The organism is Streptomyces sp. NPDC021224 (assembly GCF_044332905.1).
Lineage (GTDB): Bacteria > Actinomycetota > Actinomycetes > Streptomycetales > Streptomycetaceae > Actinacidiphila.
On record NZ_JBIRPW010000010.1, the window covers coordinates 57,672 to 113,523 of the forward strand.

Below are 55,852 nucleotides of genomic sequence, written 5' to 3' on the forward strand. Positions count from 1 at the left end.
CCACCGACGTCTCGCAGAACTCCCGCAGCCGGGCCAGGAACTCCTCGCCCCTGGCCGCGGCTTCCGGCGCGGGCTGCGGATACGGGTGGATCAGGTCGAGCCGGAAACGGCCGAGGAACATCTCCTTGGCGAAGCTCGGCTTGTGCCAGTCCTGCTCGCGGGCGGCCTCTGCGACCTGACGGGCCTCACGCTCGGTGACCTTGGGTGCTGTGGCGGGTGCGGACACGGGTGCGTCACCTCCGGGTAGCCGGTTCCCAACCGGTGCTACCAGTCCGTACTACCCGAATTCCGGCAACCTCACCAGACGAGCCGTCAGCGCCCCGCCCGCCGCCCGCGGCGGGGAGCCCTCACAGATCCAGGCCGGTGAGCACCAGGACCCGCTCGTAGGTGTAGTCCTCCATCGCGAAGCGCACGCCCTCGCGCCCGCTGCCGGAGTCCTTCACCCCGCCGTACGGCATCTGGTCGGCGCGGTAGGAGGGCGCGTCGCCGATGACCACGCCGCCGACCTCCAGTTCGCGGTGGGCGCGGAAGGCCAGCCGCAGGTCGTGCGTGAAGACCCCGGCCTGGAGGCCGAACCGGGAGTCGTTGACGGCGGCGAAGGCCTCGTCGGCGCCGTTCACCCGGTGCAGTGACAGCACGGGCCCGAACACCTCCTCGGTGGCCAGCACCGCGTCCGGCGGCAGGTCGGCCAGCACGGTGGGCGCGTAGCTCGCGCCGTCCCGGCTGCCGCCGGCCAGCAGCGTCGCGCCCTTGGCCACGGCGTCGTCCACCCACTGCGCGACCCGTACCGCCGCGGCCTCGCTCACCAGCGGGCCGACGTCGGTCGCGGCGTCGGACGGGTCGCCGGTGGCCTGGGCCCGGACCTTCGCCACGACGCGCTCGGCCAGCGCGTCGTAGACGGCCGCGTCGGCGACGACCCGCTGCACCGAGATGCAGGACTGGCCGCCCTGGTAGTTCGCGAAGGTCGCGATGCGCGACGCCGCCCACTCCAGGTCCTCCTCCGAGGACCAGTCGGCCAGCACCACGGCCGCCGCGTTGCCGCCCAGCTCCAGCGTGACGTGCTTGCGCGGCACCGAGTCGGCGATGGCGTGGCCCACCGTGTCGGAGCCGGTGAAGGAGATCACCGGCAGCCGCGGGTCCTGCACCAGTGCGGGCATCCGGTCGTTCGGCACCGGCAGCACGCTCCACGCGCCCGCCGGCAGCCCCTCGGTCTCCGCCAGGATCTCACCGAGCAGCAGCGCGGACAGCGGGGTCGCGGGCGCGGGCTTGACGATGATCGGGACGCCCGCCGCGAGCGCCGGGGCGACCTTGTGCGCCACCAGGTTCAGCGGGAAGTTGAACGGTGCGATGCCCAGCACCGGCCCGTGCCCGAAGCGCCGGGTCAGCGCGAGCCGCCCCACGCCGCCGGGGTCGGTGTCCAGCCGCTGCGCCTCGCCCGCGTTGAAGCGGCGGGCCTCCTCCGCCGCCCAGCGGAAGACCGACACCGCGCGGCCGACCTCGCCGCGGGCCCACTTCAGCGGCTTGCCGTTCTCCGCGGTGATCAGCCGCGCGGCCTCCTCGGCGCGCTCGGCCAGCCGCCGCGAGACGTGGTCCAGCGCCGCGGCCCGCACATGCGCCGGGGTCGCCTCGAAGGCCCGGTGGGCCCCGGCCGCCGCCGCGACCGCCGCCTCCACCTGCGCCTCGTCCGGCACACTCACCCGGCCGACGGCCGAGCCGTCCCAGGGGCTCGTCACGTCGAAGGCGTCCCGGCCGGTGGCCCGGGTGCCGGCCAGCCAGAACGCGTACGGTTCCGCCGTCGCCACGCTCGTCACGGTGGGTTCCGCCTTCCTGTCGGGGGTGTCGCACGCCGGGCCCCACGGTAGACACCGCGGCCGGGCGCGGATGTTGTCCACAGCGGAGTACCGACGCGCATGCACGTGACGCTCTGGCCAGCGCCTCCGCGTCCGGTACGGTCCCCGGCCGGTCCCCTCCCCCGGCGAACCCGGCCGAAGCCGCCCCCGCCGCCCCGCCGCCGCCCCTATCCTGGCCGCCCGGACGGCGGAGGGGGCACGCACATGGCGGAGACGGTCACGATCGCGCTGGGCGACGGCACGGAGGTACGGGCCGAGGTCGTCGGCCAGGTGCCCTTCCAGAACCCCGACGACTCGGGCGCCTTCAGCGACGTCGGCATCCGGTCGCGCGCTGCGGCCGCCGGCTCCGCCGTCACCCTCACCCTCGACGGCGTACGCGACACCGTCCGCGCGGTCGGCCGGTGGGCCGCAGAGACCGTCACCGAGGGCGGCGCGGCAGGCGCCCCGGACTCCTTCGAGGTCGAGTTCGGCCTCAAGCTCGCGGTGAAGTCCGGCCAGCTGCTCGGCGTCATCGCGGAGGCCGGAGCGGAGGCGGGGCTGACGGTGAAGCTCTCCTGGGACCTGGCGGCCCGGCGGGCGGCGGCTACGGGCGGCTCGGGCACGGACCCGGCGGATCCGGTGGACCCAGCTGATCCGGCCGACTCCACCGGGACGCCGTAGCAGCGCCCCGGAGCGGGCTGCTCAGCCGTCCGTCCCCTCCTCGGTCTTCAGGGCGAGCCACAGCTCCATCCGCACGTCCGGGTCGTCGAGCGAGCAGCCGAGGATCTCCTCCACCCGCCGCATCCGGTAGCGCAGGGTGTGCCGGTGGACGCCGAGGTCGGCCGCCGCCGCGTCCCACTGCCCGTGGTGCGACAGCCAGGCACGCAGCGACGCCACCAGGTCGCCCCGGGACGTCGCGTCGTGCTCCCGCAGTGGCCGCAGCAGCCCCTCGGCGAAGGCGCGTACGGCGTCGGCCGCGAGCAGCGGCACCACCGAACCCGCCCCGACCTCGCCGTGCTCGACCAGGTTGCGCCCGCGGCGCACCGCGACGGCCAGCGCCCGCTCCGCCTGCCGGTACGCCTCCGGGACCTCCTCCGGCGGCACCGCCGCCGACAGCCCCGCCGACAGCGCGTCCTCCGCCTCCGCGAGATCCGCCGCCGCGGCCAGCACGGTGGCGTCCTCGGCGGCGAGCAGCAGCAGCCGGGCGCCGTCGTGGACGGTCAGCAGCGGCTCGCCCGAGCGCGCAGCGGTCGCGTCCACCTGCTCGGCGAGCCGGGCCAGCGCCTCGATCCCGAGCCGGTCGTCCGCGGGCTCGGCGACCATCACCCGCACCGGGTGGTCGAGCAGTGCGCCGTAGAGGTCGCCCGCGGTGCTCCGGGCGTGCCCGGCCTCGCCGGCGAGCAGCATCCGCAGCACCGCGGCGGCCAGCCGGACGTGCGCCTCCTGGAGGGTGCGGGACTGCTCCAGGGACAGCGTCAGCAGCGCGACCGCCGCGTTGACGACATAGCGCGCCGAGGTGTCCAGACGGCTCTCCGTGCCGACGGCCAGATAGCCGCGCGGGCGGCGCGCGGTGCCCAGCGACTGGATCTCCACGCGGTCCTCGCACCCCGTGGGCCCCGCGACCGCGGCGCCCGCCGGCCCCTGGATCTCCCGCATCCGCTCCACGTCGGCGCCCAGCCGGGCCGCCCGCTTCCCCGCCCACTCCGGGGCCGCGGCCAGCACCGCGCCCGACGCGTCGTAGAGCGCGGCCCAACCGTCGAGGTGACCGGCCAGGCGGGCGAGCAGCGCGGTGGGGCCGTCCGGGGCGAGAGCGGCGCGGGTCAGGTCCCGCTGGGCCTCGAAGCCCGCGGTCACCGCCTTGTAGCGGTCGGCGGCCAGCGCGGCCGAGACGGTCTTGCTGATCGCGATGAACGGCGTCCGGCGCGGCACCTCCAGCAGCGGCAGCCCCGCCTGCGCCGCCGCCTCCACGAGCGCGTCCGGCACCGTGTCGTGCCCGACCCCGACCCCGAAGCCGAGCCCCACCACACGGGCGCCGGTCAGCCGCCGCACGTACCCGCGCAGCGACTCCGGATCCCCGACGTCGAGCGCGAGCCCCGTCGTGAGCAGCAGCTCGCCGCCCTCCAGATACGGTCCCGGGTCGTCCAGCTCGCTGGTGTGCACCCAGCGCACCTCGGTGTCCAGCCGGTCCCCGCCGGTGAGAACGGTGAGCTTCAGCGCCGAGTGCTGCGCGAGGGACGCGAGGGTGAGGGGCATACGGACCAGTACCGGCAATCGCTGGACGTTCGGCCGACCGGAAGTGGCCGCCCCCCGCAATTGTGCCGCACCACCCGCCCCGTCCCCGTCACCCCCACAGATCCACCAGCACCGGCGGCGCGCTCTCCCCCGCGGTCGTGGTGAACGACACGACCGCGTGCCCGGCGGGCACACTGTTCGCCAGATCCGAAGCCGACCACCGCTCCCGCTCCACCTCCCTGACGGTCACCGACTCGGTGGTGACCGCTTCCCCGGTGAAGACCTTGCGGACACCACGGGTGAGGCGGCGGGTGAAGCCCCCCGACTGGTCGGGGGTGCGCGTGACGTCCCTGGTCTGCACCCAGGCCGTGCCCCACGCCTCGGCGAAGCGCTTGCCGTCCCAGGTGGTGACCCCGGACATGACCATCCGGCAGCCCATCGCCGCGACCAGCGCCGTCCGCAGGTCGTCCGGCACCTCGTCCAGCGTCCGCAGCGCCAGGACGACCCCGGCGTTCGCCGAACGCAGCCGGGCGAAACCGCGCACGGACTCCGCGCCGACCGCGTGGGCGGCGTCGTCGAGGACGAGACAGGCGAACAGCGACCGGTCGCGCCGCGCACTCATCGCGGCCGTGAACTGCGCGAGCACGAGCCGCACCAGGATGCGTGCCGCCTCGGTGTGACCGCGCGCGGGCAGATCGATACGGACCCGTACCGGGTGCTCCAGCGCCCGCATCGTGAACGGCCGCGACCGACCCGTCACGTCGAAGAACCCGGCGAAGGCCGGACGGTCGAGCAGCGCGATCCGGTCGGCGAGCTGAGCGGCGATGTCGCCACGCTGCGCCCGCTGCCGCTCCCGGGCGTCCAGTTCCCTGACCAGCCCCGGGGCGCCCGCCGCGTCCAGCGCCTGGCGCAGCGCCGCAAAGGCGTGCGGGACGCCGTCGAGCAGCTCGCGCAGCTCCGGGACGGCGGGGAAGCGGCCGAAGGCCGCGTGGAACGGGCCGAGGACCTGGCCTAGCGCGGTCGCCGCCCGGCGTACGTCCTGCTGCCCCGCGCCGGGGCCGTCGACGAGCGCCTCGGCCAGCGTTCCCGCCGCCACGTCGGGGTCGTCGCTGCCGTAGAGGTCGAGGTCGTAGCGGGAGGCGGGATCGGCGAGGCCGATGACGACGTCGTACGCGTCGGCCGAACCGAGCTCCGCCCCCGCCGTACCGACCACCACCACTGCGGCCTGACCGGTCAGCGCCTGAAGGCACATCGACTCCGCGACCGGGCGCACAACCAGCCGGGTCTTGCCCGACCCCGAGGGGCCGACCACCAGGAGCCCGGTGCCCAGCAGCGCCGGGTCGAGCGCGATACCGGAGCCCCGGTGCTGGTACGGGTTGCGCTCGGCGTCGGTGCCGCGGCCGATCCGCACCTGCCGCGCCAGCAGGTCGTGCGGCGCGGCCCGGCGCGGCAGGTCCCGCTCGCCCGACGGATGCGTGAACGCCTCGGCGCCCTCCCGCAGCACCGCGTCCCCGAAGGCGGCGACTCCCCCGGCCCCCGCCCTGGCGACCGACCAGGCGCGGCTGATCCGCACGTAGTCCACGTCGTTCATCCGCCCGACCCGCACCTCACCGGTGAGCCGGTCGGCGAGGGCATGCTCGTTGACCGCCCGCAGATCGGGCCAGGCTGCCAAGTCCTCGCGCGGGTCGTTGGGCGCGGCGCCGGGCGCCGGGGTGCCGATCAGCCTGCCGAGCACCGGCCTCACAAAACGCCGCCAGACCTCGGTCCACTGCCCCTTGCGTCCGAGCATGAGTCCCAGCAGGAAGACGACGACGGCAAATCCGGAATATCCGAAGACCGTGTAGAAGAACGTCGTGTGGGTCCAGCCGTCGGGTACGAAGATCCGCAGGATGCCCACCACCAGCTGATACGCGAGATCGCCGCCGTTGAAGAAGAGGGACCAGAGGAAGGCGGCGGTCAGGGCGGTGAGGGTGGCCAATCCGAGGAGATGGCGGGTGGACAGGCGGTTGGGATCCGGCTTCGGGCGTGGCGTGTGCCCGAAGCCGTAGATGCCGGGAGCGTCCACCGCGCGTGGTGTCCGCAGCCAGCCTTCCAGGGCGGAGGAGGGCGGGGAGTGGGTGGGGACGGGTGGGGGGGCCGTGGGGCGGGGGACGGGAGGGGTGGAGGGTGGGGGTGGGACCGCGGGGGGTGGGGGTGGGAACGGCTTGCCGCCGGACCGGCGCTGCCTGCCCTCGTAATCCATGGCTTCCATGGCGCGTCTGCCCCTCGTCGCCGCCCGATGCGCACAATGTAGTCGCACCGCTACGCCGGACGAAAGGATCTTGGCCGGACGGCACCCGCCGCGGGGGCGGCTGGCACTGGCCGTTGCGGCGAAGACTCGCCGGGGAGTGTGACCGTTCGGCGTATGCGGGGGCGGGAAGGGGGAGCCTAGCCTCGCGGGGAGGGTCCGGATGGGTCGCTGGTGAGGGAATCGAGGAGAGTGGGCGTCATGGGCGGATTGCCGCAGGAGCGCAGGCTGGTCACCGAGGTGCCGGGGCCGCGGTCGCGGGAGTTGCTGGGGCGGAAGTCGGCGGCGGTGGCGGACGGGGTGGGTGTGACGCTGCCGGTGTTCGTGACACGCGCGGGCGGCGGTGTCGTGGAGGACGTGGACGGCAACCGGCTGATCGACTTCGGCTCGGGCATCGCCGTGACGTCGGTGGGCAACAGCGCGCCGGAGGTGGTGCGGCGGGCGTCGGCGCAGCTCGCCGATTTCACCCACACCTGTTTCATGATCACCCCCTACGAGGGCTACGTCGAGGTCGCCGAGCAGCTCAACGCGCTGACGCCGGGCGACCACGCCAAGAAGTCCGCGCTGTTCAACTCCGGCGCCGAGGCGGTGGAGAACGCGGTGAAGATCGCCCGCGCCTACACCAAGCGGCCCGCGGTCGTCGTCTTCGACCACGGCTACCACGGGCGCACCAACCTCACGATGGCGCTGACGGCGAAGAACATGCCGTACAAGGAGGGCTTCGGGCCCTTCGCGCCGGAGGTGTACCGGGTGCCGCTGGCGTACGGCTACCGCTGGCTGACCGGGCCGGAGCACGCCGCCGAGGAGGCGGCCGCGCAGGCGATCGACGTCATCACCAAGCAGATCGGCGCGGAGCACGTGGCGGCGATCGTGATCGAGCCGATCGCGGGCGAGGGCGGTTTCATCGTGCCGGCGCGCGGCTTCCTGCCGCGGATGGCGCAGTTCGCGAAGGACAACGGGATCGTTTTCGTCGCGGACGAGATCCAGACCGGCTTCTGCCGGACGGGGCAGTGGTTCGCGTGCGAGGACGAGGGCGTGGTGCCGGATCTCATCACGACCGCGAAGGGCATCGCGGGCGGGCTGCCGCTCGCGGCGGTGACCGGGCGCGCGGAGATCATGGACGCGGCGCACTCGGGCGGTCTGGGCGGCACCTACGGCGGCAACCCGGTGGCGTGCGCGGCGGCGCTGGGCGCGATCGCGACGATGAAGGAGCTGGACCTGCCGGCGAAGGCGCGGCGGATCGGCGAGGTGATGACGCCGCGGCTGCGCGCGCTGCACGAGAAGTACCCGGCGATCGGGGAGGTGCGCGGGCGCGGTGCGATGATCGCGGTCGAGCTGGTGCGGCCGGGCACGAAGGAGCCGGACGCGGCCCTGACGACGGCCGTGGCCAAGGCCTGCCACGCGGCCGGGCTGGTGGTGCTCACGTGCGGGACGTACGGGAACGTGCTGCGTTTCCTGCCGCCGCTGGTCATCGGGGAGGATCTGCTGGAGGAGGGTCTCGGCATCATCGAGGAGGCCTTCGCCGGGGCGGTGTGAGCCCGGCACGGAAGTGGCCCGGCGCGGGGTTGGGCCCGGCGCCGGGGGGACGCGCCGCGGGCCGGGCACACCGCCCGGCACGGGGTGTGAGCTGGGGCGCGAGCGCGCCGCTGGGCCGGGTGCGGCGGCGCCGCGCGGACGGATGCGAGCGGGGGACGGCGGGTCGTGAAGAAGGTGTGCGGGCCTGATGGCGGACGGGTGATCGGGCTGTCCGGCCCCCTCGCGGTGCCCTACCGTTTCTTGCGAACACCCCGCTCGAAGCCGGTTCCGGTGGATCCGGCGAAGAGCGGCAACGGCCCGGCGATTCCCCATCGCCGGTACGGCAGTGCCCTCGCGCACGAAACCGCCGGGTTCGCAGGTGGGCCCGGCACACCTCGCCGATCGGTCGGCCGTTCGTCCCACACCCCCCGGGACGGGCGGTTCGGCGGTCGCCCTGGCCGCCCCGGAGCTCTCCCCCCTGTTCCGGGGCGGCATTCTGCTGCCTTGGGCGCCCATGGCGCCGGCAGCCCCCGGAATTCCCCGAGCGGCGGTCCCGCGCGCGTCCTGACCGCGCTCGCCGTCGTCTTCTGTGCCGGTGTCGCGCTCTTCGCGGTGCTCACCGCTCAGGTGTCCGGTGGTGGCCGGTTGGTGGCGCGGGACTGGGCGGTGCTCGGCTGGTTCCAGCGCGCGGCGGCGGCGCATCCGGCGCTGACCGGCCCGGCGCAGGTGCTCTCGGACGTCGGCAACGTGCAGGTGGCGGTGCCGCTGCTGCTCGCGGCGGTGGTGGCCGCGGGGGTGCGCGGGCGGCGGTCCGGGCTGCCGCTGTGGTGGCTGCCGCCGCTGGCCGCGGTGCTGGCGATGGCCTTGGTGCCGCTGGTGGTGGGGCAGGTGAAGTCGGCGGTGGCGCGGCCCGCGCCGGGCAAGCTGCGGCTCGGGCCGGACGGCTACGCGGGCTTCTTCCCGTCCGGCCACACGGCGACCTCGTCGGTGGCGGTGGGCTGCGCGGCGCTGCTGGTGCTGCCGGCGGTCGGACGGGCGGTGTTGCGCCGGGCGCTGTACGCGGCGGCGCTGCTGCTGGCCGCGGGGGTGGGCGCGGGGCTGGTGTGGCACGGCTACCACTGGCCGCTGGACGTGGTGGCGAGCTGGTGTCTGGCGGCGTCGCTGCTGTCGGTCGTGGCGGCGGCCCGGGTGCTGGCGGTGGCGGCGGGCGCGGGCGGGGCCGGGCCGGGCCCGGGAGGCGGAAGAACGGGACGCGGCGGATCGGGCCCCGAGAGCGGGGAGTCAGGTGTGGGTGGGGAATCCGAGGTTGATCCCGCCGTGTGAGGGGTCCGGCCAGCGCTGGGTGACGGCTTTGGTGCGGGTGAAGAAGCGGACGCCGTCCTCGCCGTAGGCGTGCGTGTCGCCGAAGAGCGAGGCCTTCCAGCCGCCGAAGGAGTAGTAGGCGACGGGCACCGGGATGGGCACGTTGATGCCGACCATGCCGATCTCGACCTCGTGCTGGAAGCGCCGGGCGGCGCCGCCGTCGTTGGTGAAGAGCGCGGTGCCGTTGCCGTACGGGTTGGCGTTGATCAGGGCGAGTCCCTCGTCGTACGAGGCGACGCGGACGACGCTGAGCACGGGGCCGAAGATCTCGTCGTCGTAGACCGGCATGCCGGGGCGGACGTGGTCGAAGAGGGTCGGGCCGAGCCAGAAGCCGCCGTCCCGGGCGGCGCGGGACAGCGGGTGCTTGCGGCCGTCGACGGCGAGTTCGGCGCCCGCGGCGACCCCGGCGTCCAGGTAGGAGGTGACGCGGTCGCGGTGGGCGCCGGTGATGAGCGGGCCCATGTGCGACTCGGGCGCGGAGCCCGGACCGACGGTGAGCCCGGCGACACGCCGCTTGACCCGTGCGACCAGCTCGTCGCCGACCGGGTCCACGGCGACCAGCACCGACACGGCCATGCAGCGCTCCCCCGCGGCGCCGTACCCGGCGTTGACGGCGGCGTCCGCGGCGAGGTCGAGGTCGGCGTCGGGCAGGACGAGCATGTGGTTCTTGGCACCGCCGAGCGCCTGGACGCGCTTGCCGTGCCGGGCGGCGGTCTCGTGGACGTGCCGGGCGACCGGGGTGGAGCCGACGAACGAGACGGCCTTGACGTCCGGGTGCTCCAGCAGCCGGTCGACGGCCTCGGCGTCGCCGTGCACGACGTTGAGGACGCCGTCCGGCAGCCCCGCCTCGCGCCACAGGTCCGCCAGCAGGTTCGCCGCCGAGGGGTCCTTCTCGGAGGGTTTGACGACGACGGTGTTGCCCGCGGCGATCGCGATCGGGAAGAACCACATCGGGACCATCGCGGGGAAGTTGAACGGCGAGACGACGGCGACCGGGCCGAGCGGCTGGCGCAGCGAGTAGACGTCGACGCCGGTGGAGGCCTGCTCGGTGTAGCCGCCCCTGAGCAGGTGCGGGATGCCGCACGCGTACTCGACGACCTCCAGGCCGCGGGCGATCTCACCGAGCGCGTCGGCGTGGATCTTGCCGTGCTCGGCGACGACGACGGCGGCCAGCTCCTCGCGGCGGGCGGCCACCAGCTCGCGGAAGGCGAACAGGACGGCGCTGCGGCGGGCGACGGAGGCGTGCCGCCAGTCGGCGAAGGCGGCGAGCGCCGCGGCCACCGCCTCGTCGACGACGCCGGCCGAGGCGAGGTCGACGCGCCCGGTGACGGCGCCGGTCGCGGGGTCGTGGACGTCGCCCCGGCGTGCGGCGGTGCCGGTCCAGGGGCGCCCGGCGATCCGGTGGGTGATGCGCTGCGGCTGCGGGTGTGTCACTGCCTGCCCCTCCTGCGTCGCCGTCGTCGTCCCGCCAGTCTCACCGCGCGGGCGGCGCGCCTCAAGCACCACGCGGCGCACGCCGCCGTACGGGTACGGGCGCGCGGCGGGGAGCCGCGGGTACGGGGCGCGGGCGTCAGCCGCCCGCGAGCTGCGCGGCCGCCTCGTGCATCGCGGCTTCCAGCGCCTCCGGGTCGGTGAGGTGCCCGGTGCCGTCCGGCGGGACGAGCCAGCGCACCCCGCCGGTGGGGCGGCCGGGGTAGGGGACGACGATCCAGGCGCCGCTGCCGAGCCCGCGCACCCCGCCGGCCAGCCAGCGGTCGGTGGTGCCCGCGGGCACGAAGAAGCCGAGCCGGGTGTCGCCGAAGTCGGCGAGCACGGGGCCGGGCCGGCCGGCGAGTCCGGTCAGGACGTCGAGCGTGGGGTGGCCCAGCTCCCCGCGCAGGATCAGGACGTCCCACAGCCGTCCGGCGGGCAGCAGGACGACCCCCAGCGGGTTGTTCTCCCATTCCCGGCGGACGGCCGCCGGGTCGTGTGCCGCCGACACCAGCCAGTCGACCGCGCTCCTCGCTCCGGCGCTGCACATGCCCGCTCCTCCTTCTGCCGCGTGGCGCACATCCGTCACTGGACGAGAGCGGGCGGGGCGGCGGCTCTTACGCGGGTTCTCCTACCGACTGGTAGTGACGCGGCTCACACCGTGCCCGGCGGCCTCGTCCGCTCCCCCGCGGCGGCGGCCCGCGACCAGCTGCCCGGCGACCACCAGCAGCACCGCGAGCAGGAAGACGGCCGTGCCGATGACGTTCACCTGCACGGGCGTGCCGCGCTGGGCCGAGCCCCAGACGAACATCGGGAAGGTCACCGCGCTGCCCGCGTTGAAGCTCGTGACGATGTAGTCGTCGAAGGACAGCGCGAAGGAGAGCAGCGCGCCGGCCGCGATGCCGGGCGCGGCGAGCGGCAGGGTGACGTGCCGGAAGGTCTGCGCGGGGGTGGCGTAGAGGTCCTGGGCGGCCTGTTCGAGCAGCGGGTCGAGCCCGGCGAGCCGGGCCTTGACGGCGACGACGACGAAGCTCAGGCAGAACATGACGTGCGCGATCAGCAGGGTGCCGAAGCCGAAGGCGATCCGCATGTTGAGGAAGAGCGTGCCGAGCGAGGCGCCCATCACGACCTCGGGCATCGCCAGCGGCAGGAAGATCAGCAGGTTGACGGCGGAGCGGCCGCGGAAGCGGTGGCGGGCCAGCGCGAAGGCGGTCATGGTGCCCAGCAGTGTGGCGCCGGCCGTGGCGCAGACGGCGAGCCGCAGGCTCAGCGACAGCGAGGCGCACATCCCGGCGGGCGCGCAGGGGTGCTGCCAGGCGTCGGTGGAGAAGTGGTTCCAGGTGTAGTTGTAGCGGCCGCGGGGCTTGTTGAAGGAGTAGGCGAGCACGACGAGGTTGGGCAGGATCAGGTAGCACAGCGCGAGGGTCCCGGCGACGACGACGGCGTTGCGGCGGGCCCAGCACAGCGGGCGCGGGCGCGTCACACCAGCTCCTCGGTGCCGGCCCGGCGGATGTGCAGGGTGACGACGGCGAGGATGGCGGCCATCAGCAGGAAGGACAGGGCGGCGGCCGTGGGGTAGTCGAGCACCCGCAGGAACTGCGCCTGGATGACGTTGCCGATCATCTTGTCGTTGGTGGAGCCGAGCAGTTCGGCGTTGATGTAGTCGCCGCAGGCCGGGATGAAGGTGAGCAGCGTGCCCGCGACGACGCCCGGCATGGACAGCGGGAGGGTCACGGTGCGGAAGGTGGCCAGCGGTGTGGCGTGCAGGTCGCCCGCGGCCTCGTGCAGCCGGGCGTCGATGCGGTCCAGCGAGGTGTAGAGCGGCAGGATCATGAAGGGCAGGAAGTTGTAGGTCAGGCCGCACACGACGGCGAGCGGCGTGGCGAGCACCCGGTGGCCCTCGGTGACGCCGAGCCACGAGGTGACGTCCAGGACGTGCACGGCGTTCAGCAGCCGCACCACCGGGCCCTGGTCGGACAGGATCGTCTCCCAGGCCAGCGTGCGGATCAGGAAGCTGGTGAGGAAGGGCGCGACGACGAGCACCAGGACGGCGTTGCGCCGGCGCCCGGCGCGGAAGGCGATCATGTACGCGAGCGGGTAGCCGATCGCCAGGCAGGCCGCGGTCGCCAGGGCCGCGTAGAGCAGCGAGCGCACGAAGTGCGGCCAGTAGGCGTGCAGCGCGTCCCAGTAGGTGGCGAAGTGCCAGGTGACGGTGAAGCCCTGCTCCAGCGAGCCGGTCTGGACGGACGTCGAGGCCTGGTAGACCATCGGCGCCACGAAGAAGACCAGCAGCCAGCCCACCCCGGCGAGCAGCAGCAGATAGGGCGTCAGCCTGCGCCGCAGCGCGGCGCCGGGGCTCATACGGCGGCCTCCAGGCCCTCGGCGCCGCCCGGGGCGCCGACGGCGGTGTCCGCGCCCGCGTCGCCGCCGGGCTCGCGTCCGGCGCCCGCGTCCTGGGCGGCGTCGAGGCCGAAGGTGTGCGCGGGGTTCCAGTGCAGGACGACGGGGGCGCCGGGGACGATCCGCGGGTCGTGGTCGACGTTCGGCAGCACGGCGTGCAGGGCCGCCAGGCCCGGGGCGTCCACGGTGAACTGGGTGGCGGCGCCGGTGAAGCGGGAGCCGGTGACGCGGCCTGCGATCCGGTTGCGGCCGGCGGGTGTCGCGGCCTCGTCGTCGGCGTGGACGAGGGTGATCTTCTCCGGCCGCACCCCGGCGAGCACCCTGGTGCCGCGGCCGGCCGCCGCGCGGCAGCGGGCGGCGGGCACGGCGAGCGGCCCGGCGGCCGTGGCCAGCGTGAGGTCGGCGCCCGCGGTGCCGGTGACCTCGGCGGGGAGCAGGTTGCAGGTGCCGAGGAAGTTGGCGACGAAGGTGGATTCGGGGTTCTCGTAGAGCCCGGCGGGGGTGCCCTGCTGCTCGATGCGGCCGGCGTTCATCACCGCGACGGTGTCGGCCATCGTCAGGGCCTCCTCCTGGTCGTGCGTGACGTGCACGAAGGTGATGCCGACCTCGGTCTGGATGCGTTTGAGTTCGAGCTGCATACGGCGGCGCAGGGTGAGGTCGAGGGCGCCGAGCGGCTCGTCGAGGAGCAGCACCTCGGGCTTGTTGACGATCGCGCGGGCCAGCGCGACCCGCTGCTGCTGGCCGCCGCTGAGCTGGTGCGGGCGGCGCCGGGCGAGGCCTTCGAGCTGCACCAGCTCCAGCATCTGCGCGACCTGCCGCCGCACGTCGCGCACCCCGCGGCGGCGCAGCCCGAAGGCGACGTTCTCGTGGACGTCCAGGTGCGGGAAGAGCGCGTAGTTCTGGAAGACGGTGTTGACCGGGCGGCGGTGCGGCGGCAGCGCGGTGACGTCCCGGCCGCCGAGCGCGACGGTGCCGGTGGTCGGCTCCTCCAGGCCCGCGATCATCCGCAGGGTGGTGGTCTTGCCGCTGCCGGACGCGCCGAGCAGCGCGAAGAAGGACCCGGCGGGCACGGCCAGATCGAGCGGGTGGACGGCGGTGAAGGACCCGTAGGACTTGCCGAGCGCGGTGAGGCGTACGGCGTCGCCGGGCATGCCGGTGCGTGCGGTGGTCATGGCGTAATCCCCTCCGGTCAGGCGCCGATGAGCGTGGAGAACTTCTTCTCGTAGCGGGTTTCCTCGGCCTCGCTGAGGGTGCGGAAGGCGTGCGAGGTCGCGTCCATCGCCGCGTCCGGGAGGATCAGCGGGTTGTCCGCCAGCGCGGGGTCGATCTTCGCGAGGTAGGGCTTCACGCCCGCCACCGGGCAGACGTAGGCGATGTACGCGGACACCTGGGCGGCGACCTGGGGCTCGTAGTAGTAGTCGATGAGCCGCTCGGCGTTGGCCTTGTGCCGGGCACCGGCCGGGACGAGCAGGTTGTCGGTGGAGAACAGGAAGCCCGTCGCCGGGAAGGCGTACGCGATCGCCGGGTCGTCCAGCCGCAGCTGCACCAGGTCGCCGGCCCAGGCCAGGCACGCGGCGATGTCGCCCTTGCTGAGCCCGTCGGTGTAGTCGTTGCCGGTGAAGCGGCGGATCTGGCCCCGGTCGACGGCCTGCTGGATCCGGGCGAGCGCCGCGTCGTACGCGTCGTCGGTGACGTGCTCGGGCGAGTGGCCCATCTCCAGCAGCACCATGCCGACGGTGTCGCGCATCTCCGACAGCAGGGCCACCCGGCCCTTGAGCGCGGGGTCGTCGAGCAGCTGCGAGACGGAGGTGACGGCCCGCCCGCCGGTCGCCCTGCGGTTGTAGGCGATGCAGGTGGCGGTGCCCTGCCAGGGGTAGGAGTAGGCGCGGCCGGGATCCCAGTCGGGGGTGCGGAAGCGCTGTTCGAGGTTGGCGAAGGCGTGCGGCAGGTTGGCCGGGTTCAGCGGCTGGACCCAGCCGAGGCGGATGAGCCGGGCGGCCAGCCAGTCGGTGAGCACGATCAGGTCGCGTCCGGTGTCCTGGCCCGCGGCGAGCTGGGGCTTGATCTTGCCGAAGAACTCGACGTTGTCGTTGATGTCCTCGGTGTACTTCACGGTGATGCCGGTGCGCCGGGTGAAGGCCTCCAGCGTCGGGCGGTGCCTGCCGTCGTCCGACACGTCGACGTACTCGGTCCAGTTGGAGAAGGCGACGGTGTGCTCGCGCGCCGAGCGGTCGTCGGAGGCGGTGCCGTCGCCGGTACGGCGGGCGGCGGGTATGCCGCACCCGGCCAGGCCGCCCAGCCCCGCGGCGCCGGCCGCGCCGAGCCCGGCGGCGCGCAGCAGGGTGCGGCGGCCGGTCGCGGCGCGGCCGCCGGCCAGGCTGCGCCGCAGGGCGTCGCGCACGGGACCGGGCGGGGATCCGGGCAGGGGGTCGTGACGCTGCATGGGGGTGCCTTCCGGTCGTGCCGTCGCGCGGACCGCGCGAACCGTCCTGCGCGCCGTACACCGCCCGGAGCCCGACGCGTGGCCAATGACCGGATCGACCGCTGATCCTGACAGAACGGACGTCCCCCAACAAGTTTTCGGATATTGCCGTTCGGTTACGCGGTGCCGGCCCCGGGAAGAACCCCTCTCCGCCCGTTCCCACCTGCGCGTTCACCGGCGGGCCGCACGCGCCGCGGGGGCGGCGTTCTACGATGAGGCGGCACCGCAGCCGGTGCCCGCCACCCGCTCCCAGGAGGATCCGCATGCCCGACAGCGCCGCCGCAGGCGGGCTCGACACCTTCATCGCCGGGCTGCCGAAGGCCGAACTGCACGTCCACCACGTGGGATCGGCGTCCCCGCGGATCGTGGCGGAGCTGGCCGCGCGGCACCCGGACTCGGCGGTCCCGGCCGACCCGGAGGCGCTCGCGGACTACTTCAGCTTCCGGGACTTCGCGCACTTCATCCAGGTCTACCTGTCGGTCGTCGACCTCATCCGGGACGCCGAGGACGTGCGCCTGCTCACCTTCGAGGTGGCGCGGGACATGGCGCGGCAGAACGTGCGCTACGCCGAGCTGACCGTGACTCCGTACAGCTCGACCCGGCGGGGCATCCCGGACCGGGAGTTCATGGCGGCGATCGAGGACGCGCGCAAGGCGGCCGAGGCGGAGCTGGGGGTGACGCTGCGCTGGTGCTTCGACATCCCGGGCGAGGCGGGGCTGGTCTCCGCGGAGGAGACCGCGCGGATGGCGGTGGACCTGCGGCCCGACGGCCTGGTGTCCTTCGGCCTCGGCGGGCCCGAGATAGGGGTTCCGCGCCCGCAGTTCAAGCCGTACTTCGACCGGGCCAGGGCCGCCGGGCTGCACAGCGTCCCGCACGCCGGGGAGACCACCGGCCCGGAGACGGTGTGGGACGCGCTGCGCGAGCTGGGCGCCGAGCGGATCGGCCACGGCACGAGCGCGGCGGGCGACGCGCGGCTGCTGGAGCACCTGGCCGAGCACCGCATCCCGCTGGAGGTCTGCCCGACCTCCAACATCGCCACCCGCGCGGTCGCCACCCTCGACGAGCACCCGATACGGCGCATGGTCGAGGCGGGCGTCCTGGTCACCGTCAACAGCGACGACCCGCCCATGTTCGGCACCGACCTCAACACCGAGTACGCGGTGGCCGCCCGACTGCTGGAGCTGGACCACCGCGGGGTCGCGGCGCTGGCGAAGAACGCCGTGGAGGCGTCCTTCCTCGACGCGCCCGGCAAGGCGCGGATCGCCGCCGAGATCGACGCGTACACCGCGGCATGGTGACGGCCGTCGCCCACCGCGGCGACCCGTACGAGCACCGCGAGAACACCCTGCCGTCGGTGCGCTCGGCGCTGCTGAAGGGCGCGGACGCGGTGGAGGTGGACGTGCAGCTGACGCGCGACGGGGTGCCGGTGCTGCTGCACGACCGGTCGCTGGACCGGCTGTGGGGCCACCCGCGGGAGGTCGGCGCGCTCACCCTCGGCCAGGTCGCGGACGCCACCGCCGGCGGTGTGCCGACGCTCACCGCCGCGCTGGCCGAGCTGGACCGGCACGCGCACGGCCGGATGCTGCTCGACCTGACCGAGACCGCGCAGGTGCCGCCGACGCTGGCGGCGGTCGCGGCGGCGGGCGCGGGCGAGCGCGTCTACTACTGCGGCGACGTCGCCGCGATGCGCGCGGTGCGGGCCGCGGACCCGGCCGCCGAGATCGCGCTGACCTGGAAGACCTCGGCCCGGCCCACGGACGCGCTGCTCACCGAGGTGGCGCCGCGCTGGCTGAACCTGCGCTTCGGGCTGGTGAACGCCGCCACGGTGGGCTTCGCCCGTGAGCACGGCCTGCTGGTGGCGGCGTGGACGGCGGACTGGCCGCCGTCGATGCGCCGGCTGCTGTCGCTCGGGGCCGACTCGATCACCACCAACCGGCTCGCGTCGCTGCAACGGCTCGTCGCCCGCCGCGCCCGGCGCCGCCGGGGGACGCCCCCGCAGGGCTGAGGGGCGTCAGTCCAGGGACGTCATCACGTGCTTGACGCGGGTGTAGTCCTCGAAGCCGTACGCCGACAGGTCCTTGCCGTACCCGGACTTCTTGAAGCCGCCGTGCGGCATCTCGGCGACCAGCGGGATGTGGGTGTTGATCCACACGCAGCCGAAGTCCAGCCGCCGCGACATCCGCATGGCGCGCGCGTGGTCGCGGGTCCACACCGAGGAGGCGAGCGCGTACTCGACGCCGTTGGCCCACTCGACGGCCTGGTCCTCGTCGGCGAACGACTGCACGGTGATGACCGGGCCGAAGACCTCGTGCTGGACGATCTCGTCGTCCTGCCGCAGGCCCGAGACGACGGTGGGCGCGAAGTAGTAGCCGACCTCGCCGACCCGGAAGCCGCCGGTCTCGACCTTGGCGTGCGCGGGCAGCCGGTCCATGAAGCCGCTGACCCGCTCCAGCTGGCCGGCGTTGTTGAGCGGCCCGTACAGGACGTCCTCGTCCGTCGGCAGGCCGGTCTTCGTCTCGGCGGCGGCCTTGGCGAGCGCGGCGGTGAACTCCTGGTGGATCGACTCGTGCACCAGCACCCGGGTGGCGGCGGTGCAGTCCTGGCCCGCGTTGAAGTAGCCGGCCACCGCGATGTCCTGCACGGCGCGCGGGATGTCGACGTCCTCGAAGACCACCACGGGGGCCTTGCCGCCCAGTTCGAGGTGGACGCGCTTGAGGTCGCGGGCGGCGGAGCCGGCCACCTCCATGCCGGCGCGGACCGAGCCGGTGATGGACGCCATCGCCGGGACGTGGTGCTCGACCATCATCCGGCCGGTGTCGCGGTCGCCGCAGACGACGTTGAAGACGCCCCTGGGCAGGAACTCCGCCATGATCTCCGCGAGCAGCACGGTGGAGGCGGGCGTGGTGTCGGAGGGCTTGAGCACCACCGTGTTGCCCGCGGCGATGGCCGGGGCGAACTTCCACACCGCCATCATCATCGGGTAGTTCCACGGCGCGACCTGCGCGCACACCCCGATCGGCTCGCGCCGCACGAAGGACGTCATCCCCTCCATGTACTCGCCCGCGGAGCGGCCCTCCAGCATGCGCGCGGCACCGGCGAAGAAGCGGATCTGGTCGACCATGGGCGGGATCTCCTCGCTCATGGTCAGCCCGATCGGCTTGCCGGTGTTCTCGCTCTCGGCCTCGACCAGCTCGGCGGCGCGGGCCTCGACCGCGTCGGCGATCCGCAGCAGCGCCTTCTGCCGGTCCGAGGGCGTCGTGTCGCGCCAGCCGGGGAAGGCCGCGGCCGCCGCCGCCATGGCCGCGTCGACGTCGGCGGCGCCCGACAGCGGCGCGGTGGCGTAGACGTCGCCGGTCGCCGGGTTGACCACCTGCGTGGTGCGGCCGTCCGCGGCGGCGCGGAACTCCCCGTCGATGTGGTTGCGCAGAGTGCGGAGTTCGGTCACGGCGTTTGCTCCCTGGTCGTCCGGATCGTGCTGCTGTGTCGGGTGTCCACAGGCTGAGACAGTACCCAGCCTAGCCGGAGGGCTGCGGGATCCGACATACCCGCTGTCCGGCAACGACCGAATCGGTGAATCCGCTGCTGCAATACTGCGCATCTCATCGGTTTCGCCTTGCCCGACCGTCGAAGTCTCCTGCACAGTGGGCCGGGTGGCCACACGTGACATGAACGGCGCGCGACCCTCCGTCGACGCGGTCTCGAAAGCGATCATCGAACAGCTCCAGGAGGACGGCCGCCGCCCCTACGCGGCGATCGGCAAGGCCGTGGGGCTGTCCGAGGCGGCGGTGCGGCAGCGCGTGCAGAAGCTGCTCGACCAGGGCGTGATGCAGATCGTCGCGGTGACCGACCCGCTCACCGTCGGCTTCCGGCGGCAGGCGATGGTCGGCATAACCGTCGTCGGCGACGTCGAACCCGTCGCCGACGCCCTGGCCGGGCTGGACGCGGTGGAGTACGTGGTGGTGACCGCGGGCTCCTTCGACCTGCTCGCCGAGATCGTCGCGGAGGACGACGACCAGCTGCTGGAACTGATCAACAAACGGATCCGCGCCCTGCCCGGCGTGCGGTCCACCGAGAGCTTCGTCTACCTGGGGCTCCGGAAGCAGACCTACTCCTGGGGAACCCGACAATCATGAGCGCACGCCCGCCGGCCACGGCGTACGACCACCTGTGGATGCACTTCACGCGGATGGGCGACTACGCCGACGCGCCCGTGCCGACCGTCGTGCGCGGCGAGGGCGCGTACATCTACGACGACCGCGGCAAGCGCTACATCGACGGGCTCAGCGGGCTGTTCGTGGTCAACGCCGGCCACGGTCGGCGCGAGCTGGCCGAGGCCGCCGCCCGGCAGGCGGCGGAGCTGGCCTACTTCCCCGTCTGGGGCTACGCGCACCCGCGGGCGGTGGAACTGGCCGAGCGGCTCGCGCACCTCGCGCCCGGCGACCTGGACAAGGTCTTCTTCACCACCGGCGGCGGCGAGGCCGTCGAGACGGCCTGGAAGCTGGCCAAGCAGTACCACCGGCTCACCGGCAACCCGGGCAGGTACAAGGTGATCTCGCGGGCCGTCGCCTACCACGGCACCCCGCACGGGGCCCTGTCCATCACCGGCCTGCCCGCGCTCAAGGCCCCGTTCGAACCGCTGGTGCCGGGCGCCTTCCGAGTGCCGAACACCAACCTCTACCGGGCACCGGTGCACGGCGACGACCCCGAGGCCTTCGGCCGCTGGGCCGCCGACCGGATCGAGGAGCAGATCCTCTTCGAGGGCCCCGACACGGTGGCCGCGGTCTTCCTGGAACCGGTACAGAACGCGGGCGGCTGCTTCCCGCCGCCGCCCGGCTACTTCGCCCGCGTCCGGGAGATCTGCGACCGCTACGGCGTGCTGCTCGTCTCCGACGAGGTCATCTGCGCCTTCGGACGGCTCGGCGCGACCTTCGGCTGCGAACGGTACGGCTACGTACCGGACATGATCACCTGCGCCAAGGGCATGACGTCCGGCTACTCGCCGCTCGGCGCCTGCATCGTCTCCGGCCGGGTCGCCGAGCCCTTCTACCGCGGCGACGGCGACTTCCTGCACGGCTACACCTTCGGCGGCCACCCCGTCTCCGCCGCCGTCGCGCTCGCCAACCTCGACCTGTTCGAGCGGGAGGACCTCCACCGGCACGTACGGGACCACGAGGCGGACTTCCGCGCCACCCTCGACCGGCTGCGCGACCTCCCCCTCGTCGGCGACGTACGCGGCAGCGGCTACTTCCACGGCATCGAACTGGTCAAGGACAAAGCCACCAAGGAGACCTTCACCCCGGAGGAGACCGAGCGCGTGCTCTACGGCTTCCTCTCCCGCGAGCTCTTCGCGAACGGCCTCTACTGCCGCGCCGACGACCGCGGCGACCCGGTCGTCCAGCTCGCCCCGCCCCTCATCGCCGGGCAGCAGCTCTTCGACGAGATCGAGGAGATCCTGCGAGACGTCCTGACACGGGCCTGGGCCCAGCTCTGACGGCTGCCGCCGGGGGGACGGCCTCGGGGTCACCCCCGGAAGGTGGGCCCGGCCCGGGCCCCGGAGGCCGCTGGGGAGGGCGGCGGCCCGGCCGGGGCAACACGGGTGAGTCCACGTCGGTGGGCAGCAGGGGGCTCGGCTCTGGGATGCCGGGGGCTCGGCCCTGAGGTGCCGCCGCCGGGGTCCGGCGGGGGTGGGCCGCGGCGGGGGCGTGACCGTGGACGGTGCTCGGGGCCGGACGGGCGGGCGGGCCCCCTGACCGGCCCCGGTGGGGCTCACCCGAACGGACGGATCGGCGGCCTCCGCCGCCGCGCCTGCGGTCCGTCCGCCCGCCACCTGCCTACCGTGCCGGGGAGTGACCGCCCCTCCCCGGCGCCCGCGGCGCACCGGCGCAGCGCGCCGCCGGGGGACGACGACCCGCGGAGGAACGGCATGGTGGCCCCGCCCGACAACGACGTGCTCTTCGCCCGCTCGCTGCGCCACTCCCTCCGGGGCTCACCGGCCCTGCTCGGCGTCACGGTCGGCGTCCGCCAGGGAGAGATCCTCGGTGTGGTCGGGCCGCGCGGCTCCGGCAAGACGACCCTGCTGCGCTGCCTGTCCGGCCAGATCGCGCCGGACGAGGGCGAGGTGTGGTTCGACGGCAACCCCGTGCACACCCTCTCCGAGGCGTCGCGCGACCTGCTGCGCCGCGAGCGCTTCGGCTGGGTCGGCAGCGAACCCGCGCTGCTGCCGGAGCTGACGGCGTGGGAGAACGCGGCACTGCCGCTACTGATGCGCGGTGTCCGGCCGCGGGCGGCGCGCGCCGAGGCGCAGGAGTGGCTGGAGCGGCTGGACATCGGCGGCGCCGCGCGCCGCCACCCCGGGGCGCTGCTCCTCCCCGAGCAGCAGCGGGTCGCGGTGGCCCGCGCCCTGGTCGGCGGGCCCGCGGTCGTCTTCGCCGACGACCCTGCGGCGCCCCTGCACCACTCCGACCGCGCCCAGGTGCTGCGCACCCTGGCGAGCGCGGCCCGCTCGCACGGGATGACCGTCGTCCTGACCGGCACCGACCCGGGGACCGGCGGCTACACCGATCGCGCCGTCGCCCTGCGCGACGGCCGCACGGACTCCCCCGTCCACGCCCCGGACCGCGGCACCCCCGACCCGGCCCCGGCGAACGCATGACCCCCGCCGGCGCGCGGCCCCGCACCCTGCTTGCGCCCCACTACGAACCCCGTACGAGCGGCACCGTCCACGCCTGCCCCGACGGCGCCCGGCGGCCGCGCCCGTGGGGCTCCCACGGCGGGCGGACGCACCGCGCGGCCGGCCACCCCACCGTGCGACAGCACCCGCCCGGGCACCGCGCGCGCCCCGCACCGCCCCCGCGCGCCCACCGCGCGGGTCGGGCCCTGCGGCGGCAGGCGTCCCCGGCGGCCGGGCTCGGGCTGAGCGTGAGCGCGCGGCAGATCCGTGCGGGGCAGGCGCGTGGTGGGGCAGCGGCCCCGCGGACCGGACGGGAGGCGGCGGCGTGCTGAGCTGGCGGGTGGTGCGGGGAGCGCGGATCGGGGCGCTCGGGCGGTGGCTGACGGTGGTGGCCGCGGCGGGCGGCACCGGACTGCTGCTGCTGTCGGTGCTCGGGTGGGCGCTGGGTCACCAGCAGCCCGGGGCGAGCGCCGGGGTGCGGCTGGTGTGGTGCGTGCTGCCCGTCGCCGCGGCCGTGCAGCTCGCCGCCACCGCAGGGCTCGCGCAGCCCCTGCGCTGGCCGGGCGCGGGGCTCGCCGCGGTGGGGCTGGGCCGCCGGGCGACGGTGCTGGTCGGCGCCGGCAGCGCCGCGCTGGCGTGCGCGGTCGGGAGCGGGCTCGCCCTGCTGGGCTTCCTCTACCTGCGCGGCGATCTGGGCGGTGTGCCGTATGCGGGTTCGGTCTCTGGGGTGCTGGGAACGGGGCAGGGGCTGCCCGCGGCGGGCGTGGTGACGCTGCTGTCGGTGGTGCCGCTGGGCGCCGCGGCGGCCGTCGCCGCCCGGCTGTGGCAGCCGCCGGCGCCGAAGCCGGGCGCCGGTCCCGCGGGGCTGCCGTGGGGCGTGGCACTGACCGTGGTGGGGCTCGCGGTACAGGTGAGCGCCCCGCGCGGGACCGCGCTGCCACTGCCAAGCGGGCTGGGCGCGGTGTCGGCGGCGACGGTGGCGGGCTGGGTCGTCGCCTCCGCCGGGATGGTGCTGGCGGGTCCGGGCCTGGTGCATCTGTGCGGGCGGCTCCTGGCGCTGCACCGGCCGGGCGCGCTGCGGCTGCTGGCGGGCCGTGCGCTCCAGCAGGAGGCCCGCCGGATCGGCCGGCCGCTGGGCCTGCTGTGCGCGACGGCGACGGCGGCCCTCGCGGTGTACGACCTCCAGCACGGCTCCGGTCACCGGCTGGGCCCGCTGACGACCTTCGCCGCGGCCCTCGTCGGGGTGTGCGTGCTGGCCGTCGCGGGCACCGCGCTCGCGGAGGCCGCGGGCGCGCGCGCCCGGTCGACGGCGGCGCTGCGCGAGATCGGCGCGCCGCCCGCGCTGCTGCGGGGCGCGGTGGCGCTGCGCACAGGCGTGGTGCTGGCCGTCGCGGTGCCGCTGACAGCCGTGGTCGCGGCCGTCGCGACCGTACCGGCGACGCGGTGACGGGGTGAGGGGCCCGGCGGGCTATCGTGCCGCCATGCCCGCCGAGACCGCTCCCCCGCCCGCCCGTGAGATCGAGACGCTCGAGGAGTTCGACCGCGTCGCGCTGACCGGCTCGTTCGCCGGATACCGCGTCCAGGCCGTCGACCTGACGGACCGTACGTTCGCCCTGCTGGTCGCCGACACCACGCAGGCGGTCTTCCTCGGCTGCCTGATGGAGCCGCAGGCGCTCGCGCACGTACGGGCCGGCGGGGCGCTGGTCTTCCCGCCCGTCCCGCATCTGCCCTTCGACCCCTACCGGGCGACGCTCTACAGCCCCGTCGAGCTGTACGCCGACCTCGCGGCCGCGGGTTACGAGCACACGCCGGACGCCCGCGCGTACGACTGGTACCGGCAGAGCGCGGCGGGCGGCGACATACTGGCGTCGATGCTGCGCTCGATCCACGACGACGCGGTGACCGACGCCCTCGACGAGCACCTGGCGGGGGCCCGGGTGGTGGGCGTCATGGGCGGCCACGCGATGAAGCGCGGCACGGACGCCTACGCGGGCGCCGCCCGGCTCGGCCGGGAGCTGGCCCGCGCGGGCCTGACCGTGGCGACCGGCGGCGGCCCCGGCGCGATGGAGGCGGCGAACCTCGGCGCGTACGCCGCCCCGCAGGAGGACGTCATGCTCGGCAAGGCGCTGTCGGTGCTCGGCGGCGCCCCGTCCTTCCGGCCGTCGGTCGGCGCGTGGGCGGCGACCGCCTTCGAGGTGCGCGAGCGCTGGCCGGAGGGCGGCACCTCGCTGGGCGTGCCGACGTGGTTCTACGGGCACGAGCCGCCGAACGCCTTCGCGTCGCACATCGCGAAGTTCTTCGCCAACTCCGTCCGCGAGGACACCCTGCTCGCCCGCTGCAACTCCGGCGTGGTCTTCCTGCCCGGGGCGGCGGGCACCGTGCAGGAGATCTTCGACGCGGCCACGCCCAACTACTACTCCTCGCGCGGCGAGCCGACGCCCATGGTGCTGGTCGACCGGGCGCACTGGACCACCGAGCTGCCCGCGTGGCCGCTGCTCAGCGCGCTGGCCCGCGACCACGCGATGGCCTGGCGCATCGCGCTGGTCGACTCGGTGACCGAGGTGCCGGACGCGCTGGAGCGGCTGGAGGAGAAGTGAGCCGGGGCGGGGGCGCGCGACGCGGTGGCGGACGGGCGTCTCAGACCGCGTCGGCGGCGGCCTCCAGTTCCGAGACCACCAGCTTCTTCATGCCGAGCATGGCCTTCACGGCGGCCTGCGACCTGTTCTGGTCCGGGTCGTTGATCAGCTCGTTGAGCCGGGTGGGCACGATCTGCCACGACACGCCGTAGGGGTCCTTGAGCCAGCCGCAGGGCCCCTCCTCGCCGCCGTTCGCGGTGAGTGCGGACCACAGCCGGTCGACCTCCTCCTGCGAGTCGCAGTCGACGCTGAGCGACATCGCCTCGTTGAAGGTGAACTCCGGGCCGCCGTTGAGCGCGAGGAAGCGCTGCCCGCCCAGCTCGAACTCCACGATCATCACACTGCCCGGGGTCCCCGGACCGGCCTCGCCGTAGTGCTGCACCTTGACGACGCGCGAGTTGTCGAAGAGCGAGGTGTAGAGGGCCACCGCCTCCTCGGCCCGGTCGTCGTACCAGAGGAACGTCGTGATCTTCTGCTGCATGACGGGCTCCGTTCTCGTCCGTGTCCTGCCGTCCGCTGGGCGCTCCTGCGCCTCCAGCAGATAGGACGGTCCGGGCGGGCGAAACTCATCGGTGCCCATTCGTGTGCTTCTCCCCTCGCGGGGAGGACGGCGCGGGCCCGTCGGCGGGGCGCGCTCAGCGGGGCAGGACGACGACGTCCTCCGGGTCGAACGTCACTGCGACGGCCGCGCCCTCGCCCGGCGCGGCCCGCAGCGGGCACTCCGCCTCCAGCTCCGGACCGCGCTCGGGCCGCAGCGTCACGGCCACGTGCCCGCCACGGAAAGTGCGGGCGGCCACCGTGCAGCGCAGCGCGCCCGCCGTCTCCGGGGCGACCAGGCGCACTCCGGTGGGCCGGACCAGCAGCCGGCAGGGGCCGTCCGGGGTGCCGGACGGCACGGGCAGCTCGCCCCAGTCCGTGGCGGCCGTGCCGCCGGCCACGACGGCGTCGGTGACGGCGTCGAAGCCCAGGAAGCGGGCGACGAACTCGTCCGCCGGACGCTGCCAGACCTCCAGCGGGGTGCCCGTCTGGGCGATCCGGCCGTCGCGCATGACGACCACACGGTCGGCCAGCGCGAAGGCCTCGCCCTGGTCGTGGGTGACGGCCAGCACGGTGGTGCCGAGCCGTCCGAAGAGCTGCCGCAGCTCCACGACCAGGCGCTCGCGCAGCGAGCGGTCGAGCTGGCCGAGCGGCTCGTCCAGCATGAGCAGCCGCGGTTCCGGCGCGAGCGCGCGGGCGAGCGCGACCCGCTGCTGCTCGCCGCCCGACAGCTCCGCGACGCCGCGGGACTGCGCGCCGGGCAGCCCGACCAGGTCGAGCAGCTCGGCGACCCGGATTTCGCGCTGCTCGCGCGACGCCTTGTGCATGCGCGGGCCGAAGCCGACGTTCCCGCCGACGTCGCGCTGCGGGAAGAGCTGGTGGTCCTGGAACATCAGCCCGACACCGCGCCGGTGCGGCGGCACCCCGCGCTGGTCGGCGCCGTCCAGCAGCACCCGCCCCGAGGCCAGCTCCTGCAACCCGGCCACCGCCCGCAGCAGCGTGGACTTGCCGCTGCCGCTGGGCCCCAGCACGCACACGATCTCGTGCTCGGCGACGGCAAGATCGACCGCGTCCAGCGCGGTCCGCTTCCCGAAGCGCACGGTCGCGGCGTCCAGCCGCAGCAGGGCGCCGCCCCCGAGCGAGGGCCCCGCGGCGCCGGACGGCCCGGCGACACGGCCGGGAGCGGACGTCGGATCGGTGGTCGTCATCGCGGGTCACAGCTCCCCGGCGCTCGTGGGACGGAAACGTTCCAGCACCAGCAGGCTGGCGGCGCAGACCACCATCAGCACGGTGCTCAGGGCCATGGCCTGGCCGTAGTTCATCGGGCCCGCGCGGCCCAGCAGGCGGGCGACGGCGACCGGCAGGGTGGGGTCGTCGGGCCGCGCGATGAAGACGGTCGCGCCGAATTCGCCGAGCGAGACGGCGAAGGCGAAACCCGCGGCGATGGCCACGGCCCGCGAGACCAGCGGCAGCTCCACCTCCCGCCACACCCGCCACGGCGAGGCGCCCAGCACCGCCGCGGCCTCGCGCAGCCGGGTGTCGACGGCCCGCAGCACCGGCAGCATCACCCGCACCACGAAGGGCGCGCCCACCAGCGCCTGCGCGAGCGGCACCAGCAGCCAGGAGTCCCGCAGGTCCAGCGGCGGCTTGTCCAGCGCGATGAGGAAGCCGAAGCCGATGGTGACGGCGGAGGTGCCGAGCGGCAGCATCAGCAGCGCGTCGAAGCCGCGCATCAGCCGCCCCGCCCGGCGCACCAGCGCGGCCGCCGCGAGCCCGCCGATCACCAGGGCGATGACGGTGGCCAGCGCCGCGAAGCGCAGCGAGTTCCCCACCGTCTGCCACGGGGCGACGCTGAAGGTGCCGCCGTCGGACGAGCCGAGGGCGCGGTAGAAGGCCAGGCCGTAGCCGCCGGGGGTGTCGAAGGAGCGGGCGGCGAGCACACCGAGGGGCAGCAGGATGACCAGGGCGACGACCGCCAGGACGGCGCCGAGGAGGGTGCGTTCGGCCGCTCCGCTCGGCCGGTGCGCGGTGCGCGCGGGGTCGACGAGCTTCAGCGCCGACTCGCGCCGCCGTACCGTCCAGCCGTGCAGGGCGAGGATGGCGAGCACCGCGGCGAACTGCAGCAGGGTCAGCACGGCCGCGGCCGGCAGGTCGAAGATCTCGGCGGTCTGCCGGTAGATCTCCACCTCCAGCGTCGAGTACAGCGGTCCGCCGAGGATCTGGATGACGCCGAAGGAGGTGAAGGTGAACAGGTAGACCATGAGCGCGGCCGCGGCCACGGACGGGCCGAGCGCGGGCAGCGTCACCGTGCGCCAGGCGGCGAGGCGGCCCGCGCCGAGCATCCGGGCGGCCTCCTCCTGCGCGGGGTCCAGCTGCGCCCACAGCCCGCCGACGGTGCGGACCACGACGGCGAAGTTGAAGAAGACGTGCGCGACGAGGATGGCCCACACGCCTGTGTCGAGCCGCACCCCGAGGAGCGAGTCGGTGAAGCCGCCGCGGCCGAGCAGCGCGAGGAAGGCCGAGCCCGCGACGACGGTCGGCAGCACGAAGGGCACCGTCACGACCGCCCGCAGCAGCCGCCGCCCGGGAAAGTCCAGCCGCGCGAAGACGTACGCGGCGGGCAGCCCGACCAGCAGCGTCAGCCCGGTGGAGGCGGCGGCCTGCCAGACGGTGAACCACAGCACGTGCCGGATCCCCGGGTCGCCCAGCACGTCGCCGATCCGGCCCAGGTGCCAGGCGCCGTCCTCGTGCAGCCCGCGGCCGACGATCGCCGCCACCGGGTAGGCGAAGAAGGCCGCGAAGAAGAGCAGCGGCAGCGCCGTCAGGGCGGCGCGCACCGCCAGGGCGCGGCCCCGCGCTCCGCCCGCCCTGTCCCGCCGCGCGCCGCGCGGGGGTGCGGTCGGCAGCGTGCTCACGTCACGCTCACTTCAGGACGATCCCGTTCCACGCCTGGACCCACTCGTCGCGCTTGGCCGCGATCGTGTCGGGCGCCAGGGTGGCGGGGTGCTCGACCTTGGCGCCGTACTTGACGAAGACCGGCGGCTCGACGGCGTCGCCGCGCACCGGGTCGACGTACATCTGCAGCGGCATGTCCTGCTGGAAGGTCTTGCCCAGCATGAAGTCGATGAACGCCTTGCCGCCCGCGGGGTTCTTCGCCCCGTGCAGCAGGCCGGCGAACTCGATCTGCCGGAAGCAGGTGCCGGTGGCCACGCCGACGGGCGACTGCGCGGGCTGCGGACTCACACCGACGACCTCGGCGGGCGGGCTGGAGGCGTAGGAGACCACGAGCGGCCGGTCGCCCTTGGCCTGCTTGCCCGCGGACGAGCCGGAGAAGCGGTCGTTGTAGGCCTGCTCCCAGCTGTCGACCACCTCGACGCCGTTGGCCTTGAGCTGCTTCCAGTAGTCCTGCCATCCCCCGTCGCCGTAGGTCGCGGCGCTGCCCAGCAGGAAGGCCAGACCGGGCGAGGACGTCGAGACGTTCTCGGTGACGAGCAGGTTCTTGTACGCGGGCTTGGCCAGGTCGGCGAAGGTCTGCGGCGGGGCCAGGTGGTGCGCGGTGAAGTAGGCCCGGTCGTAGTTGACGCAGACGTCACCGGAGTCGATGGGCGTGACCCGGTGCTGGGCGGCGTCCAGCTGCAGGTCGGCGGGGACCTGCGCGAGGTCCTTGGCCGCGTACGGGGTGAACAGTCCGTTGTCGAGCGCGCGGGACAGCAGGGTGTTGTCGACGCCGAAGAAGACGTCGCCGCGCGGGTGGTCCTTGGTGAGGATCGCCTGGTTGACGGCCGCGCCCGCGTCCCCGCCGCGCAGCACCTTGACGGTGTAGCCGGTCTCCTTGGTGAATTCCGCGAGGACGGACTTCGACGCGGCGAACGAGTCGTGGCTGACGAGCGTCACGGTCTTGGAGCCGGAGCCCGCCGCCTTGTCGCCGTCGCCGCCGGAGTCGCTGCCGCACGCGGCCAGGACGGACGCGGCCGCGCCTGCGGCGACGAGCGCGCCCACGGCACGCCGGACGGTGGTCTTCATCTGTGCTGACTCCCTACGCCGGTATGACCCGGATCAGGTGGGAGGGTCTGCGGCCTGGGATCCTCCGTCGGATCCCTCGCCGCACTCTCAGCGCCGTCGCAGGCGCTCCCCTGTCGGAATGTTCTGTTGTACGACCGCGCGCCACTGCCATCGCAGGTCCGCGCGAGCGCCGACCGTACGATAGCAGCAGGTCAGCGCTCCGACGCCGCCAGCTGCCCGCAGGCGCCGTCGATCTCCTGGCCACGGGTGTCGCGTACGGTCACGGGCACGCCGTGGGCCTCCAGCGCGGCCACGAACGCCCGCTCGTCCTCCGGGCGGGAGGCCGTCCACTTCGACCCGGGCGTGGGGTTGAGCGGGATCAGGTTGACGTGCACCCGGTGGTTCTTCAGCAGCTTGCCCAGCCGGTCGGCGCGCCATGCCTGGTCGTTGACGTCGCGGATCAGCGCGTACTCGATGGAGATCCGGCGGCCGGAGACCTCGGCGTAGTGCCAGGCCGCGTCCAGCACCTCGCGCACCTTCCAGCGGGTGTTGACCGGCACCAGGGTGTCGCGCAGCTCGTCGTCCGGGGCGTGCAGGGAGACCGCGAGGCGGCACTTGAAGCCCTCGTCGGCGAAGCGGTGGATGGCCGGCACCAGGCCCACCGTGGACACCGTGATGCCGCGCTGCGACAGGCCCAGGCCGTCCGGCTCGGGGTCGGTCAGCCGGCGGATCGCCCCGACGACGCGGTTGTAGTTGGCGAGCGGCTCACCCATGCCCATGAAGACGATGTTGGACAGCCGGGCCGGTCCGCCCGGCACCTCCCCGTCCCGCAGCGACTTCATGCCCGCCACGATCTGGTGCACGATCTCGGCGGTCGACAGGTTCCGGTCCAGACCCGCCTGGCCGGTGGCGCAGAACGGGCAGTTCATGCCGCAGCCCGCCTGTGACGAGATGCACATGGTGACGCGGTCCGGGTAGCGCATCAGCACCGACTCGACGAGCGTCCCGTCGAAGAGCCGCCACAGCGTCTTGCGGGTGTCGCCGTCGTCGCACGAGGCGTGCCGCACGACGGTCATCAGCTCCGGCAGCAGATCGCCGGCGAGCTTGCCGCGGGCCGCGGCCGGGATGTCCGTCCAGGCGGCGGGGTCGTCGGCGTAGCGCGCGAAGTAGTGCTGGGACAGCTGCCGGGCCCGGAACGGCTTCTCCCCGAGCGCGGCCACCGCCTCCCGTCGCTCCGCGGGCGAGAGGTCGGCAAGGTGCCGCGGGGGCTTCTTGGCCCCGCGCGGCACGGCGAAAGTCAGTTCTCCGGGTGCAGGCATGATGCCTACCAGTGTCGCAGACCGCGCGGCGTTGCCTTCTCAGAGCGGATCGGCAGGGGCCGTCGTCGCTCACCGTCGGGCACCCTTGCGGGGCCGACCTGCCTTGCGGGGCCGACCAACCGGGGGCGGCGGACGCCCGGGAACCCGGGCGTCCGCCGTGTGCCGCCGTCTCCGGCGTCCGGTCTTGAGTTCTCGGCGCGGCGGCTCCCCGGTCAGGGGGCCTTGGGCGGCCACCCGCCCGGACGAGTGGTCTGCCCCACCTCGATCAGGTGCCCGTCGGGGTCCCGCAGGAAGCAGCGGATCTCCGGGTGACCCTTTTCGATCGGCGGCGTGATGAACTCGGCCCCCCGCGCGGACCAGTCGGCGTACACGGCGTGGATGTCCGAGACCCGCAGGTTCAGGAAGCTGCTGACCCGGTCCGGGTCCTGTGGAGTCTCCAGCACGACGGTCGGCTTGTCGTCGGTGGGGCCGCCGCCTTCGTTGATGATGATCCAGCCGTTGTGGAACTCGATGATCGAGGGGACGCCCGAGCGCAGGGCCCGGCCGCCGAGGACCTCGGTGTAGAAGCGACGCGAACGTTCGACGTCGTCGGACACGATGAAGTGCGTCATGGCGACGTCGTAGGCGGGCGCATTCTCGCCGGTCACAGTGCCTCCGGGGGCTCGTTCCGGTGTTCGAGGGAATCAGCTCCCGTCCACAGTACCGATTCGCGGTGGTCTGGGCGGTGCTTCCCGGCCCTTCTGCGAGCCCTGAGCCGTCCGGGTCGCGGACGCCGACCCCGCCGAAGGAGTCCACCGACCGTGTCGCCGACCGCCGCCGACCGGCCAAACCGTCACAACCGTTCGACGGCTGCCTGAGTGGACCACGAGAGCCGGTGGACACCACAGGGAACCCGGCACGGGTCCGTTCTGGGAACGCGGCTCGGGCCGGTCAGCCCTGGCCGACGAAGGCGACCAGCAGCAGCCAGACGACCGGGGCGGTCGGCAGGAGGCTGTCGAGGCGGTCCATGATGCCGCCGTGGCCCGGCAGCAGGGTGCCCATGTCCTTGATGTCGAGATCCCGCTTGATCATCGACTCGCCGAGGTCGCCGAGGGTGGCGCTGACCGCGGCGGCCAGGCCCAGGACCAGGCCCTGCCACCAGTGGCCGCCGTCGATGGAGAACTCCATCAGCAGCGCGCCCGCCACCATGGCGAAGCCGATCGCGCCCACGAGTCCGGCACGGGTCTTCCCGGGGCTGATCCGCGGGGCGAGCTTGGTACGGCCGAAGCGCCAGCCGACCGCGTAGGCGCCGGTGTCGCTGACCACGGTGAGGATCAGGAAGGCCAGTACCCGGCGGGGGCCGTCGTCCGCGGCGAGCATCATCACCACGAAGGTGGCGAGGAAGGGCACGTAGAAGGCGACGAAGACGGCCGCCGTGACGTCCCGGAGGTAGTCGTGCGGGGGCTGGGCCATGCGCCAGACCAGGATCGCCAGCGCGGTGAGCGCCATCGCGACCCACGCCCCGTCGGCGCCCTTCAGATACCCGGCGATCACCATCGCCGCGCCGCCGGCCACGAGCGGGACCAGCGGCGCGTGGATGCCCTTGCGTTCGGCGAGCCGCGAGGTCAGTTCCCACACGCCGACCGCGACGGCCACCACCACGACACCGACGAAGACCTGCTTGACGAGGAAGAGCGAGGCGAGCACGACCACGCCGAGCCCGACGCCCACACCTATCGCCGCCTGGAGGTTCCGCCCTGCGGACTTCTTCGCGGGGGCGGGTTGCGGGGGCGTCGGCTCGGACGCCGGCGGCGAGGGCGGCATAGCTGGAGTCTTCCTCCCGGTGCGGCTTTCCGCCGCGGAATACGCCGCCGGGGCGGTGACCGCGGCCCGGGCGACGTCAGCGGCCGCGGCTGCGGTGTTCTCCGTTACTCCCCGGTGACCGGCGCGCGGCGAAGCGCCCCAGGAAGAGTCGTTCACTGAGCTTCGCCTCGCGTCGTCGTCGGGGTGTGCGGAGGGGCGGGTGCGGGCCTGCGGGACCCCCGGGCCTCGGCCGGGGCCCGGAACGGGCCGCGCAAGGCCCGTGAAGGGCCCCTGCGGGGCCCCTGGAGGGGGCGGAACGGTCGGGGCCGTCAGACCTCCAGCAGCTCCGCTTCCTTGTGCTTGAGCAGCTCGTCGACCTGGGCGACGTACTTCGACGTCGTGTCGTCGAGCTCCTTCTCGGCACGGCGCACCTCGTCCTCGCCGGTCTCGCCGTCCTTGACCAGCTTGTCGAGGGTCTCCTTCGCCTTGCGGCGGACGCTGCGGATGGAGATCTTGGCGTCCTCGCCCTTGCCCTTGGCGACCTTGATGAACTCGCGCCGCCGCTCCTCGGTGAGCTGCGGGAAGACCACCCGGATGATGCGGCCGTCGTTGCTCGGGTTGACACCGAGGTCGGAGTTGCGGATCGCCTCCTCGATGTTGCGCAGACTGCTGCTGTCGAAGGGGGTGATCACCGCCATCCGCGGCTCGGGCACCGCGAAGGACGCCAGCTGGTTGATCGGGGTGACCGCACCGTAGTACTCGGCCACGATCTTGTTGAACATCGCCGGGTGCGCGCGGCCGGTCCGGATCGCCGCGAAGTCGTCCTTGGCGACCTCGACGGCCTTCTCCATCTTCTCCTCGGCCTCGAGGAGGGTTTCTTCAATCACCATGTGCTCCTGGTTTTCAGAAGGCGGGGCCCTGCGGGCGCGGCCCCTGCGCGCGTCTGTCCTGCACGGTGTCCGACCGGCAGCGTGTTGTCCATCCCCTGTTGCCCCGTGGCGGGCCTGCGGCTAGCTCCTGGTGCCCTGGGTGTTGACCAGTGTGCCGATCTTCTCACCCTTGACCGCGCGGGCGATGTTGCCCTCGGCGAGCAGCTCGAAGACCAGGATCGGAAGTTTGTTGTCCTGGCACAGGGTGATGGCGGTGAGGTCGGCGACACGCAGGTCGCGCGCGATGACCTCGCCGTAGTCCAGGGCGTCGAACATGGTCGCGTCCGGGTTGAGCTTGGGGTCGGAGTCGTAGACCCCGTCCACCCCGTTCTTGCCCATGAGCAGGGCGGCGGCGTCGATCTCCAGCGCCCGCTGGGCGGCGGTGGTGTCGGTGGAGAAGTAGGGCATGCCCATACCCGCGCCGAAGATCACCACGCGGCCCTTCTCCAGGTGCCGCACCGCCCGCAGCGGGATGTACGGCTCGGCGACCTGGCCCATGGTGATGGCGGTCTGCACCCGGGTCTCGACGCCCTCCTTCTCCAGGAAGTCCTGGAGCGCCAGGCAGTTCATGACCGTGCCGAGCATGCCCATGTAGTCGGAGCGGGCGCGGTCCATGCCGCGCTGCTGGAGTTCGGCGCCGCGGAAGAAGTTGCCGCCGCCGATGACGAGGGCGATCTCGTAGCCGTCCGCGACGACCGCGGCGACCTCGCGGGCGATGGCGTGCACGACGTCGGGATCGACACCGAGCCCGCCGCCCCCGGCGAAGGCCTCGCCGGACAGTTTGAGCAGGAAACGGCGGCCCGCACCCGCGCCGGGTGCGCCGGTCGGGGCCTGTGCGGCGGCTTGGTTCATGGAGATCTCCTCGTGCACGTACAAAGGAGGCCATTGCCGTGGGTCCTTGTGGGTTCCCGTGACGGCAATGGCCTCCTTGTCACCTCTGCGTCCGGCCGGCGGGCGGCCGGTCGCGTACGACCCTAGCGGGCTCCCGGGTCAGACGCCCACGCGGAAGCGCGCGAAGGCCTTCAGCGTCACGCCGGCCTCGTCGAGCACCTTCTGCACGGTCTTCTTGGCGTCCTTGGCGAAGGACTGCTCCAGGACGACGTTCTCCTTGAAGAAGCCGTTGACGCGGCCCTCGACGATACGCGGCAGGGCGGCCTCGGGCTTGCCCTCCTCGCGCGCGGTGGCCTCGGCGACGCGGCGCTCGTTCTCCACCGTCTCGGCGTCGATCTCGTCGCGGGTCAGGTACTTCGGCGCGAAGGCGGCGATGTGCTGGGCGACGTCCTTGGCGGTCTGCGCGTCGGCCTTGTCCAGCTCGACCAGCACGCCGACCTGCGGGGGCAGGTCCGGGCTGGTGCGGTGCAGGTAGGAAGCGACGTACGTGCCGGTGAACTGCGCGAAGCGGTCCAGCACGATCTTCTCGCCGAGGGTCGCGTTGGCCTCGTCGACGAACGCCTGCACGGTCTGGCCGGGCTTGATCTCCGAGCCGAGCAGGGCGGCGATGTCGGCCGGCTTGGTGGCGGCGACGTGGGTGGCGATGGCGTCGGCGACGGCGACGAACTTGTCACCCTTGGCGACGAAGTCGGTCTCGCACTTCAGCTCGACGAGGACGCCCTCGGAGTTGTCGGCGGCGATCAGGGACACCACGGCGCCGTTGGAGGCCGAGCGGCCCTCGCGCTTGGTGACACCCTTCTGGCCCTTGACGCGGAGGATCTCGACGGCCTTGTCCAGGTCGCCTTCGGCCTCGGTGAGGGCGTTCTTGCAGTCCATCATGCCCGCGGCGGTCAGCTCGCGGAGCTTCTTGACGTCAGCGGCGGTGAAGTTCGCCATGGGTCTGTGTCTCTTCCCGAATGGTCGGTGGATCTACGGGTGGACGGCGGGGGCACAGGGCCCCCGCCGTCGTCACGCGTGGGGCCGGCGGCCGTGTCGGCCGGCCGGCCTCAGGTCAGGCCTGCTCGGCGTCGCCCTCGGCGGCCGGCGCGTCGGCAGCCGGCGCGTCCGCGGCCGGGGCCTCGGTGGCCGGGTCCTCGGTCGCCGGGGCCTCGGTCGCCGGAGCCTCGGTGGCCGCGGCCGCGGGGGCCTCGGCAGCGTCGTCGGCCTTCTTCTCGCCTTCCAGCAGGTCGCGCTCCCACTCGGCCAGCGGCTCGGAGCCGCCCTCGGCCTTCTTGTCGCCCACCGCGGCGCCGGAGCGGGCGATCAGGCCCTCGGCGACGGCGTCGGCGATCACGCGGGTGAGCAGCGTGACGGAGCGGATCGCGTCGTCGTTGCCCGGGATCTTGTAGTCGACCTCGTCGGGGTCGCAGTTGGTGTCGAGGATCGCGACGACCGGGATGCGGAGCTTGCGCGCCTCACCGACGGCGATGTGCTCCTTCTTGGTGTCGACGATCCAGACGGCGCTCGGCACCTTCTGCATCTCGCGGATGCCGCCGAGGGTCTTCTCCAGCTTGTCCTTCTCGCGGGAGAGGACCAGGAGCTCCTTCTTGGTCAGGCCGGACGCGGCCACGTCCTCGAAGTCGATCTCCTCGAGCTCCTTGAGGCGCTGCAGGCGCTTGTAGACGGTCGAGAAGTTGGTGAGCATGCCGCCCAGCCACCGCTGGTTGACGTAGGGCATGCCGACGCGCGAGGCCTGCTCGGCGATGGCCTCCTGCGCCTGCTTCTTCGTACCGACGAACATGATGGAGCCGCCGTGCGCGACGGTCTCCTTGACGAACTCGTAGGCGCGGTCGATGTACGACAGCGACTGGAGCAGGTCGATGATGTAGATGCCGTTGCGCTCGGTGAAGATGAAGCGCTTCATCTTCGGGTTCCAGCGGCGGGTCTGGTGCCCGAAGTGGACGCCGCTCTCCAGCAGCTCCCGCATCGTGACGACGGCCATGGCCGTACTCCTTGAAGTGCTCGGTTATCGCGACAGCCGGACGGCGGTCGCGCCTGACGCCCCGGCGCGCCGTGCCACGAGGGACCGAGGGGCGCGGCCACCGCCCCGGAGACGGGGGATGGTGGCGGGGCGTGCGAAGTCGACCCGGTGACCCGGATCGCCAGAGAAAGTGTACGGGACCCACGGAGTCCCAGGCGACACCCAGGTTATCCACAGGCCGCGACCATGATCATCTTTCGGCGGCCGGATGCGGGATCGTCGTGTCATGGCGTTCACGACAGTGTGGTTGACGATGGTGGCGGCGCTGCTCACGGCGACGGGCGGGCCGCCGGGCGGGCCGTCCCCCGCGGTGCCGGGCGGCGGTCGCAGCTGGCCGGTGGCCGGGCAGGGGCCGCGCGGGCGGCCGGTGGTGCTGCGGGCGTTCGAGGCGCCCGCGACGCCGTGGGGCGCCGGGCACCGCGGGGTCGATCTGCGGGCCGGGCCAGGTGCACGGGTACGGGCGGCGGCCCCGGGCGAGGTGGTCTTCGCCGGGCGGGTGGGCGGCCAGGGCGTGCTGGTGCTGCGGATCGGGCCGGATCTGCGGATCACGTACGAGCCGGTGCGCGCCGCGGTCGCGGTCGGCGCGCGGGTGGCGGCCGGGCAGCCGGTGGGCACGGTGGAGGGCGCGCTCGCGCACTGCCCGGGGGCTTGCCTGCACTGGGGGCTCCTGCGCTCGGGGCCGGGCGGGGACGTCTATCTGGATCCGCTGTCGCTGCTGCCGCACTGGATACAGCGCGGCGGGCCGTCACGGCTGCTGCCCGTCGCCGGGGTCCCGGCGCCGCGCTGAGGGTGCCGGGCCGGGGTGGTGCTCGCGCGGGCGGGCGGGGTCAGCCGGTGACGCCGCGCAGGGCCATCGCGACGGCGGCGGCGGTGATCACCTCGGGGTCCTCGGCGGCACCGAGCTCGATACGGCGCACCGCGGCGTCGACGACGCCCTGGAGCAGCATCGCGGCGAGCCGTGGCTGCGCGTGGCCGAGGTCGGAGAGGGCGGCGACGACCATGGCGACCAGGCCCCCGTGGGCGGCGCGGATCTTCTCCCGGGCGCCCGCGTCCAGTTCGCCCGCGGAGATCGCGACTACGGCGCGGTGCCTGCGGTCGCCGACCAGGGCGAGCTGGCTGCGGACGTACGCCTCGATGCGGCCCTCGGGCGGACCGGCGGCCTCCATCGCGGCCTCGACCTCGGCGGCCCACACCGGGAAGTCGACGGCGCACAGCTCCTCGACGACGGCGGCGCGGGACCGGAAGTACTCGTAGACGGACGAGCGGGCGAGCCCGGTGCGCTCGGCGAGCGCGGGAAAGGTCAGTGCCTCCGTGCCGCCCTCGGAGAGCAGGGAGCGGGCGGCGTCCAGCAGGGCCCTGCGCTGCATCGCGCGGTGTTCGGCCACCGAGGCCGCTCGAATCCTGGGCATCCCTCCACTGTAGACAGTGGGGGTGCCCCGTCAGCGGCCGACGTCGGCGAGCTTTGCCCGCAGTTGAAGCACCGACTTGGTGTGGATCTGGCTGACCCGGCTCTCGGTCACGCCCAGCACCTGGCCGATCTCGGCGAGCGTCAGGCCCTCGTAGTAGTAGAGGGTGACGACGGTCTTCTCCCGTTCGGGGAGGGTGTTGACGGCGCGGGCGAGCAGCCGGCGCAGTTCGCGGTCCTCGGCGACCTCGACGGGGTTGTCGGCGCCGGTGTCCTCCAGGGTGTCGACGAGGCTGAGCCGGTCGCCGCTCTCCGCCCCGACGTGCAGCAGCTCCTCCAGCGCCACCACGTTGGCGAGCGACAGCGCGCTGAAGACGCCGTGCAGCTCCTCCAGCCCGACGCCCATCTCCGCGGCGACCTCCGGCTCGCTCGGGGTGCGGCGGAGCTTGGCCTCAAGGGTGGCGTAGGCGCGCTCGACGGCCCGAGCCTTCTGCCGCACCGAGCGGGGGATCCAGTCCAGGGCGCGCAGCTCGTCGATCATGGCGCCGCGGATCCGGGTGATGGCGTAGGTCTCGAACTTGATCGCCCGGTCCGGATCGAACTTCTCGATCGCGTCGATCAGCCCGAAGACCCCCGAGGACACGAAGTCGGCCTGCTCCACGTTGGCCGGCAGGCCCACGCTGACCCGGCCGGCGACGTATTTCACCAGCGGCGAGTAGTGCAGGATCAGCTGCTCGCGCAGCCGCGCGTCCCCCGTGGACTTGTAGGTCCGCCACAGCTCGTCGAGCGACGTCGGGGCGGGGGGCCGAGCGGTGGCGGGGGCGGTGGTCGCGGCCGTCGCCCGTTCGGACCCGGGGGTGTGCTGGGGCATGCGTCGTTGTGAGCCGTTCTGCCGTGACGTGGACGGGGAATCGAGCCTCCGAGAGCGTAGCGTGACCATGGTGTCGCTCATTGCTACATCTCCCGTCGGGAACATGCGCAGATACGTTCCTCTATGGCCACGCGGACCCCGGGCCGACTGCGGTCCCCGGCACGGTTGCTCCGGAAGACCCGCACCGGACATGATGGGCCGCCGCCGTGGCCCGAGTGCCGCTCCTCGCAATCGGCCCAGGTCACAGGCGTGCGGTGTCACCTGATGGTGTGCCGCCGACGTCAACCGGCGTGCTCCTCCGGGCTGTCGCGTGCGGTACGGACCAACTGCCACCTCCCGTCCAGCCGTTCGACGAAGCCGAGCGCCTGCAATTCGACGAGCCTGCTCAGCGTGTCGTCGCAGGAGGCCCCGGCCGCCTCGGCGATCTGCCGCTCGTCCGCGGCGCCCCGGCCCGGCACCGCCTCCAGCACCCGGGCCGCCGCCGCACCGAGCAGATCACGTGGCAGCACCGGTCCGCGCCGCGGCGGCGCGAGGTCGGCGCCGATCTCGCCGACCAGTTCCACGACGTCCGCCGCGTCCGTCACCACCGCCGCACCGTCCCGCAGCAGCTCGTGCACCCCTTCGGACAGCCCGCTCGTGCACGGCCCCGGCACTCCCATGGTGATCCGTCCCAGCGCCGCGGCCCGGCGCGCGGTGACGAGCGAGCCGCTGCGGTAGCGGGCCTCGACCACGACCGTCCCCCGCGTCAGCGCGGCGATCACCCGGTTGCGCAGCACGAAGCGGCTCCTGGTCGGGTGGTCGCCGGGCGGCAGCTCGCCCACCAGCAGGCCGCGCTCGGCCATCCGTTCGATGAGCCCGGCGTTGCGCGGCGGATACGCCACGTCCACCCCGCAGGCCAGCACCCCGACCGTGGCGCCTCCCGCGCCGAGCACCGCGCGGTGCACCACGCCGTCCACCCCGTGGGCGGCGCCCGACACCACGACCCAGCCCGCCTCCGCCAGGCCCGCGCCGAGCCGGGACGCCATATGGGCCCCGTAGTCGGTGCAGGCCCGCGCGCCGACCACCGCGACCGACCGCAGCGCCCACAGCCGAAGCGACGGCCGCCCCCGGACCCACAGCCCGAACGGGCGCTGGAGTCCGAGGTCGTCCAGCTGCCCCGGCCAGTCACCGTCGGAGGGGCAGACGAACCGCGCCCCCGTCCGGTGCGCGGCCGCCAGGTCCGCCACCGGGTCGGCCCTCGCCGCACGGCGGGCGTACCGCGCGGTGCGCTCCGCGCTCGCCCCCGGCAGGGTCTGCCCGGCTCGGGCGGCACACAGCGCAGCCTCGGCCCCGCGGTCCCGCAGCGCCCGCCCCATCACCTCGTCCCCCGGGTCGGCGATCCTGGTCAGCGCGGCCCGAGCCAGCCGCTCCCCCCACGCGGCTCCCGCGGTGAGCCCGGCGACCACCGACCGGGCCCCGCTCGCCTCGCCCCCTCCGTCCCCGCCTCCCGAGGGAGCCCCGAGGGCCATGGCGTCCGGCTCGCTCCTGCCACCCACGGCAGCCGGCCCGTACCGCGCGCCCCCGCCGTCCGGAGCAACCCTCGCCCCCACCGCGAGCCCGGTCCACGGTGACGGCCGGGCCTCCCGGTCGTCCGTTCCCTCCTCGTACACCGCGCGCAGCGCCGCCTCGTCCGGCGGGCCGGGCGGCGGGACCGGCGGCATCAGGAGCTCCCGGCGGGGGCCAGGCCGTGGCTGACGCCCGTCCGCAGTTGCAGGGCGGTACGGACGTCCTCGGCGTCGGGGCGGGGGTGGCCCGCCAGGTCGGCCAGCGTCCACGCGACCCGCAGCACCCGGTCCAGGCCCCGCGCGGTGAGCAGACCGCGTTCCATGTCGCGCTCGGCGGCGTGCAGTGCGCCGGGCGCGACCGGCCAGCGGGTGCGCAGCTCGTGCCCGGGGACGTCACCGTTGGCCCGCCAGGGCGTACCGGCGAGGCGGACGGCGGACCGCGCCCTGGCCTCCCGTACCCGGGCGGCGACCACGGCGGTGCTCTCCCCCGGCCCGCGCCCGATCAGGTCGGAGCGGCCGACCGCCTCGACGTCCACCCGCAGATCCACCCGGTCGAGCAGCGGGCCGGAGAGCCTGCCCTGGTAGCGGCGCACCGCGGTGGGCGAGCACTCGCACCCGGCCCCCAGCATCGAATAGCGCCCGCACGGGCACGGATTCGCCGCGAGCACCAGGGTGAAGCGCGCCGGCAGCCGCATCACCCCGGCCGACCGGGCCACCACCACATGGCCTGACTCCAGCGGCTGCCGCAGCGCTTCGAGGGCCTTCACGGTGAATTCAGGTGCTTCGTCAAGAAAGAGCACCCCTCGGTGGGCCAGCGAGACCGCTCCCGGCCGCGGGAGCCCGCTGCCCCCGCCGACCAGGGACGGCATCGTCGCCGAGTGGTGCGGCGCGCAGAACGGCGGGGTGTCCACCAGCGGCCGCCCCGCGGGGAGGATTCCGGCCACCGAGTGGACGGCCGTGACCTCCAGCGACTCCTGCCGGGTCAGCGGTGGCAGGATGCCCGGCAGCCGCTCGGCCAGCATGGTCTTGCCGGCCCCGGGCGGCCCCTTCAGGTAGAGGTGGTGAGCCCCCGCCGCGGCCACCTCCAGGGCGAGCCGGGCGGCGCCCTGCCCCGCCACGTCGGCGAGGTCCAGCCCTGCCGACGCGCCAGTCCCCGCGCGGTCGGAGCCGCCCAGGCTCACGGCCAGCCCGGAGCCGACCCCGGCGCCCGGCACGGTCAGCCCGGCGAGCATCGGGTCGGGACGGCCCTCGCCGGGCAGCGTCCCGTCCTCCTCCTCCGGGACCGGCTCGTCGTTGAGGACCGCCACCAGCTGCCGCAGGCTGCGCACCCCCAGCACGGCGATCCCCGGCACCAGCGACGCCTCCGCCACCGTCCGCTCGGGCACCACCACCTGGCGGTACCCGGCGTCGGCCGCCGCGAGCACGGCGGGCAGTACGCCCCGCACCGGGCGCACCCGGCCGTCGAGCCCCAGCTCACCGATCATCATCAGGTCGGCGATGGCGGACGGCGCGATCCGCTCGTTGGCGGCGAGCAGCGCGCAGGCCACCGCCAGGTCGAAGCCGGAGCCGCCCTTGGGCACCGACGCGGGGCTCAGGCCCACGGTGAGCTTCTTCTGCGGCCAGATCTCGCCACTGTTCACAAGCGCGGCGCGCACCCGGTCCCGGCTCTCGACCAGGCTCTTGTCGGGCAGGCCGACCAGGGTGAAGGCCGCGACGCCCGGTTCGAGATCGGCCTGGACCTCGACCACCACTCCCTCGACACCGACCAGCGCGACCGAGCACGTACGGGCGAAGCCCATCACGCCACCCCCCGCACATGGTCGACCTCGGGTGCTCCGCGGTCGGGGAGGACCACGCCCACCAGGTCGATCCGGACCCCGCCCGGCGGTGCCCCGCCGTGCTCGGCGGTCCAGCACTCGGCCAGCGACCGCAGCCGGGTCAGTTTGGCCGCCGACAGGGCCTCTCGCGGGTGCTGGAAGGGCCCGGCCCGCCGGGTCTTGACCTCGCAGACCACCAGGGCGTCGCCCTCGGCCGCGAGGATGTCGATCTCACCGCTGCGGCCGTGCCGCCAGTTCCGCCCGATCACCCGCAGGCCCGCGGCCTGCAACGCCCGCACCGCGACGTCCTCGCCGTAGCGCCCCAGCGCACCTCGTGCGTTCATGAGTACCACCTCCGTCACCGACTGTGACAGAGAGTGGCCCGCCGAAGATGATCTTGATCCCCGCCCTGTGGATAACTTCCGCGAACGCGCGCCGGCAGCCGCTCCGGGCCACCTCAGCCGCCGAACCCCGAATCGTCCGAGGGCAGGTCCAGATCCGCCTTGTTCAGCTCCTCGATGTTCACGTCCTTGAACGTGAGGACCCGCACCTGCTTGACGAACCGGGCCGGGCGGTACATGTCCCAGACCCACGCGTCGGCCATCGAGACCTCGAAGAACACCTCACCCTGCACCGAGTGCACCTGCATCTCGTAGTCGTTGGTGAGGTAGAAGCGTCGCTCGGTCTCGATCACGTACTTGAACAGGCCGACGACGTCGCGGTACTCCCTGTAGAGCTTCAGCTCCATCTCGGTCTCGTACTTTTCGAGGTCCTCGGCGCTCATCGTGTGTTCCCCTTCAGCCGTACGTGCACCCCATTGTGCGTCACACGCTCCCACGGCACCGCGGGACTTTCCCGCACAACCGAAGCGGACGCCGACGCGGACACCCCAGCGGACACAGCCGCCGACACAGGCGCCGACACGATCACGGTCACAGTCATCTGCGCCTCAGCAGCTTGGCCAGCGGGTCGTAGGCGGCGCCGCCCAGGATGAACACCACCCCGACGATCGCCGCGACCACCAGCATGCCCAGTGGCCCCTGCCCGGGGGAAGACCCGCCCGGGACGGCGTGGAACGCAGAGGTGCGGTGCAGCAGGCCCATCCGTGACGACGGCCAGGCGATCCCGTCCACCCGGGCCTTCACGTCGCTCGCCGGGACCGCGCCGCCCTCCGCGTCGGCCAGGTGCAGCCGGGAGTCCTCGGAGACCGCGCGGTTGTCGCCCAGCAGGAAGAGCTTTCCGGCGGGCACCTTGGTACGGAAGGAGTCGAGGGAGGCGCGGTCCTGGCCGTCCTTGCCGGAGGGCGCGCCGCCGTTGAGGTACGTCTCGTCGACCGGCGTGCCGTTCACCAGCAGCCGCCCCTGCGGGTCGCAGCACTGCACGGTGTCGCCGCCGACCCCGACGACCCGCTTGACCAGCGGCTGGCTGCCCCACAGCTTGTCCTGGAAGACGACCACGTCGCCGCGGCGCACATCCGAGCCGGAGATCTTCTGCGCCACCACCTTGTCGCCCGGCTGGACCGTCGGGACCATCGAGGAGGTCGGCACGGTGTAGGGGCGGTAGACGAGCGCGCCCCACACGCACGAGCCGATGAAGAGCACGCTGCCGACGGCGATGACGATGCCGGACACCCGGTGCCCGATCCCGCCACCGCCGCCGGACGTGCTCCGCCGTGCGGTTCCGCTACGCGTGGTGCTGGCCACCGCACCGCTGCTGCTGCTCATGGAGCCGAACCCTACCCGGCGGTACGCCCCCCGGTCAGCTGTCTTCCGGTGTGCGGTCCGCACCGCCCGCGGCGCCGTCGCCACCCGACGCACCGTCCGGACCGCCGTCGGCGGCCACCGGCGCGCCCGCGGCGAGCAGTTGCCGGCGCCTGCGCCACATCACCAGGGGCAGCGCTCCCGCCACACCCGCCGCCGCGGGAGCGGCGGCACCGGCCGCCGAGATGCCCGGCTGCGAGAAGGTCGACGGGATCGACAGCCAGTCCCAGCGGTTGACCGGCCATGCCACCACGATGGCGCGGCCGACGACGTACTTGTCGTCGACGAATCCGTGGCTCGGCTGGTCCATGTGGAAGCGCGAGTCCAGCGAGTCCTGCCGGTGGTCGCCCATGACCCAGATGTGGTTCTTGGGCACCGTCACCTTGAAGGGCTTGTCGGGGCTGCACGGGGTGTTGCCCGGGAAGACGTACGGCTCGTTCAGCGCCTTGCCGTTGACCGTCACCGGGCCCGTCCCGCTGCAGGACACGGTGTCGCCGCCGACGCCGATCACCCGCTTGATCAGGTCCTTCTCGTCGGCGGAGGGCATCAGGCCGATGAAGCTGAGGCCCTTCTGGAGTCCGCGCACCACCACGTTGCTGCTGGGCTGGGGGTTCTCCGGCAGCCAGCCGCCCGGGTCGTGGAAGACGACGACCTGGCCGCGGCTCGGCTCGGAGCCGAACCACGGGGTGAGCTTGTCGACGAGCACCCGGTCGCCCTGCAGCAGGGTGTTGTTCATCGAGTCGGACGGAATGGAGAAGGCCTGCACCAGGAAGGTCTTGATCAGCAGCGCCAGCACCAGCGCGATACCGATGAGCAGCGGCAGCTCCTTCCAGAACGACCGCGGCCGCGCCGGTGCGCCGCGCCCGTGCCCGCCGGTCTCGCCGTCGCCTCCGCTGCGGCCGTCACCGCCGTCGCCGCCGTCACCGTCCGCCGGGTCCGGGTCGGCGGGCCCCACCGGGCCGACCGGCTCGCCGCCGGTCATGGCCGGGTAGCCGGGACCCGCGGGCATGGCTCCGGGTACGGCGCCGCCCGCGCCGCCGGGCAGGTCAGCGCCGGGCGTCGTACCCGGTCCCGCCGCAGGAGCGGACGCCGCGCCGGAACCGCCGGCGTACGGCACCCCAGTCCCCGGGAAGGGGGGCGTGCCGGATCCGTCGGCGTACGGCACTCCAGCCCCCGGAAGGGACGGGGTGCCCGAACCGTCGGCGTACGACGGCCCGGCCGCGGAACGTCCAGGGACCGCGGCATCCGCTGCCGACGCGTCGGCCGGGGGCACCGCGGCGTCCCGTTTCTCGGGCTCGCCGGGTCCAGATCGCGCGCCGACCACCAGGTCCCCCACATCCACTCCTCACTCTGGAACGCCGCCCGCCGCGCCGCCGGCGCAGCACTGTCGCACCCATAACGAGTGACAGTTCCGCGGGGGTCGCGAGCTGGTCCGTTCTTGGACCGTTCTTGGCCGAGCCCACATTAGTGGTCGCGGCTGTGTCCGCCGTCGTCGTGGAACCGGGGTCCCCGACGCCCGCGAACGTGTCCGGCTCCTTGAGCCGTTGCCAGTGGCCGATCGGCCAGCCGATCACGAAAGCCCGTCCGACCACCAGACTCTCCGGAATCGTGCCGCCGCCGGGCTGGTCGGTGTGGAAGCGGGAGTCGGCGGAATCCGAGCGGTGGTCGCCCATGACCCACAGCCGCCCCTTGGGCACGTGGTCGGTGAATTTCATCAATGAGGGTGGATTACCCGGGTACAGATAGGGCTCGTCGATGGGCGTGCCGTTGACGAGCAGCCGCCCCTGCGGGTCGCAGCACTCCACCGTGTCGCCGCCGACGCCGATGACCCGTTTGATCAGATCCTGCTCGCCGCTGGCCGGCAGCAGCCCGATGAACGTGAACACCTGCTTGACCTGCTTGACGACCACCGGGTCGGACTTGGGCTGCGGCTCGCCGTTCAGCCAGCCGCCGGGGTCCTTGAAGACGACCACGTCGCCGCGGTGCGGTTCGGCACCGAACCACGGGGTGAGCTTGTCGACCAGCACCCGGTCGCCGATCTTGATGGTCTGCTCCATCGAACCGGACGGGATGACGAACGCCTGCACCAGGAAGGTCTTGAGCACCAGGGCGATCACCAGCGCCACCAGGACCAGCAGCGGCACCTCGCGCGCCAGCGAGCGGCGCCGCCTGCGGGCCACCTTGCGTGCCAGCCGCCGCCGCTCGACGCGGGTGCTGCCGGACAGCCGGGGCGGCTCGTCGCCGTCGGCGCCCTCCGTGCCCTCGACCGGCTCGGGGGCCGTGTCCACCGTGCCGCCGAACAGTGTCCGGCGGCTCTTGCCGCGGTTACCCATGCGCGCCGGCCGGGGCGGGCACGTCGGAGAAGGTCGCGGGACGGCGCAGCCGGGTCCAGTGGCCGACCGGCCAGGCGATCCAGTCGGCGCGGCCGATCACCCGGCCGACCGGGACGGTGCCGCCGCCGGGGTCGCCGAGGTGGTCCCGCGAGTCTCGGGAGTCGTCGCGATGGTCGCCCATCACCCACAGCTTTCCGTCCGGCACCACGATGTCGAACCGTACCTGGGAGGGCGTGTTACCGGGATAAAGGTAGGTCTCGTCGAGCGGGTGGCCGTTGACCAGGATCCGGCCCTGGGCGTCGCAGCAGGTGACCCGGTCGCCGCCGACCCCGATCACGCGCTTGACGTAGTCCGTGCCGGGCTGCTGGGTGAAGGAGCCGTCGCCGTCGAACACGATCACGTCGCCCCTCCGCGGCGTGCCGCCGAAACGGTACGCGAGCTTGTCGACCAGCACCCGGTCGCCGATCCGCAAGGTGCCCTCCATCGAGCCGCTCGGCACCTGGTAGGGCCGTACCACGAAGGTGGTGACCAGCAGCATCGCGCACACGCCCGCTGCCGCGAGGAGGATCGTACGCCGCCACTCCGCCCACAGGGCAAGCAGTGTGCGCGCCCACCTGCCGCCGGACACAGCGGAACGCAACCGCTCCTCCGTCTCCGCCTCGTCGGCGTCGGGGGAACGGTCGCGTTCCGGTGGTGTCACATCGGTGTCCATCGGGGCCAGAGCCTATCCGGCCGCCGCGGACGGCCCGCGGCGCGCTCAGTTCTCGCGCTTCTCCTTGATCTTCGCGGCCTTGCCGCGCAGCTCACGCAGGTAGTAGAGCTTGGCACGGCGGACGTCGCCGCGGGTCACGACCTCGATCTTCTCCACGATCGGGGTGTGCACGGGGAAGGTGCGCTCGACGCCGACGGAGAAGCTGACCTTGCGGACGGTGAAGGTCTCGCTCACGCCCGCGCCCTGGCGGCGGATGACGACGCCCTTGAACTGCTGCACACGGGAGCGGTTGCCCTCGATGACGCGCACGTGGACGTTGACGGTGTCGCCGGGGCGGAAGGCGGGGACGTCGGTGCGCAGCGAGGCGCTGTTGACGTCGGCGATCAGGTTGGCCATGTCGGTGTCTGCTTCCTCGCCGATGCCACAGGTCATCGGCGGAACATCGAGTCGGATGAGATGGTTCGCGGCCGGTGGGGGCGGGCGTCGTTCCCCCTGTGGCAGGGGCGCGCGCGGGACCGGCAGCAGCCGCTCATTCTTCCATGACGTGCGGGCTCGGCCCAAATCGCCCGTCCGGGCCCTGCTGCCAGCCCAGGATGCTGAGCATCTCGCGGTCCTTCTTGTCGAAGGCCGCCGGGTCGCAGCGCCGGATCAGGTCGGGGCGGTGGGCGACGGTTCGGCGCAGTGCCTCGTCCCGCCGCCAGCGGGCGATCTTGCCGTGGTGGCCGCTGAGCAGCACGTCGGGGATGCCGCGGCCGCGCCACTGCGGCGGCTTGGTGTAGACGGGGCCCTCCAGCAGGTCGGCCATGGCGCCGGGGGCGAAGGAGTCGTCCCGGTGCGACTGGGCGTTGCCGAGGACGCCGGGCAGCAGCCGGGCCACCGCCTCGGTCACGACCAGCACCGCGGCCTCGCCGCCGGCCAGCACGTAGTCGCCGATGGAGACCTCGTACACCGGCATCCGGGTGCGGTACTCGTCGGTGACGCGGGTGTCGATGCCCTCGTAGCGGGCGGGCGCGAAGATCAGCCAGGGGCGGGCGGCGAGTTCACCGGCGAGCTGCTGGGTGAAGGGGCGCCCGCTCGGGGTGGGGACGACGAGGGCGGGACCGCCGGCGCCCGCCTCGTACCCCGCGGCCAGGGTGGAGTCGAGTGCCTCGCCCCACGGCCCGGTCATCATGACCATGCCGGGGCCGCCGCCGTACGGGGTGTCGTCGACGGTGTTGTGCCGGTCGTGGGCCCAGTCGCGCAGGTCGTGCACGCGTACGTCGAGGCGCCCGGCGGCGCGGGCCTTGCCGACCAGCGAGACGTTCAGCGGCTCCAGGTACTCGGGGAAGATCGTGACGACGTCGATCCGCATGTCAGCCCTCGTCCCCCGCGGCCTTCTCGCCGGACGCGTCAGGGCCTTCCGGCTCCTCCGGCTCCTCCGGCTCGTCGTCGAGCAGGCCGGGCGGCGGGTCGATGACCGCGCGCTGCTCCTCCAGGTCGATCTCCGGCACGATCTCGGCGACGAAGGGCACCAGCACCTCGCTGCCGTCCGGCCGGGCCACGACCAGCAGGTCCTGGTAGGGCAGGTGGCTGATCTCGCTGATCCGGCCGATCTCGCGGCCGTCGGTCGTGACGACGTCCAGGTCGATCAGCTGGTGGTCGTAGAACTCCTCCGGATCCTCCGGCGTCTCCTCCGGGTCGACCTCGGCGATCAGCAGGGTGTTGCGCAGCGCCTCGGCGCCGTTGCGGTCGCTGACGCCCTCGAAGCGCAGCATCAGCCGCCCGCTGTGCACCCGCCCGGTGGCGATGGTCAGCGGACCCGCGGCGGCCGGGTCGGTGGCGAGGACGGCACCGGGCGCGAGCCTCAGCTCGGGCTCGTCGGTGCGCACCTCCACGCTCACCTCGCCCTTGATGCCGTGGGCGCGGCCGATCCTGCCGACTACCAGCTGCATGGAGCGCTTCACCTCTCGTGCGTGGCTCTGGGGCCGTACCCGCCCCCCTGGTGGCCGGGCGGGTACGTGAGACGGCTCGGGCCGGGAGCGGCAGCGCCACCCCCGGCCCGAGCCGGTGTTTCGTGCGGTACGGCGGGCGGTCAGCGCACCTGGTCGACGTCGACCAGGTCGACGCGGATGCCGCGACCACCGAGCGCGCCCACGACCGTGCGCAGCGCGCGGGCGGTACGGCCGTTGCGGCCGATCACCTTGCCGAGGTCGTCGGGGTGCACCCGGACCTCCAGCACGTTGCCGCGGCGCAGGGTGCGCATGTCGACCTGCACATCGTCGGGGTTGTCGACGATGCCCTTCACGAGGTGCTCAAGAGCCTCCTCAAGCACGCTCAGGCCTCGGTGGACTCAGCCGCGGCCGGGGCCTCGGCGGTGTCGTCGGCCTTCTTGTCGGCCTTCTTGGCCTTCGGCGTGATCGCCTCGCCCTTGGGCTCGTCGGCGGTGTCCTTGGCCGCGGCCTCGAACAGGGCGCGCTTGTCGGCCTTGGGCTCCGCGACCAGCAGCGGCGCGGGGGCCTCCAGGCCCTTGTGCTTCTGCCAGTCGCCGGTGAGCTTCAGAATGGCGAGCACCGGCTCGGTCGGCTGGGCGCCGACGGAGAGCCAGTACTGCGCGCGGTCCGAGTCGACCTCGATACGCGACGGGTTCTGCACCGGGTGGTACAGACCGATCTCCTCGATGGCCCGGCCGTCACGGCGGGTACGGGAGTCGGCGACGACGATGCGGTAGTGAGGCGAACGGATCTTGCCCAGACGCTTCAGCTTGATCTTGACTGCCACGGGAGTGGGTTCTCCTGGTTTTTGACGTGTTTGGGCACGACGAGCTTCCACGTGGGGTTGCGGGAGTCGGGCGCCCGGTGGACGCGTCAGCCGAAGGAGAGAGGGTTCCTGCACGGCTGTCGAGTTCTCAGCTGGCCATTCTGCCACACTCAGGCGGCGCCCACGACCTCGGGGATCCGGAAGGGCTGCCCGCACGCACCGCACATGATGGGGGCCTGGGCCAGCACGGACGGCACCACTCGGACGTTGCGCCCGCAGTCGCAGACCGCCTTGACCCGGACGCCGCCGCCCGACGAGCCGTGCCGCGCGGCGGGGCCGCGGAAGGAGCGCGCGGTGTCCGCGGTCGTCGCCACGGTGTGCGCCTTGAGGGCGCGCTGCAGCCGCTCGATGGTCGGCCGATATCGCTTACGGGTCTCCGGGCGCATGACCACGAGGGAGAAGCCGCTGCTGGGGTGCGGCTCGTCGGCGTGGTCGAGGCCCATCTCGTCGGCGATGGCCAGGAACCGGCGGTTGTGGTAGCGGCCCGCGCGGGAGGTGTCACGGATGCCGCGGGCGGCGGCGATGCCGTGCACGGCCTCGTGCAGCAGCCTCTCGAAGGAGAGTTCGGTTCCGCACGCGGACGACGACTCTCCGATCAGGGATTCGGGGGCGGCCAGATCGGGCAGCTCGGGGTGGTGCCGTTGAATGTCGGCCCAGGCGACTGCCAGCTCGGCGGCAAGGACAGGTGGTGTCGTGCTCACGCCGTGACAACGAGCCGGGTGCTCCCGGTGTTCCTATTCCGGGCCAGCCCAATTAATTTGCACTGATCGGTCAGTTCCGGTTGATGTGCGGATGATGACGGATGATGCGCATGGGATGGGCATGACGAGGGGCGGGTGCGGCGGACGGTGAGGAACCCGCGCACCCGCCCCACGGACGGACGAACCACGTATTACGTACGTGCGTTTTCGGTCAGCGGACGCTAGTAGGCCCGCGCCACGACCGCGAGCGCCCCCGGAGTGTCGTCCGCGTCCGGCACCCCGCCGTCCGCGGCGACCAGGCAGCGCACCGAAACGCCCTGCTCGGCGAGCTTGGCCTCGCCCTCGGGACCGAGGTCGGCCCACGGGATCCGGGCCCAGCCGGTGGTCGCGGCCTCGGCCGCCTCGTCGATGCCGGTGACGTCCACAGTGCGGGATTCCCGGCGCTCGCGGGACTCGCGCAGCAGCTGCGCCTGGTCCTCCTCCAGCAGTCCGGGCAGCAGCGCGGCGAGCGCGTCCAGCGCGACCGGCTCCTTGCCGCCGGGGATGCGGCGGGCGAGCATCGCGGTGCCGGCCTCCAGGTCGCGCGGGCCGATCTCGACCCGGGCCGGGACGCCCTTGAGCTCCCAGTCGACCGCGCGGCGGCCGAACGGGGTGTCGGTGCGGTCGTCGACGACGACCCGCAGCCCGGCGGCCGTCAGCTTGTCGCCGACCTCGCGCACCTTGGCCACGACCGCGTCGTCGCCCTTGATCGCCAGGACCACGACCTGGACCGGCGCCAGCCGCGGCGGCACCCGCAGGCCGTTGTCGTCGCCGTGCATCATGATGAGCCCGCCGACCATGCGGGTGCTGCTGCCCCACGAGGTCTGCCAGACGTGCTCCTGCTCGCCGTCCGCGGACAGGTACTGGGTGTGGAAGGCCTTCGCGAAGTTCTGGCCCAGCTCGTGGCTGGTGCCCATCTGGAGGGCCTTGCCGTCGCCCATCATGCCTTCGAGCGTGAGGGTGTTGATGGCGCCCGCGAAACGCTCCTTGGCCGTCTTGCGGCCCAGGACGACGTCCATCGCCAGCACGTTGGCCATGAAGTCCGCGTAGACCTCGCGGTGGATGCGCGCTGCGTAGTCCCGCGCGTCCTCGTAGGTGGCGTGGGCGGTGTGGCCCTCCTGCCAGAGGAACTCGCTCGTGCGCAGGAAGAGCCGCGGCCGCATCTCCCACCGCACCACGTTCGCCCACTGGTTGATCAGCAGCGGCAGGTCGCGGTAGCTCTGCACCCACTTGGAGAAGTACTCGTTGATGATCGTCTCGGACGTGGGGCGCACCACGACCGGCTCCTCCAGGTCCTTGCCGCCGCCGTGCGTGACGACGGCCAGCTCCGGCGCGAAGCCCTCGACGTGCTCGGCCTCGCGGGCCAGGTAGGACTGCGGGATGAAGACCGGGAAGTACGCGTTCTGCGCGCCGGCCTGCTTGATGCGCGCGTCCATGTCCTGCTGCATCCGCTCCCACAGGCCGTAGCCGTACGGTCGAATGACCATGGTGCCGCGGACCGGGCCGTTGTCGGCCAGCTCTGCCTTGTTGATCAGGTCCTGGTACCAGCGCGGGAAGTCGTCCGCCTGGGGGGTGAGAACGGGAGCCTTTGCCATGGAGGCGATGGTACGGGGCGAGGCCGCCGGACTCCGAATCGGTTACGGGCGCGGGGCCGGGCGCGGAACGGGTCGAAAACGCCTCCGCGCGCCCCTGGACGGCGCCCGCAAACAGCAGTTGTCTGGCTGTCGGGGAAGCGTGCGGCACACATTCCCACGGGGGCTCACGGCGGAACGCGGCTGATTGGGGCTTCGATGGCACCTACCCTCTATCGCGGATCCAGGCCTGCGAAGGCGCACACCGACCGGGCACGCGACTGGGCCGAGATCCAGGAGCGCATGCTCGTACCGCTCTACGACGCCGTGCACGAGCGGCTCGGCGTCGGCCCCGGCACCCGGCTGCTGGCCCTCAACTGCGGCTCGGGGCTCGCCCTGCTGCTCGCGGCGGCCCGCGGCGCCTCGGTCACCGGGTACGACACCGACCCCGCCCGGCTGCGGCTGGCCCGCGAACGTCTCGGCACCCGGCGGGCGGACGCACCTGGTGCGGAGGCGCGGCAGACGCCCGGGGCGGCACATACTGCCGAGCCGACACATACTGCGGGTCCGGCACATACTGCGCGTCCGTCGCACGATGCCGGGCCGTTCCGGCTGCACCCCGGCGCGCCGGACGCCGCCGGGCTGCGCGGCGGTGGCTACGGCGTGGTCACCGCCCTCGACCCTGCGGTGCCCGCCGCGGCGTTACGCCCCGCGCTGGCCGCCGTCGCCGCCACCGCGCGCAGGGGCGGCGCCGTGGTGCTGGCCGGGTGGGGGCCGCCCGAGCGGTGCGCGGCCGCGGCGGTGCTGCGGGTCGCGACCCGGCTCGCCGAACGGGGCGGCGGGTCCGGTACCGGCCCGGAGCCGCGGCTCAGCGGGCGGGACGACCTGGAGGAGCTGGCCGCCGAGGCGGGGCTGCGCCCGGACGGCTCGGGACGGGTGTCCTGCCCGTTCGGCTACCCGGACCGGACCGCGGCGGTGCGCGGGCTGCTCTCGACGGGGCTGTTCGACGCTGCGGTGGCCGCGACCGACCCGCAGCAGGTGGAGAAGGAGCTGGCCGAGGCACTGCACCCGTACCGGCGCCCGGACGGCTCGGTCCGGATGGACAACGTCTTCCGCTACCTGGTGGCCCGGACCTGACCGCCGGGAATTCGGTGGCCGCCGGGCGCGGTGTCCGGGAGGGTGAGGGCATGCCCGCCACCGTGCCCGACTCCCCCGCGCCGCTGCTGCCCGGCGCCCCCGTCACCGTCCGGCTGGTCAAGGCCGGGCGGGAGAAGGTCCGCTACCCCGCGACCGTCACCGCCGACGACGGTGTGCGGGTGACCGTCACCGCGCCCTGGTCGCTGCCGCACGTCCGCGACTTCGGCTTCGTGACCTTCGCACCCGGCGACGTCTTCACCGAGCACTACTGGCGCGACCGCTGGTTCGCCGTCAAGGAGGTGCGCGGCCCGCAGGGCGGGCTCAAGGGCTGGTACTGCGACATCACCCGCCCGGTGGCCGTGGCGGGCGGCGAGCTGACGTCGGAGGACCTGGACCTCGACCTGTGGGTGTCGGCCGACGGCGGCACCGTACTGCGGCTGGACGAGGACGAGTTCGCCGCGAGCGGCCTGGCCGCCCGGGACCCGGACGCGGCGGGGCGGGCCGCCCGCGCGCTGGACGAGCTGGAGGCGCTGGCCCGCCGCGAGGGCGGGCTCGCACCCCTGCTCGGCTGAGGCCCGCGGGCGGGCGCAGCGGCGCAGGCGGGCGGCCCGGGGCGGTTACAGCCCCGGCCACTCCTCGGCGGTCAGGGCGAAGCGCTCGTGGTCGCGCCAGGCGTCGTTGATGTAGAGCATCCGCGGCGAGAAGCCCTCGTGCCGGAAGCCGAGCCGCTTGGCCATGGCGACGGAGCGGACGTTGTCCGGCTGGGCGCTGATCTCCAGCCGGTGCAGTCCGAGGCCGCCCTGCGCCTCCGCGGTGAAGCAGCGGTCGACGACCTGGAGCAGGCCCTCGGTCATCCGCCCGGTGCCGTTGTACGGCACATAGCTGTCGTAGCCGAGAGCGCCGTTGCGGAAGCGTGCCAGCACGATGTTGGCGACGTTGCACTTGCCGACGATGCCGCCGTCCTCGTCGTCGAGGATCAGGAACGTGCGCAGCCCGGGGCCCTGCCGCCGCAGCAGGTCCGGCAGGCTGTCCGGCTCCACCGGATTCCACGGGCTGAGGTGCTCCACCGAGCGCAGCACCGCCGCTCGGTGGGCCTCGACGTCACTGGGCCTGGGCTCTCTGATCGATACGCGCATGCGTCCATCATCCCCGGCCCCGCCCCGCTGCCGGGCTCAGCCCATGAACTTCTTGAACTCGTCGGGCAGTTCGAAGTCCTGGCCGCCGCCCGGCAGGCCGAACGGGCTGTCGCCCTGGCCCGCGCCCTGGCTCTGCTGCTCCTCGCGGCGGGCGGCCGCGGCGGCCTCCTCGGCCTTGCGCTTCATCGGGTTGCCGGACTGCCGGCGGCCCTTGGCCTGCTTCTGCTGCTTCTTCTGCCGCCCGGGCCCGCCGCCCATGCCAGGGATCCCGGGCATGCCCGGCATGCCGCCGCCCTGCGCCATCCGCGACATCATCTTGCGGGCCTCGAAGAACCGCTCGACCAGGCTCTTGACCGCACTGACCTCGACACCCGAACCCTTGGCGATACGGGCCCGGCGCGAGCCGTTGATGATGTGCGGGTCGGCGCGCTCGCCCGGCGTCATCGACTTGATGATCGCGGCGGTGCGGTCCACGTCCTTCTCGTCGAGGTTGTTGATCTGGTCCTTGATCTGGCCCATGCCCGGCAGCATGCCGAGCAGCTTGGAGATCGAGCCCATCTTGCGGACCTGCTCCATCTGGGCCAGGAAGTCGTCGAGCGTGAACTCCTTGGGGCCCTTCGCCAGCTTGGCCGCCATCTTCTCGGCCTCGGCCTGGCTGAAGGTCTGCTCGGCCTTCTCGATCAGCGACAGCACGTCGCCCATGCCCAGGATCCGGGACGCCATCCGGTCCGGGTGGAACGCGTCGAAGTCGTCCAGCTTCTCGCCGTTCGACGCGAACATGATCTGCTTGCCGGTGACGTGCACGATCGACAGGGCCGCGCCGCCGCGCGCGTCGCCGTCGAGCTTGGACAGCACCACGCCGTCGAAGCCGACACCGTCGCGGAAGGCCTCCGCGGTGTTGACCGCGTCCTGGCCGATCATCGCGTCGACGACGAAGAGGATCTCGTCCGGGCGGACCGCGTCGCGGATGTCCGCGGCCTGCTGCATCAGTTCCTGGTCGACGCCGAGACGGCCGGCGGTGTCGACGATCACGATGTCGTACTGCTGCGTCTTCGCGTACGCGAGGGAGTCCTGCGCGACCTTGACCGGGTCGCCGACGCCGTTGCCCGGCTCGGGCGCGTAGACCGCGACGCCCGCGCGCTCGGCGACGACGCTGAGCTGGTTCACCGCGTTGGGCCGCTGGAGGTCGCACGCGACCAGCAGCGGGGTGTGGCCCTGGCCCTTGAGCCAGCGGCCGAGCTTGCCCGCCAGGGTCGTCTTGCCCGCGCCCTGGAGGCCCGCGAGCATGATCACCGTCGGGGGCTGCTTGGCGAAGCGCAGCCGCCGGGTCTCGCCGCCGAGGATGCCGACGAGCTCCTCGTTGACGACCTTGATGACCTGTTGCGCCGGATTGAGCGCCTGCGACACCTCGGCGCCGAGGGCGCGCTGCTTGACGTTCGCGACGAAGGCGCGCACCACGGGCAGGGCGACGTCGGCTTCCAGCAGCGCGATACGGATCTCGCGCATCGTGGCGTCGATGTCCGCCTCGGACAGCCGGCCCTTGCCCCGGAGGTTCTTGAACGTCGCTGCGAGGCGGTCGGAGAGCGTATCGAACACGGTGGCTGCAGATCCTCGGGTCAGGGGGCGGGAGACGATCGCCTTCCAGGGTATCCGGCCCGGACGGCATC

The 55,852-nt window shown here is 73.6% G+C and carries 54 protein-coding genes and 1 riboswitch (1 of these 55 running past the window's edge); of the genes, 13 read left to right on the plus strand and 41 right to left on the minus strand.

The features are described from left to right. Positions 1-226 carry the 5' end (the start) of an acyl-CoA dehydrogenase family protein gene (locus tag ACH4PY_RS24390; RefSeq protein WP_398186633.1) on the minus strand. It extends 1,697 nt beyond the left edge of the window, so the window shows 226 of its 1,923 coding nt (coding positions 1-226); the start codon lies at positions 224-226; its stop codon lies beyond the left edge, outside the window. A 121-nt stretch (positions 227-347) separates the two neighbouring features. Beyond that, positions 348-1,802, minus strand: a complete 1,455-nt coding sequence (locus tag ACH4PY_RS24395; RefSeq protein WP_398186636.1) for an aldehyde dehydrogenase family protein — start codon at positions 1,800-1,802, stop codon at positions 348-350. Between the two features lie 252 nt (positions 1,803-2,054). On the opposite strand from ACH4PY_RS24395, the gene ACH4PY_RS24400 reads away from it, so the two are divergent. Next, entirely contained in the window at positions 2,055-2,510 is a 456-nt protein-coding gene (locus ACH4PY_RS24400) for a CU044_2847 family protein (protein ID WP_398186638.1), read from the plus strand. Positions 2,511-2,531: 21 nt separating this feature from the next. On the opposite strand, the gene ACH4PY_RS24405 is transcribed toward ACH4PY_RS24400, so the two are convergent. Together ACH4PY_RS24405 and ACH4PY_RS24410 are read right to left on the minus strand one after the other, a co-directional pair. Beyond that, entirely contained in the window at positions 2,532-4,082 is a 1,551-nt protein-coding gene (locus ACH4PY_RS24405; protein ID WP_398186641.1) for a PucR family transcriptional regulator, read from the minus strand. An 88-nt stretch (positions 4,083-4,170) separates the two neighbouring features. Beyond that, positions 4,171-6,126 (minus strand): ATP-binding protein, encoded by a 1,956-nt coding sequence (locus ACH4PY_RS24410; protein WP_398186644.1) that lies wholly within the window; start codon positions 6,124-6,126, stop codon positions 4,171-4,173. Between the two features lie 423 nt (positions 6,127-6,549). Between ACH4PY_RS24410 and gabT the strand changes: the two genes are divergently transcribed. Together gabT and ACH4PY_RS24420 are read left to right on the plus strand one after the other, a co-directional pair. Continuing rightward, positions 6,550-7,884 carry a 4-aminobutyrate--2-oxoglutarate transaminase gene (gabT, locus tag ACH4PY_RS24415; protein WP_398186647.1) on the plus strand — a complete coding sequence of 445 codons (1,335 nt, stop codon included), beginning with the start codon at positions 6,550-6,552 and terminating at the stop codon, positions 7,882-7,884. A gap of 483 nt (positions 7,885-8,367) precedes the next feature. Then, positions 8,368-9,186 (plus strand): phosphatase PAP2 family protein, encoded by an 819-nt coding sequence (locus ACH4PY_RS24420; protein ID WP_398186650.1) that lies wholly within the window; start codon positions 8,368-8,370, stop codon positions 9,184-9,186. Here the strand turns inward: ACH4PY_RS24420 and ACH4PY_RS24425 are convergent. The 6 genes from ACH4PY_RS24425 to ACH4PY_RS24450 form a co-directional block, all read right to left on the minus strand. Further along, the gene (locus ACH4PY_RS24425; RefSeq protein ID WP_398186653.1) at positions 9,145-10,659 is read right to left on the minus strand and encodes a CoA-acylating methylmalonate-semialdehyde dehydrogenase; all 1,515 of its coding nucleotides are present in this window, start codon (positions 10,657-10,659) and stop codon (positions 9,145-9,147) included. The genes ACH4PY_RS24420 and ACH4PY_RS24425 overlap by 42 nt on opposite strands. Before the next feature lie 136 nt (positions 10,660-10,795). Further along, positions 10,796-11,284, minus strand: a complete 489-nt coding sequence (locus tag ACH4PY_RS24430) for a bifunctional DNA primase/polymerase (protein WP_398186656.1) — start codon at positions 11,282-11,284, stop codon at positions 10,796-10,798. Between the two features lie 42 nt (positions 11,285-11,326). Next, entirely contained in the window at positions 11,327-12,178 is an 852-nt protein-coding gene (locus ACH4PY_RS24435) for an ABC transporter permease (protein WP_398186658.1), read from the minus strand. Continuing rightward, positions 12,175-13,056, minus strand: coding sequence for an ABC transporter permease (locus tag ACH4PY_RS24440; protein ID WP_398186661.1), 882 nt, complete (start codon positions 13,054-13,056; stop codon positions 12,175-12,177). Before ACH4PY_RS24440 ends, ACH4PY_RS24435 begins: the two co-directional genes overlap by 4 nt. Continuing rightward, positions 13,053-14,267 (minus strand): ABC transporter ATP-binding protein, encoded by a 1,215-nt coding sequence (locus ACH4PY_RS24445; RefSeq protein WP_398186664.1) that lies wholly within the window; start codon positions 14,265-14,267, stop codon positions 13,053-13,055. Before ACH4PY_RS24445 ends, ACH4PY_RS24440 begins: the two co-directional genes overlap by 4 nt. Before the next feature lie 17 nt (positions 14,268-14,284). After that, positions 14,285-15,538 carry a spermidine/putrescine ABC transporter substrate-binding protein gene (locus tag ACH4PY_RS24450; protein ID WP_398186667.1) on the minus strand — a complete coding sequence of 418 codons (1,254 nt, stop codon included), beginning with the start codon at positions 15,536-15,538 and terminating at the stop codon, positions 14,285-14,287. Positions 15,539-15,840: 302 nt separating this feature from the next. On the opposite strand from ACH4PY_RS24450, the gene ACH4PY_RS24455 reads away from it, so the two are divergent. Further along, positions 15,841-16,875: an adenosine deaminase gene (locus ACH4PY_RS24455; protein WP_398186669.1), complete on the plus strand. Its 1,035-nt coding sequence runs from the start codon at positions 15,841-15,843 to the stop codon at positions 16,873-16,875. After that, positions 16,869-17,582 carry a glycerophosphodiester phosphodiesterase gene (locus ACH4PY_RS24460; RefSeq protein WP_398186671.1) on the plus strand — a complete coding sequence of 238 codons (714 nt, stop codon included), beginning with the start codon at positions 16,869-16,871 and terminating at the stop codon, positions 17,580-17,582. The genes ACH4PY_RS24455 and ACH4PY_RS24460 overlap by 7 nt, the downstream gene beginning before the upstream one ends. Before the next feature lie 6 nt (positions 17,583-17,588). Here ACH4PY_RS24460 and ACH4PY_RS24465 read toward each other — a convergent pair whose 3' ends face one another. Beyond that, entirely contained in the window at positions 17,589-19,022 is a 1,434-nt protein-coding gene (locus ACH4PY_RS24465) for a gamma-aminobutyraldehyde dehydrogenase (RefSeq protein ID WP_398186674.1), read from the minus strand. Between the two features lie 220 nt (positions 19,023-19,242). On the opposite strand from ACH4PY_RS24465, the gene ACH4PY_RS24470 reads away from it, so the two are divergent. The 5 genes from ACH4PY_RS24470 (at position 19,243) to ACH4PY_RS24490 (ending at position 24,844) form a co-directional block, all read left to right on the plus strand. Further along, positions 19,243-19,710, plus strand: a complete 468-nt coding sequence (locus tag ACH4PY_RS24470; protein WP_398187074.1) for an Lrp/AsnC family transcriptional regulator — start codon at positions 19,243-19,245, stop codon at positions 19,708-19,710. Continuing rightward, on the plus strand, positions 19,707-21,068 hold the full coding sequence (locus ACH4PY_RS24475; RefSeq protein ID WP_398186677.1) for an aspartate aminotransferase family protein: 1,362 nt from the start codon (positions 19,707-19,709) through the stop codon (positions 21,066-21,068). The genes ACH4PY_RS24470 and ACH4PY_RS24475 overlap by 4 nt, the downstream gene beginning before the upstream one ends. 432 nt (positions 21,069-21,500) lie before the next feature. After that, positions 21,501-22,229, plus strand: coding sequence for an ABC transporter ATP-binding protein (locus ACH4PY_RS24480; protein ID WP_398186679.1), 729 nt, complete (start codon positions 21,501-21,503; stop codon positions 22,227-22,229). A gap of 343 nt (positions 22,230-22,572) precedes the next feature. Further along, on the plus strand, positions 22,573-23,694 hold the full coding sequence (locus ACH4PY_RS24485; RefSeq protein ID WP_398186682.1) for a hypothetical protein: 1,122 nt from the start codon (positions 22,573-22,575) through the stop codon (positions 23,692-23,694). Positions 23,695-23,728: 34 nt separating this feature from the next. After that, entirely contained in the window at positions 23,729-24,844 is a 1,116-nt protein-coding gene (locus ACH4PY_RS24490; protein ID WP_398186685.1) for an LOG family protein, read from the plus strand. 40 nt (positions 24,845-24,884) lie between these two features. Here the strand turns inward: ACH4PY_RS24490 and ACH4PY_RS24495 are convergent, their stop codons facing one another. The 11 genes from ACH4PY_RS24495 to rpsB form a co-directional block, all read right to left on the minus strand. Then, complete coding sequence (locus ACH4PY_RS24495; RefSeq protein WP_398186689.1) at positions 24,885-25,364, minus strand: VOC family protein; 480 nt, start codon at positions 25,362-25,364, stop codon at positions 24,885-24,887. Positions 25,365-25,518: 154 nt separating this feature from the next. Beyond that, a complete protein-coding gene (locus ACH4PY_RS24500; RefSeq protein ID WP_398187078.1) occupies positions 25,519-26,544 on the minus strand; it encodes an ABC transporter ATP-binding protein in 1,026 nt (341 codons plus the stop codon). Positions 26,545-26,634: 90 nt separating this feature from the next. After that, the gene (locus ACH4PY_RS24505) at positions 26,635-28,263 is read right to left on the minus strand and encodes an ABC transporter permease (RefSeq protein WP_398187082.1); all 1,629 of its coding nucleotides are present in this window, start codon (positions 28,261-28,263) and stop codon (positions 26,635-26,637) included. A gap of 79 nt (positions 28,264-28,342) precedes the next feature. Beyond that, positions 28,343-29,443: a thiamine ABC transporter substrate binding subunit gene (locus ACH4PY_RS24510; protein WP_398186692.1), complete on the minus strand. Its 1,101-nt coding sequence runs from the start codon at positions 29,441-29,443 to the stop codon at positions 28,343-28,345. Beyond that, a riboswitch (TPP riboswitch) is annotated at positions 29,437-29,565 on the minus strand. Its footprint overlaps the gene before it by 7 nt. A 69-nt stretch (positions 29,566-29,634) precedes the next feature. Beyond that, entirely contained in the window at positions 29,635-30,741 is a 1,107-nt protein-coding gene (gene rlmN / locus ACH4PY_RS24515) for a 23S rRNA (adenine(2503)-C(2))-methyltransferase RlmN (RefSeq protein ID WP_398186695.1), read from the minus strand. Between the two features lie 212 nt (positions 30,742-30,953). Further along, positions 30,954-31,352 (minus strand): VOC family protein, encoded by a 399-nt coding sequence (locus ACH4PY_RS24520; protein ID WP_398187084.1) that lies wholly within the window; start codon positions 31,350-31,352, stop codon positions 30,954-30,956. A gap of 319 nt (positions 31,353-31,671) precedes the next feature. Beyond that, positions 31,672-32,700 carry a phosphatidate cytidylyltransferase gene (locus tag ACH4PY_RS24525; RefSeq protein ID WP_398186698.1) on the minus strand — a complete coding sequence of 343 codons (1,029 nt, stop codon included), beginning with the start codon at positions 32,698-32,700 and terminating at the stop codon, positions 31,672-31,674. 152 nt (positions 32,701-32,852) lie between these two features. Beyond that, a complete protein-coding gene (gene frr / locus ACH4PY_RS24530; RefSeq protein ID WP_398187087.1) occupies positions 32,853-33,410 on the minus strand; it encodes a ribosome recycling factor in 558 nt (185 codons plus the stop codon). A gap of 123 nt (positions 33,411-33,533) precedes the next feature. Continuing rightward, on the minus strand, positions 33,534-34,304 hold the full coding sequence (pyrH, locus tag ACH4PY_RS24535; protein ID WP_398186701.1) for a UMP kinase: 771 nt from the start codon (positions 34,302-34,304) through the stop codon (positions 33,534-33,536). A gap of 138 nt (positions 34,305-34,442) precedes the next feature. Further along, positions 34,443-35,279, minus strand: a complete 837-nt coding sequence (gene tsf / locus ACH4PY_RS24540) for a translation elongation factor Ts (protein ID WP_398186705.1) — start codon at positions 35,277-35,279, stop codon at positions 34,443-34,445. Positions 35,280-35,394: 115 nt separating this feature from the next. Then, on the minus strand, positions 35,395-36,324 hold the full coding sequence (gene rpsB, locus ACH4PY_RS24545) for a 30S ribosomal protein S2 (RefSeq protein WP_398186708.1): 930 nt from the start codon (positions 36,322-36,324) through the stop codon (positions 35,395-35,397). 265 nt (positions 36,325-36,589) lie between these two features. Here rpsB and ACH4PY_RS24550 point away from each other — a divergent pair, with 265 nt between their 5' ends. Further along, a complete protein-coding gene (locus ACH4PY_RS24550) occupies positions 36,590-37,150 on the plus strand; it encodes a peptidoglycan DD-metalloendopeptidase family protein (RefSeq protein ID WP_398186711.1) in 561 nt (186 codons plus the stop codon). Between the two features lie 40 nt (positions 37,151-37,190). On the opposite strand, the gene ACH4PY_RS24555 is transcribed toward ACH4PY_RS24550, so the two are convergent. From ACH4PY_RS24555 to proS, 17 genes are all read right to left on the minus strand, one after another. Continuing rightward, entirely contained in the window at positions 37,191-37,748 is a 558-nt protein-coding gene (locus ACH4PY_RS24555; protein ID WP_398187090.1) for a TetR/AcrR family transcriptional regulator, read from the minus strand. Positions 37,749-37,802: 54 nt separating this feature from the next. Beyond that, on the minus strand, positions 37,803-38,639 hold the full coding sequence (gene whiG, locus ACH4PY_RS24560) for an RNA polymerase sigma factor WhiG (protein ID WP_031519070.1): 837 nt from the start codon (positions 38,637-38,639) through the stop codon (positions 37,803-37,805). Between the two features lie 281 nt (positions 38,640-38,920). Then, positions 38,921-40,339, minus strand: a complete 1,419-nt coding sequence (dprA, locus tag ACH4PY_RS24565) for a DNA-processing protein DprA (RefSeq protein ID WP_398186715.1) — start codon at positions 40,337-40,339, stop codon at positions 38,921-38,923. After that, entirely contained in the window at positions 40,339-41,982 is a 1,644-nt protein-coding gene (locus ACH4PY_RS24570) for a YifB family Mg chelatase-like AAA ATPase (RefSeq protein ID WP_398186718.1), read from the minus strand. The genes dprA and ACH4PY_RS24570 overlap by 1 nt, the downstream gene beginning before the upstream one ends. Beyond that, on the minus strand, positions 41,982-42,344 hold the full coding sequence (locus ACH4PY_RS24575; RefSeq protein WP_398186721.1) for a YraN family protein: 363 nt from the start codon (positions 42,342-42,344) through the stop codon (positions 41,982-41,984). The genes ACH4PY_RS24570 and ACH4PY_RS24575 overlap by 1 nt, the downstream gene beginning before the upstream one ends. Positions 42,345-42,457: 113 nt before the next feature. Next, positions 42,458-42,784, minus strand: coding sequence for a DUF2469 domain-containing protein (locus tag ACH4PY_RS24580; protein WP_398186724.1), 327 nt, complete (start codon positions 42,782-42,784; stop codon positions 42,458-42,460). A 154-nt stretch (positions 42,785-42,938) separates the two neighbouring features. Then, positions 42,939-43,724, minus strand: coding sequence for a signal peptidase I (lepB, locus tag ACH4PY_RS24585; protein ID WP_398186727.1), 786 nt, complete (start codon positions 43,722-43,724; stop codon positions 42,939-42,941). A 34-nt stretch (positions 43,725-43,758) separates the two neighbouring features. Further along, a complete protein-coding gene (gene lepB, locus ACH4PY_RS24590; RefSeq protein ID WP_398186730.1) occupies positions 43,759-44,769 on the minus strand; it encodes a signal peptidase I in 1,011 nt (336 codons plus the stop codon). 37 nt (positions 44,770-44,806) lie between these two features. Continuing rightward, positions 44,807-46,093, minus strand: a complete 1,287-nt coding sequence (gene lepB, locus ACH4PY_RS24595; protein ID WP_398186733.1) for a signal peptidase I — start codon at positions 46,091-46,093, stop codon at positions 44,807-44,809. Next, positions 46,086-46,805 carry a signal peptidase I gene (gene lepB / locus ACH4PY_RS24600; RefSeq protein ID WP_398186736.1) on the minus strand — a complete coding sequence of 240 codons (720 nt, stop codon included), beginning with the start codon at positions 46,803-46,805 and terminating at the stop codon, positions 46,086-46,088. The genes lepB (ACH4PY_RS24595) and lepB (ACH4PY_RS24600) overlap by 8 nt, the downstream gene beginning before the upstream one ends. Before the next feature lie 45 nt (positions 46,806-46,850). Beyond that, positions 46,851-47,201: a 50S ribosomal protein L19 gene (gene rplS, locus ACH4PY_RS24605; RefSeq protein WP_398187093.1), complete on the minus strand. Its 351-nt coding sequence runs from the start codon at positions 47,199-47,201 to the stop codon at positions 46,851-46,853. 133 nt (positions 47,202-47,334) lie between these two features. Beyond that, positions 47,335-48,156: a tRNA (guanosine(37)-N1)-methyltransferase TrmD gene (gene trmD, locus ACH4PY_RS24610; RefSeq protein WP_398186739.1), complete on the minus strand. Its 822-nt coding sequence runs from the start codon at positions 48,154-48,156 to the stop codon at positions 47,335-47,337. 1 nt (position 48,157) lies between these two features. Beyond that, positions 48,158-48,736, minus strand: coding sequence for a ribosome maturation factor RimM (gene rimM, locus ACH4PY_RS24615; RefSeq protein WP_398186742.1), 579 nt, complete (start codon positions 48,734-48,736; stop codon positions 48,158-48,160). Between the two features lie 140 nt (positions 48,737-48,876). After that, the gene (locus ACH4PY_RS24620) at positions 48,877-49,116 is read right to left on the minus strand and encodes an RNA-binding protein (protein WP_031519041.1); all 240 of its coding nucleotides are present in this window, start codon (positions 49,114-49,116) and stop codon (positions 48,877-48,879) included. 2 nt (positions 49,117-49,118) lie between these two features. Beyond that, positions 49,119-49,562 (minus strand): 30S ribosomal protein S16, encoded by a 444-nt coding sequence (rpsP, locus tag ACH4PY_RS24625; protein WP_398186746.1) that lies wholly within the window; start codon positions 49,560-49,562, stop codon positions 49,119-49,121. 149 nt (positions 49,563-49,711) lie between these two features. Then, positions 49,712-50,302: a hypothetical protein gene (locus ACH4PY_RS24630; RefSeq protein ID WP_398186749.1), complete on the minus strand. Its 591-nt coding sequence runs from the start codon at positions 50,300-50,302 to the stop codon at positions 49,712-49,714. 221 nt (positions 50,303-50,523) lie between these two features. Further along, a complete protein-coding gene (gene proS, locus ACH4PY_RS24635; RefSeq protein ID WP_398186752.1) occupies positions 50,524-51,936 on the minus strand; it encodes a proline--tRNA ligase in 1,413 nt (470 codons plus the stop codon). A gap of 195 nt (positions 51,937-52,131) precedes the next feature. Here proS and ACH4PY_RS24640 point away from each other — a divergent pair, with 195 nt between their 5' ends. Beyond that, a complete protein-coding gene (locus tag ACH4PY_RS24640; protein WP_398186755.1) occupies positions 52,132-53,049 on the plus strand; it encodes a class I SAM-dependent methyltransferase in 918 nt (305 codons plus the stop codon). A 50-nt stretch (positions 53,050-53,099) separates the two neighbouring features. Continuing rightward, positions 53,100-53,621, plus strand: coding sequence for a DUF402 domain-containing protein (locus tag ACH4PY_RS24645; RefSeq protein WP_398186757.1), 522 nt, complete (start codon positions 53,100-53,102; stop codon positions 53,619-53,621). Positions 53,622-53,666: 45 nt separating this feature from the next. Here ACH4PY_RS24645 and ACH4PY_RS24650 read toward each other — a convergent pair whose 3' ends face one another. Then, a complete protein-coding gene (locus ACH4PY_RS24650; protein ID WP_398186760.1) occupies positions 53,667-54,185 on the minus strand; it encodes a GNAT family N-acetyltransferase in 519 nt (172 codons plus the stop codon). A gap of 36 nt (positions 54,186-54,221) precedes the next feature. Further along, positions 54,222-55,781 (minus strand): signal recognition particle protein, encoded by a 1,560-nt coding sequence (gene ffh / locus ACH4PY_RS24655; RefSeq protein ID WP_398186763.1) that lies wholly within the window; start codon positions 55,779-55,781, stop codon positions 54,222-54,224. Between the last annotated feature and the right edge of the window lie 71 nt (positions 55,782-55,852).

Bases quoted from the DNA above. Each gene is read 5' to 3' on its own strand.
- ACH4PY_RS24400 (WP_398186638.1), top strand. From the start codon at position 2,055: ATGGCGGAGACGGTCACGATCGCGCTGGGCGACGGCACGGAGGTACGG.
- ACH4PY_RS24405 (WP_398186641.1), bottom strand. From the start codon at position 4,082: ATGCCCCTCACCCTCGCGTCCCTCGCGCAGCACTCGGCGCTGAAGCTC.
- gabT (WP_398186647.1), top strand. From the start codon at position 6,550: ATGGGCGGATTGCCGCAGGAGCGCAGGCTGGTCACCGAGGTGCCGGGG.
- ACH4PY_RS24440 (WP_398186661.1), bottom strand. From the start codon at position 13,056: ATGAGCCCCGGCGCCGCGCTGCGGCGCAGGCTGACGCCCTATCTGCTG.
- ACH4PY_RS24445 (WP_398186664.1), bottom strand. From the start codon at position 14,267: ATGACCACCGCACGCACCGGCATGCCCGGCGACGCCGTACGCCTCACC.
- ACH4PY_RS24450 (WP_398186667.1), bottom strand. From the start codon at position 15,538: ATGCAGCGTCACGACCCCCTGCCCGGATCCCCGCCCGGTCCCGTGCGC.
- ACH4PY_RS24455 (WP_398186669.1), top strand. From the start codon at position 15,841: ATGCCCGACAGCGCCGCCGCAGGCGGGCTCGACACCTTCATCGCCGGG.
- ACH4PY_RS24460 (WP_398186671.1), top strand. From the start codon at position 16,869: ATGGTGACGGCCGTCGCCCACCGCGGCGACCCGTACGAGCACCGCGAG.
- ACH4PY_RS24470 (WP_398187074.1), top strand. From the start codon at position 19,243: ATGAACGGCGCGCGACCCTCCGTCGACGCGGTCTCGAAAGCGATCATC.
- ACH4PY_RS24475 (WP_398186677.1), top strand. From the start codon at position 19,707: ATGAGCGCACGCCCGCCGGCCACGGCGTACGACCACCTGTGGATGCAC.
- ACH4PY_RS24480 (WP_398186679.1), top strand. From the start codon at position 21,501: ATGGTGGCCCCGCCCGACAACGACGTGCTCTTCGCCCGCTCGCTGCGC.
- ACH4PY_RS24490 (WP_398186685.1), top strand. From the start codon at position 23,729: ATGCCCGCCGAGACCGCTCCCCCGCCCGCCCGTGAGATCGAGACGCTC.
- ACH4PY_RS24495 (WP_398186689.1), bottom strand. From the start codon at position 25,364: ATGCAGCAGAAGATCACGACGTTCCTCTGGTACGACGACCGGGCCGAG.
- ACH4PY_RS24510 (WP_398186692.1), bottom strand. From the start codon at position 29,443: ATGAAGACCACCGTCCGGCGTGCCGTGGGCGCGCTCGTCGCCGCAGGC.
- rlmN (WP_398186695.1), bottom strand. From the start codon at position 30,741: ATGCCTGCACCCGGAGAACTGACTTTCGCCGTGCCGCGCGGGGCCAAG.
- ACH4PY_RS24520 (WP_398187084.1), bottom strand. From the start codon at position 31,352: ATGACGCACTTCATCGTGTCCGACGACGTCGAACGTTCGCGTCGCTTC.
- pyrH (WP_398186701.1), bottom strand. From the start codon at position 34,304: ATGAACCAAGCCGCCGCACAGGCCCCGACCGGCGCACCCGGCGCGGGT.
- tsf (WP_398186705.1), bottom strand. From the start codon at position 35,279: ATGGCGAACTTCACCGCCGCTGACGTCAAGAAGCTCCGCGAGCTGACC.
- rpsB (WP_398186708.1), bottom strand. From the start codon at position 36,324: ATGGCCGTCGTCACGATGCGGGAGCTGCTGGAGAGCGGCGTCCACTTC.
- ACH4PY_RS24550 (WP_398186711.1), top strand. From the start codon at position 36,590: ATGGCGTTCACGACAGTGTGGTTGACGATGGTGGCGGCGCTGCTCACG.
- whiG (WP_031519070.1), bottom strand. From the start codon at position 38,639: ATGCCCCAGCACACCCCCGGGTCCGAACGGGCGACGGCCGCGACCACC.
- dprA (WP_398186715.1), bottom strand. From the start codon at position 40,339: ATGCCGCCGGTCCCGCCGCCCGGCCCGCCGGACGAGGCGGCGCTGCGC.
- ACH4PY_RS24570 (WP_398186718.1), bottom strand. From the start codon at position 41,982: ATGGGCTTCGCCCGTACGTGCTCGGTCGCGCTGGTCGGTGTCGAGGGA.
- ACH4PY_RS24575 (WP_398186721.1), bottom strand. From the start codon at position 42,344: ATGAACGCACGAGGTGCGCTGGGGCGCTACGGCGAGGACGTCGCGGTG.
- ACH4PY_RS24580 (WP_398186724.1), bottom strand. From the start codon at position 42,784: ATGAGCGCCGAGGACCTCGAAAAGTACGAGACCGAGATGGAGCTGAAG.
- lepB (WP_398186727.1), bottom strand. From the start codon at position 43,724: ATGAGCAGCAGCAGCGGTGCGGTGGCCAGCACCACGCGTAGCGGAACC.
- lepB (WP_398186730.1), bottom strand. From the start codon at position 44,769: ATGCCCGCGGGTCCCGGCTACCCGGCCATGACCGGCGGCGAGCCGGTC.
- lepB (WP_398186733.1), bottom strand. From the start codon at position 46,093: ATGGGTAACCGCGGCAAGAGCCGCCGGACACTGTTCGGCGGCACGGTG.
- lepB (WP_398186736.1), bottom strand. From the start codon at position 46,805: ATGGACACCGATGTGACACCACCGGAACGCGACCGTTCCCCCGACGCC.
- rplS (WP_398187093.1), bottom strand. From the start codon at position 47,201: ATGGCCAACCTGATCGCCGACGTCAACAGCGCCTCGCTGCGCACCGAC.
- trmD (WP_398186739.1), bottom strand. From the start codon at position 48,156: ATGCGGATCGACGTCGTCACGATCTTCCCCGAGTACCTGGAGCCGCTG.
- rimM (WP_398186742.1), bottom strand. From the start codon at position 48,736: ATGCAGCTGGTAGTCGGCAGGATCGGCCGCGCCCACGGCATCAAGGGC.
- proS (WP_398186752.1), bottom strand. From the start codon at position 51,936: ATGGCAAAGGCTCCCGTTCTCACCCCCCAGGCGGACGACTTCCCGCGC.
- ACH4PY_RS24640 (WP_398186755.1), top strand. From the start codon at position 52,132: ATGGCACCTACCCTCTATCGCGGATCCAGGCCTGCGAAGGCGCACACC.
- ACH4PY_RS24645 (WP_398186757.1), top strand. From the start codon at position 53,100: ATGCCCGCCACCGTGCCCGACTCCCCCGCGCCGCTGCTGCCCGGCGCC.
- ACH4PY_RS24650 (WP_398186760.1), bottom strand. From the start codon at position 54,185: ATGCGCGTATCGATCAGAGAGCCCAGGCCCAGTGACGTCGAGGCCCAC.